This window comes from Mesorhizobium sp. M0140 (assembly GCF_040322475.1).
Taxonomy (GTDB): Bacteria; Pseudomonadota; Alphaproteobacteria; order Rhizobiales; family Rhizobiaceae; genus Mesorhizobium.
Genome location: NZ_JAMYTM010000043.1, coordinates 1 through 45861, shown reverse-complemented (window position 1 = coordinate 45861; position 45861 = coordinate 1). Strand labels below are relative to the sequence as shown.

The window sequence follows — 45861 nt, the reverse complement described above, 5'->3', positions numbered from 1 at the left end:
TCCCCCCAACTCCGGCCCCGAACCCCCGCAGCCTCGGGCCCGTTTAATTAGGTTACCCCCCCTACGTCCCCCCCCCCGGGCCGCGCGGGTGCCGGGGCCGGACAAACCAACCTCCGGACGCAACCAAGGGCGCGATCGGCGAGACGAGGAAACGAACCGTCCATGCTGCGATTCCTGCTCACGCGAATAGCGTCGGCAATCCCGGTCCTCGCCATTTTGAGCCTGGCCACATTTGCCATCATCCAGGCGCCGCCGGGCGATTATGCCGACTACATCCGCTCGCAGGCGATCAACCAGGGTGGAGCCTCCTTCGCCGAGGCCGACGCGCAGGCAAAGGCCTACCGCATCGAGCATGGTCTCGATAAGCCGCTTCCCCTCCAGTATCTCAATTGGATCGGCGGCATCGTCACCCGAGGCGATTTCGGCTACAGCCTCTATTACAACAAACCGGTCGCCGACGTGGTCGGCGAGCGCCTGCCGCGCACGCTTCTCCTGGCGCTGGTCTGCCATCTGCTGGCTTCGGTGCTGGGCATAACATTCGGCATATGGGCGGCGACCCGGCAATACACCTGGATCGACTCGGCGCTGTCGGCCATCTCCTTCCTCGGCATGACGGTGCCGCGCTTCCTGATGGCGTTGATCATCGTCTATCTCCTGGTCTTCCAATTCAACGTGTCGGAGATCGGCTCATTCTTCTCGCCGCAATATGGGGGCGCGCCGTGGTCGTGGGCCAAATTCGTCGATCTGGTCAAGCATGTCTGGCCGGTGGTGGCGATCGCGACTTTCGGCGGGCTCGCCTACAATATGCGCGTCATGCGCGGCAATCTGCTCGATACGCTGAACGCGCAATATGTCGAGACGGCAAGGGCCAAGGGGCTGACCGGCGCCGCCGTCGTCATGCGCCACGCCGTGCCTAACGCACTGCACCCGCTCATCATGTATCAGGGTGTGGTGCTGCCTTACATGTTGACCGGCGAAATCGAGACGGCGATCATCTTCGCGCTGCCGACTGTCGGCCCGGCGATCGTCGGCTCCATGGCTGTCGGCGATGTCTATGTCACCGCCACCTTCATGATGGTGCTGTCGGCGACGCTGATCGTCGGCAACATCATCGCCGACATGCTGCTCGTCCTGCTCGATCCGCGCGTGCGCCAGTTCGGGGAGCGCTGAGATGCTGGCGCGCGATCCATCCCCTCCACCGCTGCCGGCCGAAGGTCGCATCGTAGCCAAACCGGCGCGCGGTAACGAAAGCTACCTCGCCCTTGTCTGGCGCCGGCTGAAGCGCTCCTGGACCGGCATGGCCGGGCTCTGGCTCGTCGTGCTGCTGCTGGTGATGGCCGTGTTCGCCGAGTTCATCGCGCCAATGGACCCGAAGGTGACGGATGTCGGCTTCGCGCCTCCGCAGGTGCCTGTTTTCCATGACAGAGATGGCGGTTTCGTCGCGCGGCCGAGGGTCTATGCGCTGGCCGATTCGGCGGACCTCGATCCGGTCACTTTCCAGCCCGTCGTCGGTCCCGACTACGATCATCCAAGGCTGCTTGGTTTCTTCGTGCATGGCGCGCCTTACAAGCTCTTCGGGCTGTTGCCGGCGGACCGGCATCTGTTCGGCTCGCTGGACGGCCAGCCGGTGCATTTCCTGGGCACCGACAAGTTTGGTCGTGACGTGTTGTCGCGCGCCATCCATGGCTCGCGCGTCTCGTTGATGATCGCGCTGACGGTCGTCTTCATCATCACCGTCATCGGCACCACCGTCGGCATGGTCTCCGGCTATTTTGGCGGCAGGTTCGATGTCTGGATGCAGCGCTTCGTCGAACTGGTGCTCGCCTTCCCGCAGCTGCCGCTCTATTTGGCGCTGACGACGCTGATCCCGGTCACCGCTCCCACCAACGTCTTCCTCGCTTTCGTCATCATCGTCATGTCGGCCTTGGGTTGGGCGCAGATGTCTCGCGAGGTGCGCGGCAAGACTTTGGCGCTGGCGCGGATCGAGTATGTGCGCGCCGCCATGGCGGTCGGCGCCACCGACCGGCGCATCATCATGCAGCACATCTTCCCCAATGTGATGAGCCACGTGATCGTCGCCGTGACGCTGGCGATCCCGACGGTGGTGCTGCTCGAATCCTTCCTCGGTTTCCTCGGCTTCGCCGTCAAGCCGCCGCTGATCTCGTGGGGTCTGATGCTGCAGGACACCGCGACCTATTCCGTCATCGGCACTTATCCCTGGATCCTGTCGCCGGTCGGTTTCGTGCTCGTCACCGTCTTTGCCTTCAACGCGCTGGGCGACGGCCTGCGCGACGCCGTCGACCCTTATTGAGGTGCCTGAGATGTCCGTCGCGCTCGCCGAATCCTTCGCACCCATCGTCCGTCACGACCATGACGGACGCCAGAGCCAGCCGATCATCGACGCCCGCAACGTCGCCGTGGCCTTCAAGGTCGAGCATGGCGTCGTCGACGCGGTCAAGGACATCTCGTTTCAGCTCTATCGCGGCGAGACGATCGCCATCGTTGGCGAATCCGGTTCGGGCAAGTCGGTGACGGCGCGCACCGTCATGGGCCTTCTGTCGCGGCGCGCCACGGTGTCGCCCGGGTCGAGCGTCTGTTATGACGGGCAAAACATCCTGAAATTTCCCGAGAGCGCCCGGCGCAAGCTGCGCGGCAACCGCATCTCGATGATCTTCCAGGAGCCGATGAGCTCGCTCAACCCGATCTATACGGTCGGCAGCCAGATCGTCGAGGCGATCCGGGTGCATCGCAAAGTCAGCCGCAAGCAGGCCTGGGCGCGCGCACTGGAACTTCTGCAGCATGTGCAGATTCCCGATCCCGCCGCGCGGCTCAAGCAATACCCGCACCAGCTATCGGGCGGGCAACGTCAGCGGGTGATGATCGCCATGGCGCTGGCCAACAATCCCGATGTGCTGATCGCCGATGAGCCGACCACAGCGCTCGATGTCACCGTCCAGGCGCAGATCCTGAACCTGATCCGCAGCCTGCAGAAAGAGCTGCGCATGGCGGTGATCCTGATCACCCACGACCTGACCGTGGTGCGCCAGTTCTCCGACTACGTCTATGTCATGCAGCATGGCGAAATGTGCGAGCACAACGTCACCGAACGGCTGTTCGCCAACCCCCAGCACCCCTATACGAGACGGCTGCTCGCTTCCGAGCCGCAGGGGCAGCCGAAGCCGCTGCCGGAGGGCTGCGGCACCATCCTGGAGGCCAGCGGCGTGCGCGTCTCATTCATGCTGCGCCACGGCACCTTCCTGAAACCGGACTGGCGAGAGCTGGTCGCCGTCGACGATCTCGGCCTGAAACTCTGTCGCCATGAGACGCTGGGGCTGGTCGGCGAATCCGGCTCCGGCAAGACCACCTTCGGCCAGGCCTTGCTCCGGTTGATCGACGCCAAGCGCGGCGAGATCCATTTCGACGGCAAGCCGATCCACGGCCTATCGCGTGCCGAGATGCGGCCGCTGCGCTCGCGCATGCAGATCGTCTTCCAGGATCCGTTCTCCTCGCTCAACCCGCGCATGACGATCGGCCAGATCATCGAGGAAGGGCTGATCGTCAACAGCATAGGGGCGACGCGGCGCGAGCGGGTCGAACGGGTGCGCGACGCGCTGGTCAGCGCCGGCATGCCGGGCGATATACTGTCGCGGTTTCCGCATGAATTCTCCGGCGGCCAGCGGCAGCGCATCGCCATCGCTCGCGCCATAGCGCTCGAACCCGAATTCATCCTGCTCGACGAGCCGACATCGGCGCTCGACCTCTCCGTCCAGGCGCAGATTATCGACCTCCTGCGCAAGCTGCAGGACGAGCGCGGCCTCAGCTACCTCTTCATCTCGCACGACCTCAAGGTGGTGCGCGCACTGTGCCACCGCGTCATCGTCATGCAGAACGGCAAGATCGTCGAGCAGGGCCCCGTCGACGACGTCCTGTCCAATCCCAAGACCGCCTACACCGAACGGCTCGTCAGGGCCGCTTTCGACGTGGCCTGAACATATGCCGGAGGTTAGCATGGCAAGAAATCCCAAGATCACGTTCATCGGCGCCGGCTCGACGGTGTTCATGAAGAACATTGTCGGCGACGTGCTGCAGCGCCCGTCGCTTTCCGGCGCGACGATCGCGCTGATGGACATCAATCCGCAACGGCTGGAAGAGAGCGCCATTGTCGTCAACAAGCTGATCGCGACGTTGGGCGTCAAGGCGAAGACCGAGACCCATTCGGACCAGCGCAAGGCGCTGGCCGACGCCGATTTCGTCGTCGTCGCCTTCCAGATCGGCGGCTATGAGCCCTGCACGGTCACCGACTTCGAGGTGCCGAAGAAATACGGCCTGCGCCAGACGATCGCCGACACGCTGGGCGTCGGCGGCATCATGCGCGGTTTGAGAACCGTGCCACATCTTTGGAAGGTCTGCGAAGATATGCTCGCCGTCTGCCCGCAGGCGATCATGCTGCAATATGTCAACCCGATGGCGATCAACACCTGGGCGATAGCGGAGAAATACCCTGACATCAGGCAGGTCGGTCTCTGCCATTCCGTGCAGGGCACGGCAATGGAGCTGGCGCACGATCTCGACCTTCCCTACGAAGAGATCCGCTATCGCTCGGCCGGCATCAACCACATGGCCTTCTATCTCAGCTTCGAGCATCGCCAGCCGGACGGTTCGTACCGCGACCTCTACCCCGATCTCGTGCGCGCCTATCGCGAAGGCCGCGCGCCCAAGCCCGGCTGGAACCCGCGCTGCCCCAACAAGGTGCGCTACGAGATGCTGACCAGGCTCGGCTATTTCGTCACCGAGAGCTCGGAACATTTCGCCGAATACACGCCCTATTTCATCAAGGAAGGCCGCCCGGACCTGATCGAGAAGTACGGCATCCCGCTGGATGAGTATCCCAAGCGCTGCATCGAACAGATCGAGCGCTGGAAGGGACAGGCTGAGGCCTATCGCTCGGCCGATCGCATCGAGGTCGAGCAGTCCCGGGAATATGCCTCATCGATCATGAATTCGGTGTGGACGGGCGAACCCTCGGTGATCTACGGCAACGTCCGCAACAATGGCTGCATCACCTCGCTGCCCCGGGATTGCGCCGCCGAAGTGCCGTGCCTGGTCGATGCCTCCGGCATCCAGCCGACCTATATCGGTGACCTGCCGCCGCAATTGACCGCGCTGATCCGCACCAACATCAACGTGCAGGAACTGACGGTGCGGGCGCTGATGAGCGAGAACCGCGAACACATCTACCATGCGGCGATGATGGATCCGCACACCGCGGCCGAACTCGATCTCGACCAGATCTGGTCACTGGTCGATGATCTCTTGGCTGCTCATGGTGAATGGCTGCCTGCCTGGGCGCGCTTGAAGCGCAAGAACGAGGCCGCCGCCTGATCGGCGGCGCCCAGCCTTAATTCGGAGCGTCGGGGTCCGTCTCTTCCTCGTCATCGCGGGCCTTGATGACATAGGCGCCCTTCAGCCAGCGGTTGAGGTCGATGTCCTTGCAGCGCGTCGAGCAGAACGGAAAGGTGTCGCGCGCCGAGGGCTTGCCGCATTCGGGGCAGGGGCGCTTCGGGCGCAAGGGTGTGACCTTGGAGTCGGAATTCACAGCCGGGGTCCCGCCAGCCAGCCGCCATGCACCTTGAAGCCCTCGCCGCTCAACAGCGCCACGGTCTCATAGAGCGGCAGCCCGACGATATTGGTGTAGGAACCGACCAGCTTGACGACGAAGGCACCAGCGAGGCCCTGGACGGCGTAACCACCCGCTTTGCCGCGCCATTCGCCCGACGCGACATAGGCGTCGATCTCCTCGCGCGGCAGCCGCTTGAAGCGCACCCGCGTCTCGACCAGCCGCTGACGCAGCTTGCCGCCCGGGGTGATCAGGCAGATGCCGGAATAGACCCGGTGCGAACGGCCCGACAACAGCCCGAGGCAGTTGGCGGCGTCGTCGAGGGTTTCTGCCTTGGGCAGGATGCGCCGCCCGACGGCGACGACCGTATCCGCGGCCAGCACGAAGCCCGGCGTGTAGTCGGCTTCGGTTTTCAGCGACGCGAACGCCTTCTCGGCCTTTTCCTTCGACAGCCGCTTGGCCAGCGAGCGCGGATGCTCTGCACGCAGCGGCGTTTCGTCGACATCGGCCGGCAGCACGCGGTCCGGCTCGATGCCGGCCTGCTGCAAGAGCTCGATTCGGCGCGGCGAACCCGAGGCAAGCACCAGCTTCTGCAAAATGCTCATCGCGGACCAGTCGGGCTTTGCTTACTTGAAACGATAGGTGATGCGGCCCTTGGTCAGGTCGTATGGCGTCATCTCGACCAGAACCTTGTCGCCGGTCAGCACGCGGATGCGGTTCTTGCGCATGCGGCCGGCCGTATGGGCGATGATTTCGTGTTCGTTTTCGAGCTTTACCCGGAACATCGCGTTCGGCAACAATTCCGTCACGACACCCGGAAACTCGAGGACTTCTTCCTTCGGCATTCGATACCTTTGCTTGGATGGTAGTTCCAGCGCCCTGGCCGGAATTTCGGCGGAACCTATATGATAATCGTCCGCTTGTGAACACGCTTAATCGGCGGCCTCCGGAGGTGTGAATCGACGCCCGATCCGCGCTTTCAGGCGCTCGCGCACGTCCCGGTAGGCCGCCATGATCTGTTCGCGCGTGCCGGCGGCGTCGGTCGGGTCCGGCGTCGGCCAGTATTCGACCTCGACAGCGAGCGAGCGGGTGAGTTCAAGTGCGGCGTGGTGCGCTTCCGGCGCCAGCGTGACGATGAGGTCGAAATAATCGTCCTCGAGATCGTCCATGGTCCGTGGGTGACGCTCGCCCAACGACAGGCCTTCCTCGGCAAGCACCGCATCGACGAACGGATCGCGCTCGCCGGCGCGAACGCCGGCCGAAGCGACAAAGATGGCCGCGGGCAGCATGCGGCGCGCCAGCTGCTCTGCCATTGGCGAGCGCACGGCATTCATGCCGCACAGGAACAGGATCGAACGGGGCAGGGCGCCGGGTGCCAGGGCTAGCCCCGCCAGTGCAGTACGCAGACCAGCGTGAACAGCCGGCGCGCCGTATCGAAGTCTATGTCGATCTTGCCGGATAGCCGGTCCATCAGCGTCTGCGAACCTTCATTGTGCAGGCCGCGGCGGCCCATGTCGATCGCCTCGATGTGGCTCGGCGTCGAGGAACGGATGGCGTCGTAGTAGCTTTCGCAGATCATATAGTAATCCTTGACGATGCGCCTCAGCGGCGTCAGCGACAGGATATGAGTGACGACGGCGGTGCCATCCTCGCGCGCCACGGCAAACACCAGGCGCTGCTCGGCCAGCGACAGTTTCAGCCGGTAAGGGCCGTCGCCGCTGTCATTGACGGGCTGAAAACTGTTCTCCTCGATCAGGTCGAAGATCGCCACCGCGCGTTCATGCTCGACATCGGGTGTCGACCGGCCGATCGATTCATCGAGTTCGACATCGATCAGCCTGGCGCGGGTTTGATCGGGGCCAGACATCGCCGCCTACATGTTCAACCGTATGGCGACGGAGCGTCCATGCGCCTCAAGGCCTTCCGCCTTGGCGAGCGCAATCGCCGCCGGCGCCAAGATACGCAACTGCTCCGGTCCAAGCTTGAGGATCGACGTGCGCTTGACGAAATCGAGCACCGACAGGCCCGACGAGAAGCGCGCCGAGCGTGCCGTCGGCAGCACATGGTTGGAGCCGCCGACATAGTCGCCGATGGCTTCCGGCGTGTGGCGGCCGAGAAAGACCGCACCGGCATTGCGCATCCGCGACAGGAAGCCCTCGGCGTCGTCGATGGCAAGTTCGACATGTTCGGCGGCGATGCGGTCGACCAGCGGCAGCGCGGCGTCGATGGTGGCGACCTCGATCACGGCGCCAAAATCGCGCCAGCTCGCCGCTGCCGTCTCGGCCCGCGGCAGGCTCTGCAACTGGCGCTCGACCGCTTGTTCGACAGCGATGCCGAAGGCCGGATCGTCGGTGACCAGGATCGATTGCGCCGACGTGTCGTGCTCGGCCTGGGCCAGCAGGTCGGCGGCGATCCAGTCCGGATCATTGCTGCCGTCGGCCACGACGAGCACTTCCGACGGCCCGGCGATCATGTCGATGCCGACGGTGCCGAACACCTGGCGCTTGGCAGCCGCGACATAGGCGTTGCCCGGGCCGACGATCTTGGCGACCGGCTTTATAGTCTGGGTGCCGTAGGCAAGGGCTGCGATGGCCTGCGCGCCGCCGACGCGGTAGATTTCCGACACGCCAGCGATATCGGCAGCCACCAGCACCAGCGGATTGATGATGCCACCCGGCGCCGGCACGACCATGGCGATGCGCTCGACGCCGGCCACTCTGGCCGGCACGGCGTTCATCAACACCGAGCTCGGATAGCTCGCCGTGCCGCCCGGCACATAGAGCCCGACGGCCTCGACCGCCGTCCAGCGCCAGCCGAGCTCGACGCCGGCGGCATCCGTATAGCGATCGTCCTTCGGCCGCTGCCGTTCGTGATGGGAGCGGATGCGGTCGCGCGCGAATTCCAGCGCCTCGATCGTCTTTGGGTCGGCGGCCTTGTAGGCCTGGGCGATATCGTCCTTCGAAATCGCAATACCGAGGCTTTTCAGGTCGGCATGGTCGAATTTCCTGGTGTAATCGATCAGCGCCGCGTCGCCCTCGGCGCGCACGCGCGCGATGATGGCGCACACCGCGGCATCGACGTCGGCGGACACTTCCCGCTTGGTCAACAGGAAGGCGGCGAAACGCTGCTCGAAATCGGCGTCGGACTGACGAAGCTTGATGGCCATCGGACGCTCAGGCCTTGTGGATGGGGCGCGAGGTGGCTTCCCACGCCCCGCCAATATCGGCAAGGCGCGCCTCGATGCATTCGACGTCGAGCATGATCGTGCCGCCGCCGGCAAAGATCAGCTCGACGATGCCCGCCGGCTTGCTGATCTCGATGAAGCTGATCGCCAGCAGCGACAGGACCTCATTGGGCTTGTCGCGGGCGATGCCGTTGGTCTTGGCGCCGAGCACCCGGTCGAAATGCAGCACCGCCTGCCGCCGCTCATTGTGCTGGCGAAACAGGCCGGATTTGGCCTCCCAGACGAAACGGTTCATGGTCAGCAGGAAACGCTTGGCCGCAGGCAGGAATTCGAGGTCGCTGACCTTCATCACGGCATCCTGGACATGGGCCGAAACGATGCTCAGATCCTGATCGTCGAGCGCGATAAGCTTAAGGGCAGTCATGCGGATTTCGCACCTGAAGGTTGATAACTGAACCTTCTGTTAGGCGGTCTTTCCCGTCCGCGCAACCGCACCGCGAGGCCTTGCGATTGGCCTATGCGGAAATCCGCTCGATCACCGCGCCGCAGTTGGATAGCTTTTCTTCCAGCCGCTCGAAGCCGCGGTCGAGATGGTAGACGCGGTTGACCGTCGTCTCGCCTTCCGCCGCCAGGCCGGCGATGACCAGCGAGACAGAGGCGCGAAGATCGGTCGCCATGACCGGCGCGCCCTTCAGTTTCGGCACGCCGTCGACGATCGCCGTCTGGCCCGAAAGCGTGATGTGAGCGCCGAGCCGCGCCAGTTCCTGCACATGCATGAAGCGGTTCTCGAAGATCGTCTCGGTGATGCGCGACTTGCCCTTGGCCATCGTCATCAGGCCCATGAACTGCGCCTGCAAATCGGTCGGGAAGGCCGGAAACGGCGCCGTCGTCACGTCGACCGGCGCAATGCCGGCGCCGTTGCGCCTCACACGAATGCCGGAATTGGTCGGCGTGATCTCCGCACCCGTCTGGGCGATCACGTCCAGTGCGGTCTGCAGCAGATCCGGACGCGCACCTTCGAGCACGACGTCGCCGCCGGTCATGGCGACGGCCATGGCATAGGTGCCGGTCTCGATGCGGTCGGGAATGACGCGTACGCGCGCACCGGAGAGCGATTCGACGCCGTCGATGGTGATTGTCGGCGTGCCGGCGCCGGAAATCTTCGCACCCATGGCATTGAGGCACTCGGCGAGGTTGACGATCTCGGGCTCGCAAGCCGCGTTTTCCAGCACCGTCTCGCCCTTGGCGAGCGCCGCGGCCATCATCAGCACATGGGTGGCGCCGACCGAGACCTTCGGGAAGATATAGCGGTTGCCGACAAGGCGGCCATTCCTTGTCTTGGCGATGACATAGCCGGTGTCGACGTCGATGTCGGCACCCAGCGCCTGCAGGCCCTCGAGGAACAGATCGACCGGCCGCGTGCCGATGGCGCAACCGCCCGGCAGCGACACTTTTGCTTCGCCCATGCGGGCCAGCAGCGGGCCGATCACCCAGAACGAGGCGCGCATCTTCGACACCAGCTCGTAGGGCGCTGTGGTGTCGACGATGTTGCGGGCGGAGAAGTTGATGGTGCGCGAATAGCCCTCATTCTGCTTCTCGCGGCGGCCATTGACCGAATAATCGACGCCGTGGTTGCCCAGGATGCGGATCAGTTGCTCGACATCGGCCAGATGCGGCACGTTTTCCAGCGTCAGCGTGTCGTCGGTCAAAAGCGAGGCGATCATCAAAGGCAACGCCGCGTTTTTCGCGCCCGAGATCGGAATGCTTCCGGAGAGCTGGTTGCCCCCGACAATTCTGATGCGATCCATGGAAGAAAGTCCCTCTCGGCCAAACAGGGCCGGTTCAATCGTTTGAGTAGCGGCCCGTCTAGACCATTGGCCGATCTGGTTCAAGAATTACGCTGGTTCAAGAAATGGGATTTCGCCCACCCCGGGCCAAGAGTGGCCGATTTGAGTTAATCTTTTTGTATTGCCTTCGATGCAGCGAGCCCGTCCGGCCGTTGATCTGCATCTCCGGTGCGCCGCGAGCGTGACTGCGCCTTGCGCTTCTGCAGATTGGCGCGCAATTGCTCTGCCAGCCGATCCTTGCGGATTGTTGCGCTGTTATTCGGTGGACCATCCTTTTTCACTGGAATTGCCTTGTCATCCATTGTCCCGCTCTGGCCCGTGAGCAGCCAGCCCGCCATTCAGGGATAGCCAACATTGTGGCGCCCCCATGTCATTAAAAGCTATCCGGCAAAGGCTTTCACAGAAGCGTTGCGCTTGGCCTTGCGCTTGCCGGTTCGATATGGCAGAAGCCCCGCCATCAGCGGCTGCGGTAGCTCAGTGGTAGAGCACTCCCTTGGTAAGGGAGAGGTCGAGAGTTCAATCCTCTCTCGCAGCACCAGTTTCCAACATCCTTGTTGCCGCACATTCGTCCTCTGCATTTGCAAGGGCGAGGCGGCTACACGGGAACGGCGCGGCCGTCGTGCTGGCGGACCTCATCAGCGGTGCATTGCTCCAGAAAATGGCTGCCACAGGCAACTCCAGCCGAAGCGCATTCCCGGCAAGACACGATTCGTTAACCAAGATGCTGTTCATCGACATGACGTATTGTGGCATGGATGCCCGTCTGCGTCGGTCAAGTCCATGCTTGTCAGGAAGAGGGCCGAAAGGCTCCTGATCTGGGCGGAACCTAAAACCGCCCGAAACAAAAGAACGTGCAAGGCATGAACGTGAGCGAAAACGTGCAAAACGCCCCCGGTGCTTCCCGTCTTTGGACACTGCCGGCCATCATGGCAGCGTTCTTATGTCTGTTCGTTACCGGCGCGTTCGCGGAGACGCGTGCTTTGAAGATTCAACATCTCCATACGGGCGAGAAGGCTGAAATCGTGTTCAAGCGCAATGGGCGCTATGATCCGGCGGGATTGAAGAAGATCAATTTGATGCTGCGCGACTGGCGTCGCAACGAACCGACGAAGATGGATCCGCGCCTGCTCGATCTTGTCTGGCAGGCCTATCGCGCCAGCGGCTCGACAGCCTATATTCACGTGGTCAGCGCCTATCGGTCGCCAGCGACGAACGCCATGCTGCGCAGCCGCTCGAAGGGCGTGGCTCGGGAAAGCCAACACATGGTTGGCCGCGCGATGGACTTCTTCCTGCCGGATGTGCCGCTGAAGAAGCTGCGCGACATCGGCCTCAAGATGCAGGGCGGCGGCGTAGGCTATTACCCGACCTCCGGCTCGCCTTTCATACATATGGATGTCGGCAATGTGCGGCATTGGCCTGGCATCAGCCGCCAGGAACTCGCAAGGGTATTCCCGAACGGCAATACGCTGCATGTGCCGAGCGACGGCAAACCGCTGCCCGGTTATGGGCAGGCGTTTGCCGCCTACAAGTCGCGCAAGGGCACCGGCGCGCCCAACATCGACCTGGCAAGTGCCGACGGCGGCCAACGCAGGCCGCGCGGCCTGCTGGCGACGCTTTTGGGCGGGCGCGGCGCGGACGAGACCGATGATGTCGCCGAAGCGGTGCCGGCGCCACGCAAGCCGGCCAAGTCCGTTGAACCCAGGCCCGCCGGCATCGCGATCGTGCCGCCGCAGGATGCCCAGCGCGCTGACATCCAGATGGCTTCCGTCGATCGGGTCGAAGAATCGTCGATTGGGCCGGAAGGAAAGACGCCTGAAGCGATCGTCATGGCGATGGCGCCGGGCTCAGTGCCGCTGCCAGCCTTCGCCCCGCGCACCGGGCCAACGACCAGCATTCCGACCCCGCAAATCGCGCAACTTGCAACAGCCAACGCTTCCACGGCGCGGGCCGAACTGGCCAATCCAGCGGCAACCGATGCTGAAATTCCCTCGGGCAAGTCGGATGCCGGCCCCGCGAGCGGCGCGCCGGACCTTGTGGCGCTCAACATCCCGTTGCCGACATGGCGACCGGAAAGCTTGACAAGCCCGATGCGCCAGCCTGAAGCAGACAAAGCCGGCGATGCGGTCGCTGCCTTGCTGGCCTTGAACCACGCCGATGACGGCCACAATGGGTTGGCCGGCCAGCGGGTCTCGGTTGCCCAATCGAAGCCCGAAGATCGCGTCAGGACCAGCCCGAAGGCCGACCGTGTCCAGCCAAATCTCGATCCCGAAGCCACCGCGGTCATCGTGCCGGCAGCGTTGTCCGGCCGGCTGATTGAGACGGGTCGTGGCATCGCCGGCGGAGCTAGCCCTGCGGCGGCGTCCGTCATTGCCGCCAATCTCATCCGCACAGCGCCGGAGCACATCTATCTCGATGGATTCCAGCCGCGAGGACAGACCTCCGATCACCGACGCTTCACCGGTTCAGCGGTCAAGTTCCTGCCCATCGCCAGCTTCAGATAGACGCAAGCCCTCGTTCGAGCCGACGTGGATGTGTTGCACGACTGGCTTGGCTGTCATGGGATTGCAAGTCATGCCGAACTCTCGATGGTTCTGTAAGAAAAGTTCCAAATTTGACAAACATGTGCGAAATTGTAAGATAATTGTCTTTCCGTCGACGATAGGCGATGACAATGTCGATCCGCGAAGAACTGGCCAATACGACCGTGGCGTTCACCTCCGCGGAAGAGAAGATCGTCCAGGTCCTGCTCGCCGATTATCCGATGTCGGGGCTGGGCACCGCGACCCGGCTGGCACGGCGCGCCGGCGTCAGCGACCCGAGCGTGACGCGGCTGATGACCAAGCTTGGCTATGTCGGCTTTGCCGACTTCCAGGCACGCCTGCTCACCGAAGTCGAATCCAGGCTGCATTCGCCGCTTTTGATGATGGAGGCCAAGCGTCCGGGCGGCTCCAGCGAAGGCACCGCACTTACCTATTTCCATTCGGTTTCAGACAGCCTGGAGCGCACCCGCACGGCAGTGCCGGTGCAGGCCTACACGCGCGCCGTCAACATGCTGCTGGAGAGCAAGGGCCAGGTCGTGCTGCTGGGCGGCCGGTTCAGCCGGCATATCGCCTCCATGCTGGCCGGCTACCTCCTGCAGTTCCGCTCCGGCGTGCGCGACATCGGTTCGTTGAGCCCCGCCGATTTCGACCTGTTGATCGACCTTGGCAAGCGCGACCTCCTCGTCGTGTTCGACTACCGGCGTTACCAGTCGGACGTGGTGAGCTTTGCCCAGCAGGCCAAGGAGCGCGGCGTCTCCATCCTGCTGTTCACCGATGTCTGGCTGTCGCCGATATCTGACATAGCGGACCTGACCATGGTCGCCGCGATCGACGCCAACTCGCCGTTCGACACGCTGGCGACGGCCGTTGCCCAGATGGAAACCGTGTTTGCCCACGCGCTGGAGAGCCACGGCGCCGGGGTGCGCAAGCGCATCGAGGACATCGAAAGGATCCGCAGCGCCAATGCGGTCACGCTCGATACCGCCCTGTCGTCATCGGCCGACGACGCCGCCAAATCCAAAACCACAAGGAAATAGTGTCGTTGCGCCCAGTGCAGCGATTGCAAAGCGCCGCGACGCAGAGAAGGAAGCGACAATGCCCGACAACCAGACCATCATCGATGCCGTGCAGGCTGAGATCGAGACCGATCGCGACTGGTTGATCGGCCTGACCCGCGACATGGTTCGCATCCCTTCGGTCAACCCCAAATTCGAGCCCAACCCGGCGATCAACCGCGAGGCGGATGTCCAGGCGCTGCTCGAACCGATCCTCAGGCAGGACGGGTTCAAGACCGAGCAATGGGATGCCTTGCCCGGCCGGCCCAATCTGGTCGGCGAATGGGCGGGAGACGAGGACCGCAGCCTGATCCTGTGCGGCCACATCGACGTCGTGCCGGTCGGCGCGATGAAGGACTGGTCGGTGGATCCGTTCGGCGGCGAGATCACCAATGGCCGCCTTTATGGCCGCGGCGCCGTCGACATGAAGGGCGGCGTCGCCGCTTGCGTCGCCGCAGCACATGCGATCCGCAAGGCGGGCATCACGCTGCAGGGCCGGCTGGCCATCCATTCCGTCGTCGACGAGGAAGCCGGCGGCTTCGGCGCCATGGACGCGGTGAAGAAGGGCAAGCTCGCCAAGGCGGTGCTGGTCGCCGAACCGACCTGGGGCGATGTCCTGCCCGTCGAAGGCGGGCTCGAATGGGCGCGGGTGACGATCCGCGGCCGCAACGCCCATTCGGCGCTGCGCTACAACGAGATTTATCCGCAGCGCCACGACAAGGACCGGCTCGAGCCGGGCGTCAACGCCATCGAGATCGCCGCTCGCTTCATCGCCGCCGTGCGCCAGTATGAACTGGACCGGACGCGGGCGAAATCGCATCCATTGCTGCCGCTCGGTATGAACACGATCAACATCGGCGTCATGCATGGCGGCACCGGCCTTGGCGAACACGGCCTGCCGACCGTCATGACCAACCCGGCCATCATTCCCGACGTCGCGGTGCTCGATCTCGACATGAAATTCCTGCCCGATGAGAACTCGGCCGACTACCGCCGCGATTTCGAGACGTTCGTCCACCATTTCGCCCAGACCGATGCGTGGCTGCGCGACAACCCGCCTGCGATCCAATGGGAGCTCGGCGGGCTGTATTTCCCGCCGATGAACACCCCGGTCGATCATCCGCTGGTGACCTCGCTGATGAAGCGCAAGGCCATGGTCGGCAAGGCGCCGCAGGCGCGCGGCTTCGTCGCTGTGTGCGATGCCGCGCACTATGCCGGCGCCGGCGTCGACGGTGTCATCTTCGGCCCGTCGGGCGACGGTTTTCACGGTTCCGACGAATATGTCGAGGTCGAATCGGTGGTCGAGACCGCCAAGGTGATCGCTGCTTCGGTCATCGACTGGTGCGGCATCCGCTGAGGCGGAGCCGCTATTCCGAAACGGTCAGGCCGGGCGTTTCAGGCGTCCGGCGACGGCGCCCCATGAAGCCTTGATCATGCCGACCAGGCCGCTCGGGTAGGCCAGCATCACGCCGATGATCAGCACCGCCGTGATCATCGGCCGCCACGCACCGAAATCGGCCATCCATTCGGCGAAGATCGTCAGCACGAACGAAGCGATGATGGCGCCGTAAATGGTGCTGGTGCCGCCGAGCAGCACCATCGACAGGATGATGGTCGCCAGGCTCATGCCGAAGACGTCGATCGAGGCATTGCGCTGGTAGGCGGCGTAGAAGGCGCCGGCGATGCCGGTGAAGAAGGCGCTCGCGGCAAGCGTCAGCATGCGCTGGCGGACGATCGAGACGCCGCGGCTGACGGCGTATTCCTCATTGTCGCGCAAGGCGACGATACTGGCCCCGGCGCGTGAGCGCACGAACACGCGCAGGAACAGCGTGCTCGCCACCAGCAGCGCCAGCGCGATGTAGAAATAGGCTGACTTGCCGTCACGGACCATATTGTGGTCGAACACGTAAAGTCCGGGAATGCGCACCAGCCCTTGCGTGCCGCCGGTGATGGCGGACTGGCTGATGATCACCTGCATGACCAGCTGCGCGAAGCCGAAAGTGACCAGGATGATGTAGATGCCCTTCAGCCGCAGGATCGGGATGGTCACAAGGATCGCCGCCAGCGTGGCGATGACACCGCTGGCAAACAGCGCGATCCACGGGTCGAATTCGGCCAGCTTGGTCAGCAGGCTGTAGGCATAGACGCCGATGCCGAACAGCGCCAGATGGCCGAAATTGAAAACGCCGCCATAGCCGAGGCTAAGATCCCAGTTCGAGGCGACGATCGCATAGATGAAGGCCATGATCAGGATGTGGCGGGCATAGGTGTCACCGAAGATCAGCGGCAGCAGCGCCAGCAGCGCGAAGCCGAGCACGAAGCCGATGGCCTCCTGCTTCCACGGCGTGCGGCCTGGAGCGATCGGGGTTGCCGCCTCGGCGTGGCCAGGCGCGATCAGCGATGTCGTGTCGGTCATGCTAGGCCTCGGGAGCGGCTGGCGAAGATGCCCTCGGGGCGCACCATCAGGGTCAGGATGAGCACGCCGAACAGCAGCGCCGGCGTCCAGTACAAGCCGAAATAATAGCTGCAGGCTGCCTCGAAGAAGCCGATCAGATAGGCGGCGAAGATCGGGCCCGATATGCTCGATATGCCGCCGAAGACGACGACGATCAGCGCCTTGAGCAGCGGGTCGCTGCCCATCACCGGCGACATGAAACGGTAGCCGCCCATGAAGATGCCGGCGAGCCCGGCGAGCGAAGCGGCGATGGCGAAGGCCAGCCCATAGAGCGCGGTGACGTTCAGCCCGACAAGGTGGCTGGCATCTTCGTTTTGCGCCACGGCGCGCAGCGCCAGCCCGAGCCGCGTGCGGTTGAGGAACATCCAAAGTGCGGTCAGGATCAGCGGCGTGATGACGATGATGGCGATCTGGTGCAGGGAGACGCCGACGCCGCCGATGGTGGTGTTGCCGGCGATCAGCGCCGGGATCTGCTTCGAGCGCGGTCCCCAGATGGTCAGCGCGCCGTTCTCGATCAGCGACCCGGCTGCCAGCGTGGTGATGACGACGACCAGCACGATGTTGGGTCGGCCGATCAGCGGCCGCACGACGCTCGCCTGCAGGATCCAGCCGACGCCGGCCATGACGACGACGGCGATGGGAAAGGCGACCGCCGCCGGCAGGCCGAGTTCGACCAGCTGCCAGGCGATGTAGGCGCCCAGCATCATGAACACGCCATGGCTGAAATTGAACACGCCGATCGTCGTCCAGACGAGAGCGAGCCCAACCGCCATCATGGCGTAGAGCGAGCCCTGGAACAGGCCGCCGAACAGGATTTCCGCCAATGCGCTCATCTTCGGATTTTCCTAATGGCCAAAATACATCGACATGATCTCGCCGTGGTCGAGGCTTTCGCCCGGCTTGATCTCGGTCGCAACGGCGCCATGGTTGACGAGGTAGAGTTGCTGCGTCAGTTCCAGCAGAAATTCGATATCCTGCTCGACGACGATCAGCGGCACGCCGCCGCGCGAAATGTCCATGACGGAGGCGCAGAGTTCGTCCTTGATCTTGGGTGCCAGCCCCAGCGTCGGCTCGTCGAGGATCAGCAGGCGCGGATGGCTCATCAGCGCGGTGCCGATCGACACCATCTGGCGCTCGCCGCCCGACAATGTGCGCACGCGCTGGCGCCAGCGTTCCGCCAGTTTCGGAAACAGCTTGATCACCTTCTCGCGGTTCTCCGCCTCATGCGGCCGGGCCCGCGGCGAATAGGCTCCGAGCGCCATGCAGTCGGCGATCGAGAGATCGGGAAACAGCCGGTTGCCTTGCGGCACATGGATCAGGCCGGCGCCGACGATGGCGCGTGCGCTGCGGCCGGCAATGTCTTGCCCGTCGAACAGGATGCGGCCGCTCTTCGGCTGCAGCAGCCCGGAGACTGCGCGCAGCAGCGTCGTCTTGCCATGGCCGTTGGGGCCGAACAGGCCGACATTGCCGAAACGGCCGGCCTCCAGCGAGATATCGTGCAGCACGGTGACGCGGCCATAGCCGGCGGTGACGCCTTCGACGCTGAGAATGGGGTTCACGCCGCCGACCTCCTCGTGCCGAGGTAGGCTTCGATGACGCGCGGATCGGCGATTACGCCTGCCGGATCGCCGGCGGCCAGGACACGGCCATTGTTGAGCACCAGCAGATGCTGCGAAAGGCTCATCAGGAAGGTCAGCACGTGCTCGATCAGAAGGATGGTGATGCCGCGCTCGGCGGTGCGGCGGATCAGGCCGATCGACGTCTCGATCTCGGGCTTGGTCAGGCTCGATGCCGGCTCGTCGAGCAAGAGCATGCGCGGCTGCATGGCAATCGCGGTGGCAAGCATCAGGCATTTGCGCTCGAACACGGATAATTCGCCGGCAAGCCGGCCGAACGACTGAGATCCCAGACCGACGAACTCCAGCGCCTCGGCGGCGGCATTGCGGGCCGTGGCCGCTGTCTTTTCCTGCTTGCCGTAACTGGCGCCGATCAGCGCGTTCTCGAACACGGTCAGCCCGTCGAAGCTGGTCTCGCGCTGAAACGTGCGGGCGAGGCCGAGGCGCGCGATGGCGTGTCCCGATTTGCCGTTTATGGCAATGCCGTCAAAGCGGATGTTGCCCCGGTCGGGGCCGAACGGGATGCCGGTGATGATGTTGAACAGCGTGCTCTTGCCGCTGCCGTTCGGGCCGGCGATACCGAAGATCTCGCCGGCCTCGACCTTGAACGACACGCCGTCGACGGCCTTCAGCGAACCGAAGGCCTTCGACACGTCGTCCAGTTCAAGCAGGGCCATTCCCTACTTCATCCAGGGCTGGAGCTTGAAGGCGCCGGTGGCGTATTTCTCCGGAGAGATCAGCGTGCGCTGGCCGTCCCAAATCTGGAAGAAGGTGATCGGGATGTAGTCGTCGCCCTGTGTGGCAAGGTGGGTGGTGGGATCGAATTTCAGCCGCCCTTCGGCGACCTGCTTGTCGGTCTCCGACAGCGCCTTCATGATCGCCGCATGGTCGGATGCGCCGCCGACCTTCTTGACCGCGTCGAAATAGACATTGGTCATTTCGTAGAGGCCGATGCCGTAGGTGCCGCTCTCGACGCCGTATTTTGCCTTGAACTTGGCTGCCACCTCGTCGGCCCGCGGGTTCTTCGGCGTCGTCAGCGCGCCGCCGAGCAGGTTGTAGATGACACCATCCGACTTCTTGCCGGTCAGTTCGACGAATTCCGGAACGCTCGGTGCGTATTGCAGGAAGACGAGGCTCTTGGTCGGCTGCTCGAGGAACTGGTTCAGGAAGGACGCCGAATTGCCCGGCAGATAGTCGGTGTTGATGACGACGTCGGGAACGTTCTCGCGCACCTTGGCGAGGATCGAACGCCAGTCGGTCACTTCGCCGAAGGGCACGATCTCGTCGACGGTGATGGTCCAGCCCTTCTCCTTGAAGGTCTTCTTCATGCCTTCGGAGATGGTCTTCGAATAAGCGTTGTCGGACGAGATGATGGCGACCTTCTTGGTCGGCAAGGTGATCTTGCCGTCGGCCGCGAGCTTCTCGACGAACAGGGTGACGTCGGTGTTGTAGGCGTCGAAGGAAGGCGTCAGCGACCAGCAGCACATGTATTTATCGGGGCTCGGCGCGATGATGTCCCTGGTCTGCTGCGAGGTGGCCGCCAGCATGTAAGGCATTTCCGCTTCGGCCATGTTGTCGATCTCGAAATTGGTCAGGCTGGCATAGCCGGTCAGCATGAAGTGCACGCCCGGATCGCCAAGCAGGCGCTCGACCGCGCTGGTGACGTTGCCGGCGGACTGATCCTTGACGTCGCCGACCACCAGTTCGAACGTATCCCCGGCAACGCCGCCGGCTGCGTTGGCCTCGTCGATGGCCATCTGCACGCCGCGCTGGAATTCCTGGCCGTCCGCCGCGGCAGGGCCGGTCAGCGGCGCAAGCAGGCCGATCTTGACGATTTCGGCAAAGGCGGGGGCGCCTGACACGGCAAACATGCCGATCAGCGTCGTGCTCATCAGCATATGGCGGATTCGACTTGCGGCGGATTTGGGCTTCATCGTGCTGTTCCCTGTTTTCCTCCCGTTCATCGGGAGTTGGATAATTGACAATCTACGCATAATTGTTCTTATTTGAAAAGGATTTTTCAACGCAACCTAGCCGGGAAGATGGTTCCCGCAAAGGTATGGAAGCCGTGGCGCTTTGCTGCGCAACTGCGTTAAAACAGGGCAATTCCCGACGGAGCGGACAATGACGATCTCGCAGAAGACCCTTGAAACCAGCCACGGCAAGATCGCTGTTCGCCAGACCGGTGGCGAAGGCACCGCTGTCATGCTGATCCACGGCAATTCATCTTCCAGCGCCGTTTTCCGCAACCAGTTGGACAGCATGTTGGGCGAGCGCTACCATCTCATCGCTCCCGACTTGCCCGGCCATGGAGCGTCCGCCGATGCGATCGATCCGGAGCGTTCCTACAGAATGGAAGGCTATGCCGACGCCATGACCGAAGTGCTCGGGCTGCTCGGCATCGACAAGGCCATCGTCTTCGGCTGGTCGCTCGGCGGCCATATCGGGCTTGAGATGATCGACCGCTTTCCCGGCCTGCTTGGCCTGATGATCACCGGCACGCCGCCCGTCTCGCCCGAGGAGGTCGGCAACGGCTTCAAGCCGAGCCCGCATATGCACCTTGCCGGGCAGGAAACCTTCACTGACGCGGATGTCCAGGCCTATGCGCGCAGCACCTGCGGCGAGCCGTTCGAGCCGTTTCTCATCGACACGGTGGCGCGCACCGATGGAAGGGCGCGGCGCCTGATGTTCGAAAAGTTCGCGGCCGGCACCGGGCGGAACCAGCGCGAGATCGTGGCCGGCAAGACGCCGCCGATCGCCGTTCTGAACGGCATCGACGAGCCATTCGTCAACACCGATTTCGTCTCCGCTGTGAAATTCTCCAATCTATGGGAAGGCAAGGCCCATCTGCTCGACAAATCCGGCCACGCGCCGTTCTGGGATTCGCCGGATCGCTTCAATCCGGTCTTCGCCCGCTTCCTGGCAAGCTTCGACAGAGCGTAGGTCCGTCGGAAAACCGGCGCCACAGACCCCGCCTTCGAGACAGGTGGGTGACAATCACGTGCACCTACCGTATATTGACATAAAGATATCCTTATGTGACATGAAAAGGCCTGTCGCCAAAGGGATAAAAAATGTCGCAGAATTCTGCATCGCTGGACGATTTGTTCGGCCCCGTCGCGGCAAAACCGGACGGCTCGGAAGTGCTTGCCGCGCTGACGGCAGCAGCACGCGAACGCATCCTCATCCTCGATGGCGCCATGGGCACGCAGATCCAGGGCCTCGGCTTTGACGAGGACCAGTTTCGCGGCGAGGCCTTCGCCGGCTGCGCCTGCCACCAGCAAGGCAACAACGATCTTCTGATCCTGACGCAGCCGAAGGCGATCGAGGAGATTCACTATCAATACGCCATCGCAGGCGCCGATATCCTCGAAACCAACACCTTCTCCTCGACCTCGATCGCCCAGGCCGATTACGGCATGGAGGATGCCGTCTACGCGCTGAACCGCGATGGCGCGCGGCTGGTGCGGCGCGCCGCTGTTCGGGCCGAGCAGCAGGACGGCAAGCGCCGCTTTGTCGCCGGTGCACTCGGGCCGACCAACCGCACCGCCTCGATGTCGCCCGACGTCAACAATCCCGGCTATCGCGCCGTGACCTTCGACGATCTGCGCCTCGCCTATGGCGAGCAGCTGCGCGGCCTGATCGACGGTGGCGCCGACATCATCCTGATAGAGACCATCTTCGACACGCTGAACGCCAAGGCGGCGATCTTTGCAGCGGAAGAGATCTTCATCGAGAAGGGCGTGCGCCTGCCGGTGATGATTTCGGGCACCATCACGGACCTCTCCGGCCGCACGCTGTCGGGCCAGACGCCGACGGCCTTCTGGCATTCGGTGCGCCACGCCAGCCCGTTCACCATCGGCCTCAACTGCGCGCTCGGCGCCAACGCCATGCGCGCGCATCTGGCCGGGATTTCAGGCGTCGCCAACACCTTCACCTGCGCCTATCCGAATGCCGGCCTGCCCAATGAATTCGGTCGGTATGACGAGAGCCCGGACTTCATGGCCGCGCAGATCGAGGAGTTTGCCCGCGAGGGACTGGTCAATGTCGTCGGCGGCTGCTGCGGTTCGACGCCCGAGCACATCCGCGCCATCGCCGAGGCGGTGAAAAAGTATCCCCCACGCGCCATTCCCGACATCGAGCGCAAGATGCGCCTGTCCGGGTTGGAGCCGTTCACGCTGACGGACGAAATTCCCTTCGTCAATGTAGGCGAGCGCACCAATGTTACCGGGTCGGCCAAGTTCAGGAAGCTGATCACGGCGGGTGACTATGTCGCCGCGCTCGACGTGGCGCGCGACCAGGTCGCCAATGGCGCGCAGATCATCGACATCAATATGGACGAAGGCCTGATCGATTCGAAGAAGGCGATGGTGGAGTATCTCAACCTGATCGCCGCCGAACCGGACATCGCCCGTGTCCCGGTCATGGTCGACAGTTCCAAATGGGAGATCATCGAGGCTGGCCTGAAATGCGTGCAGGGCAAGCCGCTGGTCAACTCCATCTCGATGAAGGAAGGCGAGGCGGCATTCCTGCATCATGCAAGGCTCGTGCGCGCTTATGGCGCCGCCGTGGTCGTCATGGCGTTCGACGAGGATGGCCAGGCCGACACCAAAGCGCGCAAGGTGGAGATATGCACCCGCGCCTACAAGCTTTTGACCGAACAGGCCGGCTTCCCGCCCGAGGACATCGTCTTCGATCCGAACGTGTTCGCCATCGCCACCGGCATCGAGGAGCACGACAATTACGGCGTCGACTTCATCGAGGCGGCGGGCGAGATCACCGCGACGCTGCCGCATGTCCACATTTCCGGCGGTGTGTCGAACCTCTCCTTCTCGTTCCGCGGCAACGAGCCGGTGCGGGAGGCCATGCATGCCGTGTTCCTCTACCATGCCATCCAGCGCGGCATGGACATGGGCATCGTCAATGCCGGTCAGCTCGCCGTCTACGATACGATCGAGCCGGCACTGCGCGAAGCCTGCGAGGATGTCGTGCTCAACCGCATGCCCAAGGCCGGCGGCACCGCCACCGAACGCATGCTGGAGATCGCCGAACGCTTCAAGGGCACGGCCGGCAAGGAAGCGCAGGAGCGCGATCTCGCCTGGCGCGAATGGACTGTCGAACAGCGGATCGGCCATGCACTGGTCAACGGCATCACCGAATTCATCGACGCCGACACTGAGGAAGCGCGGCTTGCCGCCGAGCGCCCGCTCCATGTCATCGAAGGCCCGCTGATGGCCGGCATGAACGTCGTCGGCGACCTGTTCGGCGCGGGCAAGATGTTCCTGCCGCAGGTGGTTAAGTCGGCGCGTGTGATGAAGCAGGCGGTGGCCGGGCTGCTGCCGCATATGGAGGCCGAGAAGGTGGCCAACGCCGCCAACGGCATCGACAATGGCGAACGCCAGACCGCGGGCAAGATCCTGATGGCGACGGTGAAGGGCGATGTCCACGATATTGGCAAGAACATCGTCGGCGTCGTGCTGGCCTGCAACAATTACGAGATCATCGATCTCGGCGTCATGGTGCCGGCAGCGAAAATCCTGCAGACGGCGCGCGACCAAAATGTCGACATCATCGGCCTGTCCGGCCTGATCACGCCATCCCTCGATGAAATGGTGCACATGGCCGCCGAGATGGAGCGTGAAGGCTTCGACATTCCGCTGCTGATCGGCGGCGCGACGACCAGCCGCGTGCACACGGCGGTGAAGATCCACCCGCGCTACAGCAAGGGGCAGACGGTCTACGTCACCGACGCCAGCCGGGCGGTCGGCGTCGTGTCGTCCTTGCTGTCGAACGAGAGCAAGGGCGGCTATGTCGACACGGTGCGCACCGAATACAAGAAGGTCGCGGATGCACATGCCCGCTCCGAAGCCGACAAGCAACGGCTGCCGCTGGCCAAGGCGAGGGCCAATGCGCACCGGATCGACTGGTCTGCCTACGAGCCGCCGAAGCCGTCTTTTACCGGCGTCAAGGTGTTCGAGAACTGGGATCTCACCGAACTCGCGCGCTACATCGATTGGACGCCGTTCTTCCAGACCTGGGAGCTGAAGGGCCGTTATCCCAAAATTCTCGAAGACGAGGCGCAAGGCGCCGCCGCGCGCCAGCTGTTCGAGGATGCGCAGGCGATGCTGAAAAAGATCATCGCCGAAAAATGGTTCGCCCCGCGCGGCGTCATCGGCTTCTGGCCGGCCAATGCCGTCGGCGACGACATCAGGCTGTTCACGGACGAAAAGCGGTCGCAGGAACTGGCGACCTTCTTTACCTTGCGCCAGCAACTGACCAAGCGCGACGGCAAGGCCAATGTCGCGCTGTCGGATTTTGTCGCGCCGGCCGACAGCGGAAAGCCCGACTACATCGGCGGCTTCATCGTCACCGCCGGCATCGAGGAGGTGGCGATCGCCGAACGGTTCGAGCGGGCGAACGACGACTATTCGTCGATCATGGTCAAGGCGCTGGCGGACCGCTTCGCCGAAGCCTTTGCCGAGCGCATGCACGAGAAGGTGCGCAAGGAATTCTGGGGTTATACTCCCGACGAAGCCTTGGCGCCCGACGAGCTGATCGGCGAACCTTACCGCGGCATCCGTCCGGCGCCCGGCTATCCGGCGCAGCCGGATCACACCGAGAAGGCGACGCTGTTCCGGCTGCTTGACGGTGAGGGCAATGCGGGCGTGAGCCTGACCGAAAGCTATGCGATGTGGCCGGGCTCGTCCGTGTCGGGGATCTATCTGTCGCATCCCGAAAGCTACTATTTCGGCGTCGCCAAGGTCGAACGCGACCAGGTCGAAGATTATGCACGCCGCAAGGCAATGCCCTTGGCCGAGGTCGAGCGCTGGCTTGGCCCCATCCTCAACTACGTGCCGGCACACTACGCCGAGGCGGCTGAATAGCGACGGCATGCCCTCAACAGAATTTGCGCGGGTTCCCGGCTTGTGATCCATGGCGCGGCGGTTACACCTTCGCGGGCAGTCGCCTTTGCAGTTGGAGCGCCGAATGACCTTACTCACACGCCGCAGGCTTTTGAAAACGGCAGCGATAGCCGGCGCGGGCGGGGTCGGGCTTTCGGCCATGGGTCGGCTTGGCGGCTTGGCAGCTGCCACAACTGAGCCGGTGGTTTTGCAGACGGCAAAGATCCAGGCGAAGCTGATGGATGTCGGCCAGACCAGGGATGTGCTGACCTATGGTAACGCCGGAATGCCGCCCGTGCTCAGAATGAAAAAGGGCGAGCCCTTCGCTGCACGCCTTGTCAACGCGATCGACGATCCGACGACTATCCACTGGCACGGCATTCGCGTTCCAAACAAGATGGACGGCGTGCCGTTCCTGGTCCAGCCCTACGTCTATACCGGCGATCATTTCGACTACGCCTTCACGCCGCCCGACGCCGGCACCTTCTGGTACCACCCGCATTGCAACACACTGGAGCAGATGGGCCATGGCCTGACCGGCGTGATCGTGGTCGAGAATCCCAACGACCCGAAATTCGATGCCGAAATCGTCCTCAACCTGCGCGACTGGCGCCTCGGCGACGACGGTCAGTTCATCGACCAGTTCCGGCCGCGCGATGCCGCGAGAACCGGCACTTACGGCACGGTGCGCACCGCCAATTGGCTGGATCAGCCGCAATATGACGCGCCGGCGGGAGGGCTGGTGCGGCTCAGGGTCGCCATCACCGACGTCACGCGCATCTACGCTTTTCGCGTCGACGGTGCGGAGGCGAGTGTCATGGCGCTCGACGGCAATCCGGTGCCTGAACGTTTTTCGCCCGATGCCTTGCTGCTTGGACCCGGCCAGCGCATGGAGCTGGCCATACGCATGCCCGACGAGGAAGGTGCGATCGTCAGCTTGAGGGACGTCAGGGGCACCAAGCCAAAAATCCTGGCGACCCTGCGTGCGACTGGAAACTCGCTCAAACGGGACATTCGCGATCTCGCGCCGCTGGAGCTCAATCCGGTGGCGGAAGTGGATCTCGCCAGCGCCAGGCATATTTCCCTGGCACTGAGCGCCACGGCGGAAAACGTCCCGAGCGATGGCATCTGCGGTTCGCTTGGCTACAGTTTCTGGGCCATCAACAAAGTGCCGTGGCCCGGCGACACCAAGGATCCGACCGCGCCTCTGGCCGAACTGAAGCTTGGCCAAAGCTACGTCATCGACATGGAGAACCTGACGCCGCAATCCCATCCGATGCATCTGCACGGCATGAGCTTCAAGGTGCTGTCATCCTCGACGCGCCAGGTTCAGCCTGCGATTTCCGACACCTATCTCATCCAGCCCAACGAGAAGGTTCAGCTCGGCTTCGTCGCCGACAATCCCGGCGATTGGCTGCTGCACTGCCATATCATCGAGCACCAGAAATCGGGAATGACGAGCTATGTCAGGGTGGTGTGAAGCCGCGTCAGCCTGCGCGTAGCGTCTGTGCCGTCATTTGCGCAACTGCGCCTCGATCTCGTCCAGCACCTTGTCCTTGCCGATGCCGGTGAGGAAGGCGAGGCCCTTGATCACCGGCTTGGTCACCGAAGCGGAGATCGGTGTGGTTGCGACGATGAAGTCGACATTGTCGGCCAGTCCAGGCACTTCGGTGGCCTTTGCCTGCTGGGCGTTGAAGGTGAGGCCGCGTTTCTTCATTTCCTCGGTGACGGCGACATTGACCGCGGTCGAGGTGGCGATGCCCGTGCCGCAGGCAAAGAGAATGGTTTTCTGTCTGGACATCTCTGCTTCTCCTTGTTTCAGCCGAGTACGGCTCGCACGTCTTCGAGGGTTCTGGCCGACCTCAAATCATCCAAGGCTTGCGGGTTCTGGATGGTGGCCATGACGGCCTGCAGCGCCTCAATCTGCTTGTCCTTGTCGTTGATGGCAAGCAGGAAGACGAAGCCGACCGGCAGCATCTCGTCGGGATCCTCCATGTTGGCGAAGGTGACTGGTTGCTTCAATGTGCCCATCGCGATGCCAGGCTTCAGCACATGCTCCGGATCGGTGTGCGGCACCGCGACATTGTCGGAGCGTTCCAGCGGCAGTCCGGTCGGGATGGTCAATTCGCGGCGCACGACCGCGTCGGCATAGCTGCTTTTGACATAGCCAAGTCTCTCCAGCCGGCCCGCCAGAATGCGGATGATCTCCTCATTGGTCGAGGCATCGGATCCGAGCACGATCGCGTCGGGGTCCAGAAGCTGCATGAGTCCGTCGGACATTCTTTGCTCCGTCGATGAAATCGTGCGCCCGAGGAAGGGCGCACGATCCGTTAAAGAGTAGACGCTGTCAGGTTCAGGCCGTCTCTTCGGCCGGCTCGTCCTCGGCGCCCGCGGCCCGCTCCCAGCCAAGCGGATTGCGGCGGTAGAGGACAAACAATGCCGCGATGACCACTGCGATCACGATGATGCCGACAAGCCCCATCCCCTGGATCGCCTCGATGACCACGTAAGGCACCCACAGGAAGCCGTCGACCACCGAGGTGATCTGCAGCGCGTCCGCCGGCAGCTTGAAGCCCGACGAGACTGCTGCGCTGGTGAACAGCGGCGCCAGCGCGTTGGCGACGTAGAAGCCGATGGCCAGCGTCACCGTGCCGACCACCACCATGCGGAACACGTTGCCTTTGACCAGCGGCGCGGTCATGGCGACGATGAAGGGGATGACCGCGAGGTCGGCGAACAGGATGACGCGGTTGCCCGGCAGGATGATGGACAGAATGATCGCGATCGGCACCAGGATCAGCGACGACGAGATCGCGGCCGGATGGCCGATCAGGATCGCCGAATCGAGACCAACGAGAAGCTCTCGGTCACCGGTGCGCTTGCGCACGAACGCCTGTGCGGCGTCGGAGACGGGGATCAGCCCCTCCATCAGGATCTTGACCATGCGCGGCAGCAGCAGCATCACCGCGGCCAGCGTCATGCCGGTGCCCAGAACCTTTGCCAGCACCACACTGAGATCACCCGCATTGTAGAAGGCGATCGCACCAAGCACGAGGCCGATGATGAGGCCCATCACGACAGGTTCGCCGAACACGCCGAACCTGCGCTCGATGGTGTCCGTGTTGATGTTGATGCGGTTGATCCCGGGAATGCGGTCCATGATCCAGTTGAGCACAATGGCGATCGGCAGGATTTGCGCCGAGGCGAGATGCGGCACGGAAATGCCGGGCACGCCGTAGAACTGCTGTACCGCGCGCGCCGACCAGTCGGCGAACAGCAGCGAGAGTGCTGCGACAAGTGCTGCGACCGCGATGCCATAGGCCAGATTGTCGGTTGCGGCGACCACCAGCGAGCCGACAAAGGCAAAGTGCCAGAAATTCCAGACGTCGACATTGAGCGTGCGCGTCATGCGTGTCAGCAACAGCACGATATTGACGAGGATGCCGACCGGAATGACCCAAAGGCCGACCGACGAGCCGAAGGCGATCGCGGCCGCGGAGGGCCAGCCGACATCGATGATGTCGCGATGGATGCCGGTGTTGGTGACGATGGCCTTGGCGACGTCGCCAATCGACGTGAACATGAGGCCAAGCACCAGATTGATGCCGATGAAGGCGACGCCGATGGTGACGGCGGCGCGAAAAGCCTTGCTGACCTTGGCACCCAGAACCACGGCGATGATGAAAATGACAATTGGCAGCAGGATCGTCGGGCCAAGCGTATCGATGGCCCCTTTGAGGCCCGCGAGAACAGTATCCATTTTTCCTCCCCTGGAGCCGCGAGCCTTCGCTCGACGCCTCGCAATGATGCTCCATCCAGCCTTTGACGCCCCGGCGCAAAGACACTCCCCAATTTGCCCCAGAGGCGAATGCTTTCCGACTGTCGCATCGGTGAACATTTGCCTTTGTTGACAAACGAATGTTTTATTGGGGTTGTTCGCTGCGATGTCAATTGGTTGCGCTTCGGCCAATCGAGCCTCGGCGGACGTCCCCTCCGAGACGATTTCGTGGGAAATTGCCGGTCGCGACCGGGTTTCGTTGGCAAATAGAACCCGTTCCCTGCTATCCGGTCCCAAATCACGAAGCTGTGGACATTCCTGCATGACCAACGTCGCCCTGACCGGCCTTGCCCGCGATCTCGCCAGGCGTGCCGCCGAGGGCCGCCCGGTGCGCATTGGCGTCATCGGCTCGGGCGAAATGGGCACCGATCTGGTCACCCAAGGCATGCTGATGCCAGGCATTTCGATCTGCGCCGTCTCGACGCGCCGCCCGCACACCGCGCGCGATGCCATCCGTATCGCCTATGGCGACGAAGCCATGGCCGTCGAAGCCGACACCGCGTCGAAAGTCACCGGCGCTATCGAGAGCGGCAAGATCGCCGTCACTTCGAACGAGATGCTGGTCACCAATCCGCTGATCGACGTCGTCATCGACGCCACCGGCAAGCCGGGCGTCGCCGCCGATTTCGACCTCATGGCGATGGAGCACGGCAAGCATCTGGTGATGATGAACGTCGAGGCCGACGTCACCATCGGCTGCTACCTCAAGCAGCAGGCCGACCGGCTTGGCGTCGTCTATTCGGTGGGTGCGGGCGACGAGCCGTCGAGCTGCATGGAACTGATCGAATTCGCGTCGGCGCTCGGGCTGACCATCGTCTCGGCCGGCAAGGGCAAGAACAACCCGCTCAACCACGATGCCGTACCGGACGACTATCGCGCCGAAGCCATCCGCCGCAACATGAACCCGCGCATGCTGGTCGAGTTCGTCGACGGTTCCAAGACCATGGTCGAGATGTGTGCCATCGCCAACGCCACCGGGCTGGTGCCCGACGTGCCCGGTATGCACGGCCCCAAGGCCGACCGCGATGACCTCGCCAAGGTGCTGATCCCGCGCGAGGATGGCGGTCTGTTGCTCAGGAAAGGCGTCGTCGACTACACGGTCGGCAAGGGCGTCGCGCCTGGCGTGTTCGTCATCGTCGAGGCGACGCATCCGCGCATCATCGAGCGCATGGACGACCTGCATATCGGCCACGGCCCCTACTACAGCCTGTTTAGGCCCTATCATCTGACCTCACTGGAGGTGCCGCTGACCGCCGCCCGCATCATGCTTTTCGGCAAGCCCGACATGGTGCCGCTGCCGCAACCCGTTGCCGAAGTCTGTGCGGTCGCCAAGCGGGATCTCGCCGCCGGCGAGACCTTCGATGCGATCGGCGAGACCTGTTACCGCTCCTGGACGATGACCGTCGGCGAAGCCCGTGCCCAGCGCGCCGTGCCGGTCGGCCTGCTCGAGGGCGGCAAGGTGCTGAAACCGGTCAGGAAAGGCGAATTGCTGACGTCAGACAATGCGTCGCCCGACCAGACGACAAGGCTGTTCGCCTTGCGCCGGCTGCAGGACGAGATGCTCTACGGGGCCTGAAAGGACCACGCTGGCGCTGCTACGACAAATGATAGATTGTGGGGCAAATGTCGCCAAGGTCGGTCACATAAACCTTCGAATCAGGAATCCGCTTGCCCGCGAACTGGCTCGCCAGCTTGCCGCCAAGCGCAAGGTTTCCATGACCAGAGCGGTTATCGAAGCGCTTGAAAGTGAACTGAAGCGGGAAAACGCCCGTATGCCTCTGGCGGAACGGCTGGCTGCAATCGCCGGTGATTTGAGGTCCAAAGCGGGCAAGGCTGGCCGGGTCGTGAGCAAGAATGAGATCGATGCCATGTGGGGTGGCGGCCAGAATGACGCCTGACAGGTGCACAGGGGTTGTCACGTTGGAAGGCCTGCTGGCAGCTCGGATTTCGTCGTTCGTTTCGATGGATGATCGTAGACATTCGGGATTGACCGGAGCCTTCCCAACTTCGTCATCCACGGGCGGAGCAGGAGCGAAGCGACGTCGCGGAGACCCGAGGATCCATGCCGTGATCTTGGTCGAGGAATGCAGCGGAGCAGAATTCTGCACCGCAGCAGCGCTTTGAAGTCGCGGCATGGATCCTGGGGTCTGCGCCGCGTCGCTGCGCTCCTTGCTTCGCCCCAGGATGACGAAGCGATGTGCATTTCCGCCAAGCCATCAACGCAAGCACGTCCGACCCATCAAAACTTCGGCAGGGGAGGAGCTGGCTGCTTACTTCCCCAGTTCGACCGACCGCAGCCGTGCAGCCTCCACCGCTTCTGTGAGAAGGTGCGTCAGCCGGTCCTCGCCCATCAGAACGTCCAACGCCGCTGCCGTCGTGCCGTTGGGGCTGGTGACCTGCTGGCGCAGCACGCCCGGTTCCTCGCCGCTTTCGGCGGCGAGCGAGGCGGCGCCATAGACTGTCTGCATGGCGAGCAGCTTGGCGGTCGCCGTTGGCAGCCCGGCCTTCTCGGCGGCCACGGTCAGCGCTTCGATGAAATGGAAGATGTAGGCCGGCCCAGATCCGGAGACGGCGGTCACCGCATCCATCAGGCCCTCGTCGTCGATCGTGGTCACTTCGCCGCTCGCCGACAAAAGGTCGGCGACGAAACGCTTGGTGTCTTCGGAAACCAGCCTGTTGGAGAACACCACCATCATGCCCTTGCCGATTGCTGCCGGCGTGTTGGGCATGCAGCGCACGATCGGCGCGCGGTTGCCGAGGATTTCCTCGAAGGTGCTGGCCGGCGTGCCGGCGGCGATGCTGACGAAGGTGGTGCGGCCATCGCCGAAACGCTTGTAGGCGGCGGTGACATCGCGGATCACCTGCGGCTTCACCGCGATGACGACGAGATCGGGCACGGCATCGGCCGGGATGCTGCCGGCATCGGCTGATGTCGCGCAGCCCAGCGTGGCCGCGCGATTGCGCAGATCGGCATTGGGCTCGACCACGAAAACCGCCGATGGCGCAAGCTTACCGGATTTCAGCCAGCCTGAGAGCATGGCGTAACCCATATTGCCGCAGCCGGCGAGAACAAGCCTGATCGTCATCAAAAGCCCTCCGAAGGAAGGCTTTCACATAGACGCTGGCGCTTCCCCGGGGAAGCCCCCGTCAGGAGGAACGGAAAGATCGCGAGCCGCGATCGGGATCGCGCACTGCCATCGGCCGCAGCGAGACTTGCCTGAGGCCAAATACGCCGAGCACGAAGAACAGCCAGACCGGGTCGCCGCGATGGAAGAAGAAGCTTTCGAGAAAAGCGTTCAGCGCCGTGAACAGCACCACCATCATGAAGAAGTCACCGAGAAAAATGTTTTCCCTGCGCAACGGAATGCGCATGTAGTCGCGCAGCGGCGCGATGAGGAAAGTGTAGACCGCCACGCAGAGTGCCGGAATGCCCATCAGCACGGCGATGTCGAGGTAGCCGTCATGGCCGTGCACGATGGTCCGGATGTCCCACGGCCGGTCGAAGGGCTGGTCCTGGTTGAGCAGCAAGGGCGTGCCCCAGAAGCTCTCATAGCCGTAACCGGTCCATGGCTTCTTCGCGAGCATGCTGCCGGCGAACTCCCACAGCGTCGTGCGGCCCGTATAGGTCATGTCCGGGAAATAGATCGCCGCGAGATGTTTTATCGGCGGCAGGAATACGATGCCCAGCGTGCCGACCGCTGTCGCGACGATCGCCAGCGCAAACAGGATCGGCGTGCCGAGCCGCATGCCGATCAGGCTCGGGAACATGACGATCAGGATCGAGAACGGCACCAGGCCGGCTGTCGTCTTGGAGCCGGTGTGCAGCATGAAGATCATCGCAGCGAAGAAGATCCCGGCACCCCAGTAGCGCTGTCCGCGCCGGTAGAGATAGAGGCCCGCGAAGCTGAGGCAGGCCATGATCGGCCCGGCGATGTTCTTGTGGGTGAACACGCCGCGCCACAGGCCGGCATGCTCAGGCTCCTGCGAGTCGGCGGTGTGCATCGCCTCGTGCGGAAAAACGATGAGCCCGAGATAGGAAAGGCCCATGACCACGACGGCGGTGAAGATGATCACCTTCGAGAAGGCTTCGGCGTCGCGAGGCAGCACCAGGATCGTCGCCATCGTCAGGATGCCGATCAGGGTGAAGGAGGCGGCGCGCATGGCCGAAGGCGGATCGGTCGACAGGATCACCGAGAGGAAAAAGAAGCCCAGCATCAGCATCCAGGACGGGCTGAGCAGCGAGCGCACCACACGCGGATCGGCAAAGGCCATCAGCGAGAAGATCGACATGGCGCCGAGCGAACCGAAGCCAAGCTGGTTGACGATGTCGCCGCCTTGACCGGCGAGTTCTGCGCCGCCCGGCTGGAACGGCCGGAAGGACACCATGATGACGGTGAACAGCAGCGCGGCAATGGCGGTCGCCACGCCTTCGCGCGTGAACGCGGCGCTGAGCGGCGCGCGCTCAGTTTTTCTCAGGCTGGCGATATTGCTCATTGGCATATCCGAATTCGGCCAGCACGCGGCCCAGCGCCACATGGACAGGGTAGATGGCGATATCAGGCGATCCGGTCCGCGCCAGCCGGATCAGGCCGCGAAGCGGCGAGGCGGCAAGCAGTGCCAGGCTCTTCAGCAACACCTTGGCGCCGGCCAGCGGTGTGCCGGCGCGCTTCTTTTTTTCGACCAGTGTCGAGATCACGCCATTGCGCAGGCTGCGGGCACGGATCCAGTCGGCTTCGATACGCCGGGCCGGGACGGTTTCATGCACCTTGGCCTCGGCGCACCAGCCCAGCACAAAGCCCTTTTGCGCCGACCGGCTGAGAAAATCGGAATCGCCGCCGCCCATGAAGTTGAATCTGAGATCGAGAAAGGGTGGACCCATGGCGATCAGCACGTTGCGCCCGACCAGAAGATTGCCGGACGAATAGAGCGCCGGCACCCGCTTTGTCTCCCGGTAGGGCGGCGCGAACACCGGATGCTCGGCCCATCGCGCATGGGCGGGGTCGGCAAACACGGGCACCTGCGGGCCGCCGACAATATCGGCGCCCAGCGTTTCGGCAGCCCGGCACATCCGTTCCAGCCACTGCGGATCGGCGATCTCGTCATCGTCGATGACCAGCAGATGCCTGAAGTTCGGGAATTGCAGGATCGCCGTCTGCCAGCCGGCATTGTAGGCGCTGCAATTGCCGCGCTCATGCGCGATGATCACCAGGCCCGGCATCTCGCCGCGCTCGAACAGCGGCAGCGCTGCCTTGGCGCCGGCCCGCGCCTCGGCTTCGTTCTCCATGACGATCACGGCAAAGCGCCTGCCGGTTTGCTGCGCGCGCAGCGACGCCAGCGTTTCCAGCACCTGCTCGGGACGCTTGAAGGTCGGCAAGGTGACGACGGCTTCGACGGCCTCGACGTCAAGCCGCGGCGTGCGTCCCGCGACCGATACCGAACCGTCCGATGGCAAAGGGATCATCCGTGTCCAGCCACATGGTGAGTTGGGCTCTGGTAGCACCACGGTTGATAAGGTTTCGTTAATCACCTTGCACGGAGAACGCCTGCAAGCAGAGGCTTTCGGCCGTCGAATGTGCTCGCTTAATCAAGGGTTCACCGCGCTTTGCTACCGGCTACACCACTGGATAGGTGAGATGCATCTACTGTTCGCCACATCGATCGTGCCCGACGGTGCTCTCGCCTCGGGCTACGAGATCGCAAACGCTGCGATCATCGCCGCCCTGCGGCGCGCTGGCGTGCGCGTAACCGTCATTGGTTTCACCTGGCCGGGGAAACCCGCGGCCGACCCCGAAAACACCGTGGTGCTGGGTGCCATCGACGTGCGCACGGACAATGCCTCCGCGCGGCAGAAGCTGGCCTGGGTCGGCAAGGCGCTGCTTTCGGGCCTCACCTTCGCCTCGGTCAAGCTGCGCGCCGTGTCCGACAGCGATGTTCTCGCTGCCATCGAGCAAGCTGGACCGGTTGACGGCTACGTGCTGAATTCCGTGCAGTTCGCCGGCGCCTTCGAAAAGCTGTTCACCGAGCGGCCTTCGATCTTCGTTGCCCACAATGTCGAGTATCTTTCGGCGCGGGAGAACGCCGCTGCCGCCGGCAGCCTCTTCCAGCGCCTGCTGTTTCGCCGCGAGGCAAGGCTGCTCAAGGCCGTCGAAGAGCGTCTCTGCCGCCGGGCGCGCTTCGTCTTCACCCTGGCCGAGGAAGACCGCGCCGCACTAGGTGTCGCCTCCGACAACCGCTCGGCGGTGCTGCCGCTGGTGACCGGTGCCCAGGCGCCAACCCTGAAAGGCCCTCGCCGCATCGACTGCGACGCCGCCCTGATCGGCACCTGGACCTGGCAGCCGAACCGCATCGGCCTCGACTGGTTCCTGAGCAACGTCGTGCCGCATCTGCGGCCCGATTTCCGCATCCGCATCGCAGGCCACATGCCTTCGGGCGTCGCCTCGAAGCATCCGGGTGTCGAACTTGTCGGCCGCGTGCCCGACGCGCAGGCTTTCGTGCGCGGTGCTGCCGTCATTCCGCTGATCAGCACCGCGGGCAGCGGCGTCCAGTTGAAGACCATCGAAACGTTCGAACTCGGCCTGCCTTCGGTCGCCACCAGCCGTTCGCTACGCGGCATCGACCACCGTCCGGCCAACTGCGTCGTCACCGACGATCCCGTCGCCTTCGCCAAGGCTCTCGAGGCTGCGGCGGCCGACATCCGCGACGTCGACGGCAGCGCGTTCCGGGGCTCGCAGGTCAAGGCGCTCGACGCTGCCATCCGGCTCGGCCTCGAAAAGCTTGAGCCTGTCAGGCAGGAGGCGTTTGCATGAACATGCATTCCGCCCGCGCCGCGTTCGGGCTCGACAAGCTGAAGACGATCCTTGGCATCCCGGTGGTTGCGGTCCGCTGGAACGATGCCATCGCCCTGCTGAACCGGTTGATTGCCGAGCGGCGCTTCACCAAGGTCAGTTTCCTCAACGCCCACAACGCCAACATCGCCTATACCGACCCGGTGTTCGCCGGGGCACTCGATGATTTCCTCATCCTGCCCGACGGCATCGGTATCGATCTGGCGGCGAGACTCCTCTACGGGGCGCCGTTTCCCGACAATCTCAACGGTACCGATTTCGTCCCGGCCTTCCTGCAGGCCTCGACGACGCCGCTGACCGTTGGGCTGCTCGGCGCGACGCGTGTCAATGCCGAAGCGGCTTCGGTCAAGCTGGCCGCCTTGGCGGTGCAGCACAAATTCGTGGTGATCCATGACGGCTATTTCCCCGCTTCGCAGGAGCAGGAAATCGTCGACCGGATCGCCGCGCTTCGGCCCGACGTGCTGCTCGTCGCCATGGGCGTGCCGCGCCAGGAATTGTGGATCGAACGCCACATCGACGCGCGCCACTGCACGCTGCCGATCGCCGTCGGCGCGTTGCTTGATTTCCTGAGCGGCGCGGTGCCCCGCGCGCCCTTGTGGATGCGCCGGCTGCGGCTCGAATGGCTGTTCCGGTTGGCTGTCGAACCGAGCCGCCTGTGGCGCCGTTATGTGGTCGGCAACCCACTGTTCCTGCTGCGCGTCGTCAGGCAGAAATTCTCGCTTGCGCCCGAAGCCGCGGAGGATGTCAAGTGAACAGCAGGTTCGTGCCAGGCACCGCTGTCGAGCCAGGCCCGCTGCGGCAGACACCGACGGCGGCCATCGTGACGGCAAGCTACGCGCCCGACTTCGAGCGCTGCCGCCTGCTGTGCGAGACACTTGATCGCCACGTTTCGGGCGCGGCGCACCATTACATCTTGGTCGAACATCGCGACGTCAGGCTGTTTCGCCAATTGGAAACCGGCCGCCGCACGGTCGTCGACGAGCGTGAATTGCTGCCGCGCTGGCTGCACGCCTTCGACGATCCGCTCAGCCTGTTTCGCCGGCGCGTCTGGCTCAGCCTGAAGACCCAGCCGCTGCGTGGCTGGCACGTGCAGCAATTGCGTCGCATCGCCATCTCGGCGCATGCCGGGGAAGACGTGCTCATCTTCTGCGATTCCGACGTCGCCTTCCTGAAACCTTTCGACTGCGGCGCCTTCTGGCGCGACGGCAAGGTGCGCCTGTTCCGCCGCGACGGTGTGCTGGCGGACGAAGGTCATGAGGAGCATCGCATCTGGTCGCGCAATGCGGGCTCGGCACTCGGCATCGACCCGTCCCGGACGTCGATCCACGACTATATCTCGACGCTGATCGCGTGGCGGCGCGACACCGTGCTGGCCATGTGCGGCGAGATCGAGAAGGTCCATGGCCGCGACTGGGTCGAGGTCGTCGGCTCGGCGCGCAAATTCTCCGAATGCATGATCTACGGCCGCTATGTCGACGATTTGCTACAGGGTGCCGGCCACTTCCACGGTTCGGAGGAGTTCTGCCGGGTGCACTGGACCGGCGAGGCGCTGTCGGACGACGAGTTCCGCCGCTTCGTTGCCGCCATGGCGCCGGAGCAGGTGGCGATCGGCATGCAATCCTTCATCGGCACCGATATCGGCCGCATCCGCCGTTTGATCGGGCTGGATTAGATGGGCTTTGCCGGTTTACGCATCGCCGAATAGGTGAGCAGCGTCGAGGCGAGATACAAAAGCAGGAAGACGACATTGAGCGACAGCACCAGGTTCGGCGTGTCGAGGATGGTCGTCAGCACATAGGTCAAAAGCAGCGCCTTCAGTGCGGCGAGCAGACCGAGATTGAGCGCCCGCACCAGCGTCTGGCCGCGCGCGAACAAAAGCTCGGCCTGATATTCGACCAGATTGCGCAAGCCAGGCACGCAGATCGCCAGCACGACCAGCGGCGCGGCCTCGGCGACATTCTTGCCGAGCGCATTGGGGAAGAAATGCAGCACGATGCCAAGCGTCAGCAGCGCTGCCGTGGAGACCGCGAACACACCGCCTTCGATGCCGCTCTTGACCGCCAGCCGCGACAAAAGTTCGGGCGCGCGCATCATGCGCTGCACCAGCATCATCGAGAAGGTGCGGATCGGAATGGCGGTCAGGTCTACCAGCCGCATAATGATGGCGTAGATGCCAGCCAGATGCGGGCCGCCGATCGCCAGCACCAGCAGCTTGTCGAACTCCATCTGCAGGTAGAACAGCACTTCGGCGCCGGCCACGTAGACAGAATCGGCCAATCGCCTGAGATAGAGCTCGATGCGCAGCCGCAACCGCTGGCGGGGGTAGAAGAAGCCGAAGGCAATCAGCAGCGAGGCGGCATTGGCGCCGATATAGAACCACGACCATATCCAGACGCTGTGATGCGCAGAGAACATGAACAGCACCGCGCCAAGCGCCCGCAACGCGGTCGCCAGGATAGCCAGCAGCGCGGCGCGGCCGAACTTGCCCAGCCCGTTGTTGACGATCAGCGCCACCTCGACCGGCCGCCACAGCAGCGCTTCGGCAAAGACGATTGCCGCAAACACCGACAGCGGCACGGTGTCGGCGAAGAAAAGCAGATAGACGCCGAACGAGGCCGCGGCCAGCAGCGGCAGCGACAGCACGCCGAGCAGCAGGAAGCCGGCGGAGAAGGTGCCGATCAGATTGGGGCGGATGGTGGCGGTGCGGTAGAGCGCCGAGATGAACCCGAAGGCGAGGATGCGCGACAGCATGACACCGGCCGCCGAAGCGGTGGCGAACATGCCGAATTCGGAAATGGACAGCGTGTTGGCCAGCGCGATGAAATAGGCCAGCGAAAACACCAGTCGCCCGCCGGCGCCGCTGATCGCCGAGAAATAGTCGCGAAGCAGCCCCCGTCGTTCGGCCAAAAAGCTGCCGATCCGGGCGAGGGGCCGCCTTTGCGGTATGTCACTGGCCTGCGTCATGTCTCAAGGAGAGCCTAGGCGGGAAAACTTAACGTGCCGTTCTGGAGGCTGAGCCTGTGTCGAAAATAGATGCAACCGAAGCGAGAAACCGACGCTTCGGTGCGGGAAAATTAACCTTTTGTTTTCCATGCCTGTTTAGCGTGGCTTAACGAATGGCCAAGCGCCGTTTGCAGGTCGCCAAAGGTAAAGTTCCAGACGATGGTCGACAGGGAAAACCGCGAGGACTGGAAGCGCGAGCGCTCATTGCTGGCGCTTGGCCAGGCTGTGCGCGGCGACGAACCCGACGCGTCCCTGGTCTCGATAGGCGACCGGGCAGACCCGTCATGGCGCGAGGATGCCGCCACGCGTCATCGCCTCGCCCGTTCGCAGCGCGAGGCGCGCAACCCGAAACTGTCGGATCCGGCCGCGACCGACGGGGATCATGAGCAAGCTTACCGCGCGCAAACCACGCCACGGACACAGTCTGGTGCCGCCGAAACCGCTGGCGCCCGTCGCGCCGATCGTGCATCGGAACCTTACGCTGCAGGCGACGCGTCGTTACCCCGAAACGACGGCACGGACAGTCAGCAGTGGAAGCCGCTGATCGATCCGATGCAGGTCGTGCGTGGTGTCGGCAAGTCGAAGCTGCTGATCGTGACGACGACACTACTGGGCGCTGCGCTCGGCGTCACCATCGCGCTGTCGACGCCGAAGAAATATGAAGCCACCACCGAACTGATCGTCGACCCGCGCGACCTGAAGCTCACCGACCGCGATCTCACCCAGTCGGTCGTCGCTTCCGACGCCACGCTGGCCATCGTCGAGAACCAGGTTCGGGTGCTGACCTCAGGCACCGTTCTCAACAAGGTCGTCGACAAGCTCAATCTGGTCAACGACCCCGAATTCAATGGGCAAGGCGGCGGCGGCCTCAGCGTCATGTCGCTCATCCGCTCCGTCCTGTCCCGCAATGACGGGCCGGGGGGTGTCGACGACAGCCGCCGCCGCGCGCTTGCTGTCGGCAATCTGGCCGAGAGCCTTTCGGTCGAGCGCGGCGGCAAGACCTTCGTCATCACCGTCAGCGCCACCACGCAGAATGGCGAGAAATCGGCCCTCATCGCCAACACGATGACGGATGTCTTCCTGCAGACCTTCGGCCAGATACAGTCGGACACGGCAGGCCGCGCCACCGACGAACTGACGGCCAGGCTTGACGAGTTGCGCAAAGGGGTCGAGGCGGCCGAGCGCAAGGTCGAGGATTTCAGGGCTACCCATGATCTCGTCGATGCGCAGGGCCACCTCATCAGCGACGACGAAATGCTGAAACTCAACGAGCAGCTGTCGGTTGCCCGCGCCCGCACGCTGGAGCTCAACGCCCGGGCCGCTTCGGCGCGGTCGGTCGACGTCAATTCGGTTCTCACCGGTACCTTGCCGGAGGAGATCAACTCCAACTCGATGAGCGATCTGCGTTCGCAATATGCATCGCTCAAGCAGGAGGCTGACCGCGCCGCCATTCGGTTCGGCCCGCGTCATCCCGAACTCCAGGCGCTCAATGCCCAGATTGCCGGCGCACGCGACCGCATCGCCTCGGAGCTGCGCCGCATCGGCTCGTCGCTGCAGGTCGACCTCAAGCGCGCGGTCCAGCTCGAACAGGATCTTGCCTCTCGCCTGGCGCAGCTGAAGGTCCGCAGCGGCGACGTCAACAGCGACCTGGTGTCGATGCGCGAACTGGAGCGCGAGGCGACCGCCAAGCGTTCGGTCTACGAACAGTATCTGCTGCGAGCCAAGGAGACCGGCGAGCAGAAGGACATCAACACAGCCAACATCAATGTGATCTCGAAGGCCTTCGCGCCGCTCGAGCCGAACGGGCCGTCGCGGGTCGTGGTCGCGCTCGCCGGCCTGTTGCTGGGTTTCGCCTCCGGCATTGGCCTCGGAGCCATGCGTGGCGCCTATGAGAGCCTGCGTGACACTGCCAATTCGCGCTCGCGTCGCGACCATGGCACGGACGAACACCGGACGCCTTACGAAGACAAGGCATATCGGTCAGCGCCGCCGCCGGCGCCGCCACAACCACCAGCGCCGCAGCCATCGACACCCCCGCCTGCATCACCACCGCCTGGCGCGCCATCGCCTGTCCAGCAAGCCGAGGTCTCGCCGGCCGAAGGTTCCGGCCGGATCGGTGCCTTGCTGTCGAGGCTGCACAAGTCCGTCTCACGCAGGCCGTCCCGGGAGGAGCCGTTCGATACCGTTGAATGGGCCTCTGCCGAAAACGCGAAGCCGATGCAGGATCCGCAATACTCCGCTTACCCCCAGTCGGCGCCGGCCTTCGAGCCTCGGCAGGCGGCCGCGGCAGCATACCCGTCGCGGCCTTTCCAGCCCGGCGGCCATCCGCAGCAGACGGCGCAGCCGCCACTGCCGCCTCCCATGGTGCAGCAGCGGCCATATTCCGGGCCGCAGCTCTATCCCTACGCGCAGCCATTGGGCTACGCACAGCCGCCGGCCTATCCCTATCCGCAATCGATGCCGGCCGCCAATGCCGGGCTGCAGCCCGATCCGGCTCAGCCTGCTTCCGAGTCCTATCCACAGCCGTCCCTCCCGCAGCAGCAGGCGCCTCAGCCTCATCAGCGATCGGCGGAGCCGTCGCGGGCCGCGGAGGATGCCGAGCAGCAAGCGCCAATCGAGGAAATCCGCGCCAGCCTGCGCGAATTCCGCGAAGCGGTTCGCGAACTGACCGAGAGCCGCGTGCGGCGTCGCTACTTCTGAGCCACAAAAATCTGCGCTGTGCCGTACAAAAACATGCCGGTTTCGCGTAAACGGCATGGGACGGCGCTTTGGCGGGATTGCATGTTGGAATTTTCGTGAAAATGCCACGCTGTGAAAGATCGAAAAGCGCGGCGCTTCCGCAAGCGACGCGCTTGGGCATTCTGGTGTTGAGGGTAGTCCATGGCCGAAGTGATTGATGGCAAGAGCGTTGCCGGCGACGTTGTGGGGTCGGTCAAGACCCTGACGGCTGAGCTTGTCGCCAAGGGCCAGGCCAAGCCGGGTCTTGCCGTGGTTATCGTCGGCGAGGACCCGGCCAGCCAGGTCTATGTCGCGTCCAAGTCGCGCACCGCCAAGGAATGCGGCTTTCATTCCGTCCAGCACACGCTGCCGGCCGAAACCTCGGAACCGGCGTTGCTGAAGATCATCGGCGATCTCAACGCCGATCCGGCCATCAACGGCATCCTCGTGCAGCTTCCGCTGCCGGCCCATATCGACGCCGGCAAGATCATCCAGACCATCGCGCCGGAAAAGGATGTCGACGGCTTCCATTTCATCAATGTCGGCAAGCTCGGCACCGGTGAACTCGAGACAGCCTTCGTGCCTTGCACGCCGGCCGGCTCTATGCTTCTGATCGAGCGGGTGCGCGGCAAGGATCTGTCCGGCCTCAACGCCGTCGTCGTCGGCCGCTCCAACATCGTCGGCAAGCCGATGGCCAACCTGCTGCTTGCCGCCAACTGCACCGTCACCATCGCCCACAGCCGCACCAGGGATCTGCCCGCCTTGGCCCGCACCGCCGACATTCTTGTCGCGGCCGTCGGCAGGCCGGAGATGATCAGGGGTGATTGGGTCAAGCCAGGCGCCACCGTCATCGATGTCGGCATCAACCGCATTCCGGCGCCGGAAAAGGGCGAGGGCAAGTCCCGTCTCGTCGGCGATGTCGCCTATGCCGAAGCGGCCAAGGCCGCCGGCGCCATCACGCCGGTGCCTGGCGGTGTCGGGCCTATGACCATTGCCATGCTGATGGCCAATACGTTAGCCTCGGCCTACCTTGCGGCCGGATTGAAACGGCCGTCCTTCTGACCCGCCAGAAAGCCGCAGCTTTGCCGAACCCCAGTGTTCCCTCAGAACGGCCGGTCATCGCGGACCCCGTTCAAGGTGGCCGGCAGTTCGCATTCCTGCTGGTCGACAAGTTCTCCATGTTCTCGCTGGCTGCCGCGATCGATACGTTCCGGTCGGCGAACCGGTTGCTCGGCCGTGACTTCTACGGCTGGACGACGGTGTCGGCCGATGGCGATCCGGTGATGGCTTCCAACGGCCTGCCGCTCAAGATCGACTATGCCGTTGCCGACCTGCCGCCGGTCGATATCCTGTTCGTCTCGGTTGGGCTGACGACGGAATTCCCCGGCAAGAGCAAGGTGCTGGCGGCTTTGCGAAGCTGGGGCCGGCGCGGCAATGCGCTGGGTGCCCTGTCGGTCGGCTCCTATCTGCTGGCCGAGGCCGGCCAGCTCGAAGGCTATCGCTGCACCATCCATTGGGAAAACCGTGCCGGCTTCGTCGAACGCTTCCCCGACATCAACTGCACCGGCAACGTCTTCGAGATCGATCGCAAGCGCTACACCTGTGCCGGCGGCACCACTTCGATCGACCTGATGCTGGAGATCGTGCGCGGCGATTTCGGCTCGAACCTCGCCAATGGCGTCGCCAACCAGTTCCAGCACGAACGCATCCGCTCGGCCGGCGACCGTCAGCGCGTCGGGCCGGAACGCGACCTGACCGGCAAGTCGGAGAAGCTTAGGCGTATCGTCGAACTGATGGCCGACCACCTCGACGAGCCGCTGTCGGCGGTACAGCTGGCCAAATCCGCCGGCCTTTCGGTGCGCCAGGTCGAGCGCCTGTTCCTGCGCCATCTCAGCGTCACGCCCGGCCGTTATTACATGCGGTTGCGGCTGGAGCGGGCGCGCGAACTGCTGCGCCAGACCAACATGCCGATCCTCGACGTGGCGATCGCGACCGGCTTCACCTCGCATTCCTACTTCGCCCAGAGCTACCGGCTGCAATTCGGCAGGCCGCCCTCGGAAGAGCGCCGCACGACCTATTGAATTCCGCTTCCGCTGAAAAGTTCGGCATTCGGCCCGGCGCATCGGGCCAGGGCAGCGACTTCGGGTTAACGGGTTCCTTCGGTGCCTTCGCCGCGTAGGCTGACGGTGCATCAAACGAAAAACCCGCCTGTGCGGCGGGTCACTTGGCGCAAATCAGCACCATGGGCGAAAATGTATCATAGCTGAGGGCATAGAGTCAAGAAAAAATTCCTATCGCAAAAACTGCCGGCACTGCCGGCACCACCGAACTGGCTGTCGTCAGGTCCTTGTCAAGCTGGGTTCGGAGCCCTACGCACCGGGCGCCGGGACTTGTGTCCCGGCGCCGCGTCAAATAGCTTGCCGCCCGGATCAGGGGTGGATTTAGGAGATTTCGATGGCGGGACTTGCACGGAGTGTCGCGGCGGCGGTCCTCCTTTTGTCGATGACGACGTTCGGCTTCGCCGCAAACAAGGTCATCATCATTCTCGATGCGTCCGGCTCGATGTGGGCGCAGATCGACGGCAAGCCCAAGCTCGAAATCGCCCGCGAGTCGCTTCGAACCGTGCTTCAATCGGTCCCCACCGACGACGAGATCGGCTTCATGGCCTATGGCCATCGTGAAAAGGGCAGCTGCGACGACATCCAGCTGATCGTGCCGCCTCAGGCAGGTTCGGGCAGCGCCATTTCGGCCGCCGCCGACAGCCTGAAATTCCTCGGCAAGACGCCGCTGACGGCGGCGGTCAAACAGGCGGCCGAGGCGCTGAAATACACCGAGGACAAGGCGACCGTCGTGCTCATCACCGACGGGCTCGAAACATGCGGCGGCGACCCCTGCGCGCTTGGCAAGGAGCTCGAGGCATCCGGCGTCGACTTCACCGCCGATGTCGTCGGCTTCGGCCTCACCGCCGACGAGGGCAAGCAGATCGCCTGCCTCGCCGACAACACCGGCGGCAAATACATCCAGGCCTCCGACGAGAAGGCGCTGCAGGAGGCGCTTGCCGAGACCGTGGCGGCGCCGGTGCCGGAACCGGCACCCGCTCCGGCACCGGAGCCAGCGCCCGCACCGGAGCCGGCCAAACCGGACTTCAATTTCCAGCCGATAGCAGTGCTTGCCGAGGGCGGCGATCCCGTCACCGACGGCAACGCCTGGGAAATCTACAAGGCGAAACCCGACGGTACGCGCGGCGACTACGTCAGCACCGAATACGGCGCCTACAAGGCCAATCTGGAACCGGGCGACTATATCGTCGTGGCCAGTGACGGCCAGGCGAAGACCGAGCAGAAGGTCAAGATCGAGGCAGGCCAGGTCTACAAGCCGCTTTTCAACTTGAATGCCGGCACGCTGATCATCCACCCGCGACCGAACGCGGGGGCGGATGTCGTCGATGGCGCGGCTGTCGTCATCGATTATCCGGGTGCAGACATGCCCGCGACCTTTTATGGGACGACGAAAGCCGTGTTGCCGGCCGGCGACCAGAAGGTGACTGTCACGATCGGGCAGGGCGTGGCTACCGATACGATCCCGCTGGCTGCCGGCAAGACCGTGGAAAAGGACATGATTGCCGGTGTCGGCCATGTCGTTGCCAATGCTTACTATGCTGCCGGCGGCGACAAGGCGGACGGTTCAGGCATCGGCTTCAAGGTGCTCAAGGCAAAAAAGAAGATCGATGGAACCAGGGACGAGGTGACCTATGCCTACGGACCCGACAGCAAATTCGATCTGCCACCCGATGACTATGTGTTGATTGCGACGGTTGATCTCGCCGTCGTCGAGCAGCCGTTCACTGTCAAGGTGGGCGAATTTCAGGATCTGAAGGTCGCAATGAATGCCGGCGTGCTGGCGATCACCGCGCCCGGAGCCTCGAAGATCGAGATTTTCGAGGCCAAGAAGGACATCAACGGCAACCGCAAGTCGCTTGGCTATGCATTCGACCAGAAGTATCAGGCAGCGATCCCTGCGGGCGACTACGCCGTCGTCTCGGAGAAATCCGACAACAGTTCCAAAGAAGGCAACGTGACGGTCAAGGCCGGCGAGCGAGCCGAGCTAACCGTGCAATAGAATCGTATGCACAACCGCAAGAGGGCGGCCATGTGCCTAATGCAGTTCACTTAGGCACCTTCAGTGTTCTGACAGGATATTTGGCTGGTAGCTTTTTGACGACACGGGGGCATGATCGCCCC

Annotated in this window: 40 protein-coding genes and 1 tRNA gene; 20 read left to right on the top strand and 21 right to left on the bottom strand. The window is 63.7% G+C overall.

The features are described from left to right. Nucleotides 1–162: 162 nt before the first annotated feature. Genes NKJ37_RS28965 through NKJ37_RS28950 form a run of 4 tightly spaced genes read left to right on the top strand, consistent with a single transcriptional unit; the run spans nucleotide 163 to nucleotide 5382 of the window. Complete coding sequence (locus tag NKJ37_RS28965; protein WP_127296635.1) at nucleotides 163–1170, top strand: ABC transporter permease; 1008 nt, start codon at nucleotides 163–165, stop codon at nucleotides 1168–1170. A 1-nt stretch (nucleotide 1171) separates the two neighbouring features. After that, complete coding sequence (locus NKJ37_RS28960) at nucleotides 1172–2311, top strand: ABC transporter permease (RefSeq protein WP_128302683.1); 1140 nt, start codon at nucleotides 1172–1174, stop codon at nucleotides 2309–2311. 10 nt (nucleotides 2312–2321) lie between these two features. Next, nucleotides 2322–3989 (top strand): ABC transporter ATP-binding protein, encoded by a 1668-nt coding sequence (locus tag NKJ37_RS28955; protein WP_352776078.1) that lies wholly within the window; start codon nucleotides 2322–2324, stop codon nucleotides 3987–3989. Nucleotides 3990–4008: 19 nt separating this feature from the next. After that, nucleotides 4009–5382: an alpha-glucosidase/alpha-galactosidase gene (locus NKJ37_RS28950; RefSeq protein WP_352776077.1), complete on the top strand. Its 1374-nt coding sequence runs from the start codon at nucleotides 4009–4011 to the stop codon at nucleotides 5380–5382. A 16-nt stretch (nucleotides 5383–5398) separates the two neighbouring features. Here the strand turns inward: NKJ37_RS28950 and yacG are convergent, their stop codons facing one another. From yacG to NKJ37_RS28905, 9 genes are all read right to left on the bottom strand, one after another. After that, nucleotides 5399–5596 (bottom strand): DNA gyrase inhibitor YacG, encoded by a 198-nt coding sequence (gene yacG, locus NKJ37_RS28945; protein WP_023809262.1) that lies wholly within the window; start codon nucleotides 5594–5596, stop codon nucleotides 5399–5401. Beyond that, on the bottom strand, nucleotides 5593–6222 hold the full coding sequence (locus NKJ37_RS28940) for a Maf-like protein (protein ID WP_352776076.1): 630 nt from the start codon (nucleotides 6220–6222) through the stop codon (nucleotides 5593–5595). Before NKJ37_RS28940 ends, yacG begins: the two co-directional genes overlap by 4 nt. Before the next feature lie 21 nt (nucleotides 6223–6243). Continuing rightward, complete coding sequence (gene infA, locus NKJ37_RS28935; RefSeq protein ID WP_006200926.1) at nucleotides 6244–6462, bottom strand: translation initiation factor IF-1; 219 nt, start codon at nucleotides 6460–6462, stop codon at nucleotides 6244–6246. An 87-nt stretch (nucleotides 6463–6549) separates the two neighbouring features. Then, a complete protein-coding gene (locus NKJ37_RS28930; RefSeq protein WP_081734750.1) occupies nucleotides 6550–7011 on the bottom strand; it encodes an arsenate-mycothiol transferase ArsC in 462 nt (153 codons plus the stop codon). After that, nucleotides 6999–7484 (bottom strand): UPF0262 family protein, encoded by a 486-nt coding sequence (locus NKJ37_RS28925; protein WP_013530198.1) that lies wholly within the window; start codon nucleotides 7482–7484, stop codon nucleotides 6999–7001. The genes NKJ37_RS28930 and NKJ37_RS28925 overlap by 13 nt, the downstream gene beginning before the upstream one ends. Before the next feature lie 6 nt (nucleotides 7485–7490). Beyond that, nucleotides 7491–8783: a histidinol dehydrogenase gene (gene hisD / locus NKJ37_RS28920; RefSeq protein ID WP_352776075.1), complete on the bottom strand. Its 1293-nt coding sequence runs from the start codon at nucleotides 8781–8783 to the stop codon at nucleotides 7491–7493. 7 nt (nucleotides 8784–8790) lie between these two features. Beyond that, nucleotides 8791–9225 carry a DUF2948 family protein gene (locus NKJ37_RS28915; protein WP_023809258.1) on the bottom strand — a complete coding sequence of 145 codons (435 nt, stop codon included), beginning with the start codon at nucleotides 9223–9225 and terminating at the stop codon, nucleotides 8791–8793. 91 nt (nucleotides 9226–9316) lie between these two features. After that, on the bottom strand, nucleotides 9317–10609 hold the full coding sequence (murA, locus tag NKJ37_RS28910; protein ID WP_023809257.1) for a UDP-N-acetylglucosamine 1-carboxyvinyltransferase: 1293 nt from the start codon (nucleotides 10607–10609) through the stop codon (nucleotides 9317–9319). Between the two features lie 146 nt (nucleotides 10610–10755). Then, nucleotides 10756–10950 carry a hypothetical protein gene (locus NKJ37_RS28905; RefSeq protein ID WP_352776074.1) on the bottom strand — a complete coding sequence of 65 codons (195 nt, stop codon included), beginning with the start codon at nucleotides 10948–10950 and terminating at the stop codon, nucleotides 10756–10758. A gap of 161 nt (nucleotides 10951–11111) precedes the next feature. Here NKJ37_RS28905 and NKJ37_RS28900 point away from each other — a divergent pair. The 4 genes from NKJ37_RS28900 to NKJ37_RS28885 all read left to right on the top strand — a co-directional run bounded on the left by NKJ37_RS28900 (nucleotide 11112) and on the right by NKJ37_RS28885 (nucleotide 15600). Beyond that, nucleotides 11112–11186: transfer RNA gene (locus tag NKJ37_RS28900), tRNA-Thr, on the top strand. A 322-nt stretch (nucleotides 11187–11508) separates the two neighbouring features. Beyond that, nucleotides 11509–13149, top strand: coding sequence for a peptidoglycan L,D-endopeptidase MepK (locus tag NKJ37_RS28895; RefSeq protein WP_502895929.1), 1641 nt, complete (start codon nucleotides 11509–11511; stop codon nucleotides 13147–13149). A gap of 170 nt (nucleotides 13150–13319) precedes the next feature. Then, a complete protein-coding gene (locus tag NKJ37_RS28890) occupies nucleotides 13320–14225 on the top strand; it encodes a MurR/RpiR family transcriptional regulator (RefSeq protein ID WP_128302676.1) in 906 nt (301 codons plus the stop codon). A 58-nt stretch (nucleotides 14226–14283) separates the two neighbouring features. Continuing rightward, on the top strand, nucleotides 14284–15600 hold the full coding sequence (locus tag NKJ37_RS28885; RefSeq protein WP_352441067.1) for a M20 family metallopeptidase: 1317 nt from the start codon (nucleotides 14284–14286) through the stop codon (nucleotides 15598–15600). Between the two features lie 24 nt (nucleotides 15601–15624). On the opposite strand, the gene NKJ37_RS28880 is transcribed toward NKJ37_RS28885, so the two are convergent. Genes NKJ37_RS28880 through NKJ37_RS28860 form a run of 5 tightly spaced genes read right to left on the bottom strand, consistent with a single transcriptional unit; the run spans nucleotide 15625 to nucleotide 20248 of the window. Continuing rightward, nucleotides 15625–16659, bottom strand: a complete 1035-nt coding sequence (locus NKJ37_RS28880) for a branched-chain amino acid ABC transporter permease (protein WP_352441065.1) — start codon at nucleotides 16657–16659, stop codon at nucleotides 15625–15627. Further along, nucleotides 16656–17531 carry a branched-chain amino acid ABC transporter permease gene (locus NKJ37_RS28875; RefSeq protein WP_352441064.1) on the bottom strand — a complete coding sequence of 292 codons (876 nt, stop codon included), beginning with the start codon at nucleotides 17529–17531 and terminating at the stop codon, nucleotides 16656–16658. The genes NKJ37_RS28880 and NKJ37_RS28875 overlap by 4 nt, the downstream gene beginning before the upstream one ends. Nucleotides 17532–17543: 12 nt before the next feature. Then, the gene (locus tag NKJ37_RS28870; protein WP_127269236.1) at nucleotides 17544–18257 is read right to left on the bottom strand and encodes an ABC transporter ATP-binding protein; all 714 of its coding nucleotides are present in this window, start codon (nucleotides 18255–18257) and stop codon (nucleotides 17544–17546) included. Next, nucleotides 18254–18991, bottom strand: coding sequence for an ABC transporter ATP-binding protein (locus NKJ37_RS28865; protein ID WP_352441062.1), 738 nt, complete (start codon nucleotides 18989–18991; stop codon nucleotides 18254–18256). Before NKJ37_RS28865 ends, NKJ37_RS28870 begins: the two co-directional genes overlap by 4 nt. A 3-nt stretch (nucleotides 18992–18994) precedes the next feature. Then, entirely contained in the window at nucleotides 18995–20248 is a 1254-nt protein-coding gene (locus NKJ37_RS28860) for an ABC transporter substrate-binding protein (RefSeq protein ID WP_352776073.1), read from the bottom strand. Nucleotides 20249–20438: 190 nt separating this feature from the next. Here NKJ37_RS28860 and NKJ37_RS28855 point away from each other — a divergent pair, with 190 nt between their 5' ends. From NKJ37_RS28855 to NKJ37_RS28845, 3 genes are all read left to right on the top strand, one after another. Continuing rightward, nucleotides 20439–21257, top strand: coding sequence for an alpha/beta fold hydrolase (locus NKJ37_RS28855; protein WP_352776071.1), 819 nt, complete (start codon nucleotides 20439–20441; stop codon nucleotides 21255–21257). 131 nt (nucleotides 21258–21388) lie between these two features. Further along, on the top strand, nucleotides 21389–25198 hold the full coding sequence (metH, locus tag NKJ37_RS28850; RefSeq protein WP_352776069.1) for a methionine synthase: 3810 nt from the start codon (nucleotides 21389–21391) through the stop codon (nucleotides 25196–25198). Nucleotides 25199–25301: 103 nt separating this feature from the next. Continuing rightward, the gene (locus NKJ37_RS28845; protein ID WP_128302668.1) at nucleotides 25302–26696 is read left to right on the top strand and encodes a multicopper oxidase family protein; all 1395 of its coding nucleotides are present in this window, start codon (nucleotides 25302–25304) and stop codon (nucleotides 26694–26696) included. Between the two features lie 33 nt (nucleotides 26697–26729). Here the strand turns inward: NKJ37_RS28845 and NKJ37_RS28840 are convergent, their stop codons facing one another. From NKJ37_RS28840 to NKJ37_RS28830, 3 genes are all read right to left on the bottom strand, one after another. Then, on the bottom strand, nucleotides 26730–27017 hold the full coding sequence (locus tag NKJ37_RS28840; protein WP_023809203.1) for a PTS sugar transporter subunit IIB: 288 nt from the start codon (nucleotides 27015–27017) through the stop codon (nucleotides 26730–26732). Between the two features lie 17 nt (nucleotides 27018–27034). After that, complete coding sequence (locus NKJ37_RS28835; protein WP_127267974.1) at nucleotides 27035–27496, bottom strand: PTS sugar transporter subunit IIA; 462 nt, start codon at nucleotides 27494–27496, stop codon at nucleotides 27035–27037. Between the two features lie 73 nt (nucleotides 27497–27569). Further along, nucleotides 27570–28976: a PTS galactitol transporter subunit IIC gene (locus NKJ37_RS28830; protein WP_352776066.1), complete on the bottom strand. Its 1407-nt coding sequence runs from the start codon at nucleotides 28974–28976 to the stop codon at nucleotides 27570–27572. A gap of 340 nt (nucleotides 28977–29316) precedes the next feature. Here NKJ37_RS28830 and NKJ37_RS28825 point away from each other — a divergent pair, with 340 nt between their 5' ends. Continuing rightward, a complete protein-coding gene (locus tag NKJ37_RS28825; protein ID WP_127272181.1) occupies nucleotides 29317–30630 on the top strand; it encodes an NAD(P)H-dependent oxidoreductase in 1314 nt (437 codons plus the stop codon). Beyond that, on the top strand, nucleotides 30557–30952 hold the full coding sequence (locus tag NKJ37_RS28820; RefSeq protein ID WP_352776064.1) for a type II toxin-antitoxin system VapB family antitoxin: 396 nt from the start codon (nucleotides 30557–30559) through the stop codon (nucleotides 30950–30952). The genes NKJ37_RS28825 and NKJ37_RS28820 overlap by 74 nt, the downstream gene beginning before the upstream one ends. 372 nt (nucleotides 30953–31324) lie before the next feature. Here the strand turns inward: NKJ37_RS28820 and proC are convergent, their stop codons facing one another. From proC to NKJ37_RS28805, 3 genes are all read right to left on the bottom strand, one after another. Beyond that, on the bottom strand, nucleotides 31325–32140 hold the full coding sequence (proC, locus tag NKJ37_RS28815; RefSeq protein WP_352776062.1) for a pyrroline-5-carboxylate reductase: 816 nt from the start codon (nucleotides 32138–32140) through the stop codon (nucleotides 31325–31327). A gap of 61 nt (nucleotides 32141–32201) precedes the next feature. Beyond that, nucleotides 32202–33548 carry an O-antigen ligase family protein gene (locus tag NKJ37_RS28810; protein ID WP_352776060.1) on the bottom strand — a complete coding sequence of 449 codons (1347 nt, stop codon included), beginning with the start codon at nucleotides 33546–33548 and terminating at the stop codon, nucleotides 32202–32204. Further along, nucleotides 33517–34515, bottom strand: coding sequence for a glycosyltransferase family 2 protein (locus NKJ37_RS28805; RefSeq protein WP_352776059.1), 999 nt, complete (start codon nucleotides 34513–34515; stop codon nucleotides 33517–33519). Before NKJ37_RS28805 ends, NKJ37_RS28810 begins: the two co-directional genes overlap by 32 nt. A 172-nt stretch (nucleotides 34516–34687) precedes the next feature. Here NKJ37_RS28805 and NKJ37_RS28800 point away from each other — a divergent pair, with 172 nt between their 5' ends. The 3 genes from NKJ37_RS28800 to NKJ37_RS28790 are packed head-to-tail and all read left to right on the top strand — an operon-like array spanning nucleotide 34688 to nucleotide 37571. Further along, nucleotides 34688–35860, top strand: coding sequence for a glycosyltransferase family 4 protein (locus tag NKJ37_RS28800; RefSeq protein ID WP_352582330.1), 1173 nt, complete (start codon nucleotides 34688–34690; stop codon nucleotides 35858–35860). Beyond that, on the top strand, nucleotides 35857–36651 hold the full coding sequence (locus NKJ37_RS28795; protein ID WP_127328764.1) for a WecB/TagA/CpsF family glycosyltransferase: 795 nt from the start codon (nucleotides 35857–35859) through the stop codon (nucleotides 36649–36651). The genes NKJ37_RS28800 and NKJ37_RS28795 overlap by 4 nt, the downstream gene beginning before the upstream one ends. Next, entirely contained in the window at nucleotides 36648–37571 is a 924-nt protein-coding gene (locus tag NKJ37_RS28790; RefSeq protein WP_352776056.1) for a DUF6492 family protein, read from the top strand. The genes NKJ37_RS28795 and NKJ37_RS28790 overlap by 4 nt, the downstream gene beginning before the upstream one ends. On the opposite strand, the gene NKJ37_RS28785 is transcribed toward NKJ37_RS28790, so the two are convergent. After that, entirely contained in the window at nucleotides 37568–38863 is a 1296-nt protein-coding gene (locus NKJ37_RS28785) for a lipopolysaccharide biosynthesis protein (RefSeq protein ID WP_127272343.1), read from the bottom strand. The genes NKJ37_RS28790 and NKJ37_RS28785 overlap by 4 nt on opposite strands. Nucleotides 38864–39061: 198 nt before the next feature. Between NKJ37_RS28785 and NKJ37_RS28780 the strand changes: the two genes are divergently transcribed. From NKJ37_RS28780 to NKJ37_RS28765, 4 genes are all read left to right on the top strand, one after another. Then, on the top strand, nucleotides 39062–41602 hold the full coding sequence (locus NKJ37_RS28780; protein WP_292336224.1) for a Wzz/FepE/Etk N-terminal domain-containing protein: 2541 nt from the start codon (nucleotides 39062–39064) through the stop codon (nucleotides 41600–41602). A 180-nt stretch (nucleotides 41603–41782) separates the two neighbouring features. Beyond that, nucleotides 41783–42682: a bifunctional methylenetetrahydrofolate dehydrogenase/methenyltetrahydrofolate cyclohydrolase FolD gene (gene folD / locus NKJ37_RS28775; RefSeq protein ID WP_127269251.1), complete on the top strand. Its 900-nt coding sequence runs from the start codon at nucleotides 41783–41785 to the stop codon at nucleotides 42680–42682. A 20-nt stretch (nucleotides 42683–42702) separates the two neighbouring features. Beyond that, a complete protein-coding gene (locus NKJ37_RS28770) occupies nucleotides 42703–43701 on the top strand; it encodes a GlxA family transcriptional regulator (protein WP_032908654.1) in 999 nt (332 codons plus the stop codon). A 373-nt stretch (nucleotides 43702–44074) separates the two neighbouring features. After that, nucleotides 44075–45739, top strand: a complete 1665-nt coding sequence (locus tag NKJ37_RS28765) for a vWA domain-containing protein (RefSeq protein ID WP_352632560.1) — start codon at nucleotides 44075–44077, stop codon at nucleotides 45737–45739. The last annotated feature ends 122 nt before the right edge of the window (nucleotides 45740–45861 follow it).

What these genes read in the sequence shown, in the direction of transcription:
- NKJ37_RS28965 (WP_127296635.1), top strand. Translation starts at nt 163, where the DNA reads ATGCTGCGATTCCTGCTCACGCGAATAGCGTCGGCAATCCCGGTCCTC.
- NKJ37_RS28960 (WP_128302683.1), top strand. Translation starts at nt 1,172, where the DNA reads ATGCTGGCGCGCGATCCATCCCCTCCACCGCTGCCGGCCGAAGGTCGC.
- NKJ37_RS28955 (WP_352776078.1), top strand. Translation starts at nt 2,322, where the DNA reads ATGTCCGTCGCGCTCGCCGAATCCTTCGCACCCATCGTCCGTCACGAC.
- NKJ37_RS28950 (WP_352776077.1), top strand. Translation starts at nt 4,009, where the DNA reads ATGGCAAGAAATCCCAAGATCACGTTCATCGGCGCCGGCTCGACGGTG.
- NKJ37_RS28940 (WP_352776076.1), bottom strand. Translation starts at nt 6,222, where the DNA reads ATGAGCATTTTGCAGAAGCTGGTGCTTGCCTCGGGTTCGCCGCGCCGA.
- infA (WP_006200926.1), bottom strand. Translation starts at nt 6,462, where the DNA reads ATGCCGAAGGAAGAAGTCCTCGAGTTTCCGGGTGTCGTGACGGAATTG.
- NKJ37_RS28925 (WP_013530198.1), bottom strand. Translation starts at nt 7,484, where the DNA reads ATGTCTGGCCCCGATCAAACCCGCGCCAGGCTGATCGATGTCGAACTC.
- hisD (WP_352776075.1), bottom strand. Translation starts at nt 8,783, where the DNA reads ATGGCCATCAAGCTTCGTCAGTCCGACGCCGATTTCGAGCAGCGTTTC.
- NKJ37_RS28915 (WP_023809258.1), bottom strand. Translation starts at nt 9,225, where the DNA reads ATGACTGCCCTTAAGCTTATCGCGCTCGACGATCAGGATCTGAGCATC.
- murA (WP_023809257.1), bottom strand. Translation starts at nt 10,609, where the DNA reads ATGGATCGCATCAGAATTGTCGGGGGCAACCAGCTCTCCGGAAGCATT.
- NKJ37_RS28905 (WP_352776074.1), bottom strand. Translation starts at nt 10,950, where the DNA reads ATGGATGACAAGGCAATTCCAGTGAAAAAGGATGGTCCACCGAATAAC.
- NKJ37_RS28895 (WP_502895929.1), top strand. Translation starts at nt 11,509, where the DNA reads ATGAACGTGAGCGAAAACGTGCAAAACGCCCCCGGTGCTTCCCGTCTT.
- NKJ37_RS28890 (WP_128302676.1), top strand. Translation starts at nt 13,320, where the DNA reads ATGTCGATCCGCGAAGAACTGGCCAATACGACCGTGGCGTTCACCTCC.
- NKJ37_RS28885 (WP_352441067.1), top strand. Translation starts at nt 14,284, where the DNA reads ATGCCCGACAACCAGACCATCATCGATGCCGTGCAGGCTGAGATCGAG.
- NKJ37_RS28880 (WP_352441065.1), bottom strand. Translation starts at nt 16,659, where the DNA reads ATGACCGACACGACATCGCTGATCGCGCCTGGCCACGCCGAGGCGGCA.
- NKJ37_RS28875 (WP_352441064.1), bottom strand. Translation starts at nt 17,531, where the DNA reads ATGAGCGCATTGGCGGAAATCCTGTTCGGCGGCCTGTTCCAGGGCTCG.
- NKJ37_RS28865 (WP_352441062.1), bottom strand. Translation starts at nt 18,991, where the DNA reads ATGGCCCTGCTTGAACTGGACGACGTGTCGAAGGCCTTCGGTTCGCTG.
- NKJ37_RS28860 (WP_352776073.1), bottom strand. Translation starts at nt 20,248, where the DNA reads ATGAAGCCCAAATCCGCCGCAAGTCGAATCCGCCATATGCTGATGAGC.
- NKJ37_RS28855 (WP_352776071.1), top strand. Translation starts at nt 20,439, where the DNA reads ATGACGATCTCGCAGAAGACCCTTGAAACCAGCCACGGCAAGATCGCT.
- metH (WP_352776069.1), top strand. Translation starts at nt 21,389, where the DNA reads ATGTCGCAGAATTCTGCATCGCTGGACGATTTGTTCGGCCCCGTCGCG.
- NKJ37_RS28845 (WP_128302668.1), top strand. Translation starts at nt 25,302, where the DNA reads ATGACCTTACTCACACGCCGCAGGCTTTTGAAAACGGCAGCGATAGCC.
- NKJ37_RS28840 (WP_023809203.1), bottom strand. Translation starts at nt 27,017, where the DNA reads ATGTCCAGACAGAAAACCATTCTCTTTGCCTGCGGCACGGGCATCGCC.
- NKJ37_RS28835 (WP_127267974.1), bottom strand. Translation starts at nt 27,496, where the DNA reads ATGTCCGACGGACTCATGCAGCTTCTGGACCCCGACGCGATCGTGCTC.
- NKJ37_RS28830 (WP_352776066.1), bottom strand. Translation starts at nt 28,976, where the DNA reads ATGGATACTGTTCTCGCGGGCCTCAAAGGGGCCATCGATACGCTTGGC.
- NKJ37_RS28825 (WP_127272181.1), top strand. Translation starts at nt 29,317, where the DNA reads ATGACCAACGTCGCCCTGACCGGCCTTGCCCGCGATCTCGCCAGGCGT.
- NKJ37_RS28820 (WP_352776064.1), top strand. Translation starts at nt 30,557, where the DNA reads ATGCGTCGCCCGACCAGACGACAAGGCTGTTCGCCTTGCGCCGGCTGC.
- proC (WP_352776062.1), bottom strand. Translation starts at nt 32,140, where the DNA reads ATGACGATCAGGCTTGTTCTCGCCGGCTGCGGCAATATGGGTTACGCC.
- NKJ37_RS28810 (WP_352776060.1), bottom strand. Translation starts at nt 33,548, where the DNA reads ATGAGCAATATCGCCAGCCTGAGAAAAACTGAGCGCGCGCCGCTCAGC.
- NKJ37_RS28805 (WP_352776059.1), bottom strand. Translation starts at nt 34,515, where the DNA reads ATGATCCCTTTGCCATCGGACGGTTCGGTATCGGTCGCGGGACGCACG.
- NKJ37_RS28800 (WP_352582330.1), top strand. Translation starts at nt 34,688, where the DNA reads ATGCATCTACTGTTCGCCACATCGATCGTGCCCGACGGTGCTCTCGCC.
- NKJ37_RS28795 (WP_127328764.1), top strand. Translation starts at nt 35,857, where the DNA reads ATGAACATGCATTCCGCCCGCGCCGCGTTCGGGCTCGACAAGCTGAAG.
- NKJ37_RS28785 (WP_127272343.1), bottom strand. Translation starts at nt 38,863, where the DNA reads ATGACGCAGGCCAGTGACATACCGCAAAGGCGGCCCCTCGCCCGGATC.
- NKJ37_RS28780 (WP_292336224.1), top strand. Translation starts at nt 39,062, where the DNA reads ATGGTCGACAGGGAAAACCGCGAGGACTGGAAGCGCGAGCGCTCATTG.
- folD (WP_127269251.1), top strand. Translation starts at nt 41,783, where the DNA reads ATGGCCGAAGTGATTGATGGCAAGAGCGTTGCCGGCGACGTTGTGGGG.
- NKJ37_RS28765 (WP_352632560.1), top strand. Translation starts at nt 44,075, where the DNA reads ATGGCGGGACTTGCACGGAGTGTCGCGGCGGCGGTCCTCCTTTTGTCG.